Annotated in this window: 60 protein-coding genes (2 of these 60 cut by a window edge); 31 read left to right on the forward strand and 29 right to left on the reverse strand. The window is 38.9% G+C overall.

Annotation, left to right across the window (positions count from 1 at the left end; all coding sequences use genetic code 11):
• On the reverse strand, positions 1-963 hold the start of the coding sequence (locus JWG41_RS14220) for an OmpA family protein (protein ID WP_205270586.1). Its footprint begins 1,050 nt before the window's first position; the window shows 963 of its 2,013 coding nt (coding positions 1-963); it begins with the start codon at positions 961-963; its stop codon lies off the left edge, out of view.
• Positions 964-1,057: 94 nt separating this feature from the next.
• On the opposite strand from JWG41_RS14220, the gene folP reads away from it, so the two are divergent.
• A complete protein-coding gene (folP, locus tag JWG41_RS14225; RefSeq protein ID WP_205270587.1) occupies positions 1,058-1,873 on the forward strand; it encodes a dihydropteroate synthase in 816 nt (271 codons plus the stop codon).
• Positions 1,874-1,909: 36 nt separating this feature from the next.
• On the opposite strand, the gene JWG41_RS14230 is transcribed toward folP, so the two are convergent.
• Both JWG41_RS14230 and JWG41_RS14235 read right to left on the reverse strand, forming a co-directional pair.
• Positions 1,910-2,833 (reverse strand): tetratricopeptide repeat protein, encoded by a 924-nt coding sequence (locus JWG41_RS14230; protein WP_205270588.1) that lies wholly within the window; start codon positions 2,831-2,833, stop codon positions 1,910-1,912.
• Between the two features lies 1 nt (position 2,834).
• Positions 2,835-3,740, reverse strand: coding sequence for a tetratricopeptide repeat protein (locus JWG41_RS14235; RefSeq protein WP_205270589.1), 906 nt, complete (start codon positions 3,738-3,740; stop codon positions 2,835-2,837).
• Positions 3,741-3,847: 107 nt separating this feature from the next.
• Here JWG41_RS14235 and mpl36 point away from each other — a divergent pair, with 107 nt between their 5' ends.
• The 3 genes from mpl36 to JWG41_RS14250 all read left to right on the forward strand — a co-directional run bounded on the left by mpl36 (position 3,848) and on the right by JWG41_RS14250 (position 8,844).
• Entirely contained in the window at positions 3,848-4,729 is an 882-nt protein-coding gene (gene mpl36, locus JWG41_RS14240; protein ID WP_205270590.1) for an RlpA family plasminogen-binding lipoprotein MPL36, read from the forward strand.
• A 122-nt stretch (positions 4,730-4,851) separates the two neighbouring features.
• Positions 4,852-8,079, forward strand: coding sequence for a SpoIIE family protein phosphatase (locus tag JWG41_RS14245; RefSeq protein WP_205270591.1), 3,228 nt, complete (start codon positions 4,852-4,854; stop codon positions 8,077-8,079).
• Between the two features lie 240 nt (positions 8,080-8,319).
• Positions 8,320-8,844: a DUF2147 domain-containing protein gene (locus tag JWG41_RS14250; RefSeq protein ID WP_205270592.1), complete on the forward strand. Its 525-nt coding sequence runs from the start codon at positions 8,320-8,322 to the stop codon at positions 8,842-8,844.
• Between the two features lie 83 nt (positions 8,845-8,927).
• Here JWG41_RS14250 and dcd read toward each other — a convergent pair whose 3' ends face one another.
• Positions 8,928-9,452, reverse strand: coding sequence for a dCTP deaminase (gene dcd / locus JWG41_RS14255; protein ID WP_205270593.1), 525 nt, complete (start codon positions 9,450-9,452; stop codon positions 8,928-8,930).
• Between the two features lie 3 nt (positions 9,453-9,455).
• Entirely contained in the window at positions 9,456-10,229 is a 774-nt protein-coding gene (locus tag JWG41_RS14260; protein WP_205270594.1) for an enoyl-CoA hydratase-related protein, read from the reverse strand.
• 69 nt (positions 10,230-10,298) lie between these two features.
• Between JWG41_RS14260 and JWG41_RS14265 the strand changes: the two genes are divergently transcribed.
• A complete protein-coding gene (locus tag JWG41_RS14265; protein ID WP_205270595.1) occupies positions 10,299-10,991 on the forward strand; it encodes an LIC10067 family putative lipoprotein in 693 nt (230 codons plus the stop codon).
• On the opposite strand, the gene JWG41_RS14270 is transcribed toward JWG41_RS14265, so the two are convergent.
• Both JWG41_RS14270 and JWG41_RS14275 read right to left on the reverse strand, forming a co-directional pair.
• Positions 10,988-12,475 (reverse strand): hypothetical protein, encoded by a 1,488-nt coding sequence (locus tag JWG41_RS14270; RefSeq protein WP_205270596.1) that lies wholly within the window; start codon positions 12,473-12,475, stop codon positions 10,988-10,990. The genes JWG41_RS14265 and JWG41_RS14270 overlap by 4 nt on opposite strands.
• A 43-nt stretch (positions 12,476-12,518) precedes the next feature.
• Positions 12,519-12,869, reverse strand: coding sequence for a VOC family protein (locus JWG41_RS14275; protein ID WP_205270597.1), 351 nt, complete (start codon positions 12,867-12,869; stop codon positions 12,519-12,521).
• Between the two features lie 100 nt (positions 12,870-12,969).
• On the opposite strand from JWG41_RS14275, the gene JWG41_RS14280 reads away from it, so the two are divergent.
• Both JWG41_RS14280 and JWG41_RS14285 read left to right on the forward strand, forming a co-directional pair.
• Positions 12,970-13,473 carry a DUF3347 domain-containing protein gene (locus tag JWG41_RS14280; protein ID WP_205270598.1) on the forward strand — a complete coding sequence of 168 codons (504 nt, stop codon included), beginning with the start codon at positions 12,970-12,972 and terminating at the stop codon, positions 13,471-13,473.
• A gap of 6 nt (positions 13,474-13,479) precedes the next feature.
• Positions 13,480-14,400, forward strand: a complete 921-nt coding sequence (locus tag JWG41_RS14285; RefSeq protein ID WP_205270599.1) for a cyclic nucleotide-binding domain-containing protein — start codon at positions 13,480-13,482, stop codon at positions 14,398-14,400.
• Positions 14,401-14,443: 43 nt separating this feature from the next.
• Here JWG41_RS14285 and JWG41_RS14290 read toward each other — a convergent pair whose 3' ends face one another.
• The gene (locus tag JWG41_RS14290) at positions 14,444-15,667 is read right to left on the reverse strand and encodes an MFS transporter (protein ID WP_205270600.1); all 1,224 of its coding nucleotides are present in this window, start codon (positions 15,665-15,667) and stop codon (positions 14,444-14,446) included.
• A gap of 88 nt (positions 15,668-15,755) precedes the next feature.
• Here JWG41_RS14290 and JWG41_RS14295 point away from each other — a divergent pair, with 88 nt between their 5' ends.
• Positions 15,756-16,535, forward strand: a complete 780-nt coding sequence (locus JWG41_RS14295; protein WP_205270601.1) for an SDR family NAD(P)-dependent oxidoreductase — start codon at positions 15,756-15,758, stop codon at positions 16,533-16,535.
• A gap of 1 nt (position 16,536) precedes the next feature.
• The gene (locus JWG41_RS14300) at positions 16,537-17,730 is read left to right on the forward strand and encodes a pyridoxal phosphate-dependent aminotransferase (protein WP_205270602.1); all 1,194 of its coding nucleotides are present in this window, start codon (positions 16,537-16,539) and stop codon (positions 17,728-17,730) included.
• Here the strand turns inward: JWG41_RS14300 and JWG41_RS14305 are convergent.
• Positions 17,712-18,680: a patatin-like phospholipase family protein gene (locus JWG41_RS14305; RefSeq protein ID WP_205270603.1), complete on the reverse strand. Its 969-nt coding sequence runs from the start codon at positions 18,678-18,680 to the stop codon at positions 17,712-17,714. The genes JWG41_RS14300 and JWG41_RS14305 overlap by 19 nt on opposite strands.
• Positions 18,656-18,943 carry an LIC_11321 family protein gene (locus tag JWG41_RS14310; RefSeq protein WP_205270604.1) on the reverse strand — a complete coding sequence of 96 codons (288 nt, stop codon included), beginning with the start codon at positions 18,941-18,943 and terminating at the stop codon, positions 18,656-18,658. Before JWG41_RS14310 ends, JWG41_RS14305 begins: the two co-directional genes overlap by 25 nt.
• A 169-nt stretch (positions 18,944-19,112) precedes the next feature.
• On the opposite strand from JWG41_RS14310, the gene JWG41_RS14315 reads away from it, so the two are divergent.
• Both JWG41_RS14315 and JWG41_RS14320 read left to right on the forward strand, forming a co-directional pair.
• Positions 19,113-20,069 carry a YjgN family protein gene (locus tag JWG41_RS14315; protein WP_205270605.1) on the forward strand — a complete coding sequence of 319 codons (957 nt, stop codon included), beginning with the start codon at positions 19,113-19,115 and terminating at the stop codon, positions 20,067-20,069.
• A gap of 3 nt (positions 20,070-20,072) precedes the next feature.
• Positions 20,073-21,269, forward strand: coding sequence for a M48 family metallopeptidase (locus JWG41_RS14320; RefSeq protein ID WP_205270606.1), 1,197 nt, complete (start codon positions 20,073-20,075; stop codon positions 21,267-21,269).
• Here JWG41_RS14320 and JWG41_RS14325 read toward each other — a convergent pair.
• Positions 21,227-22,147, reverse strand: a complete 921-nt coding sequence (locus JWG41_RS14325; RefSeq protein WP_205270607.1) for a GDP-mannose 4,6-dehydratase — start codon at positions 22,145-22,147, stop codon at positions 21,227-21,229. The genes JWG41_RS14320 and JWG41_RS14325 overlap by 43 nt on opposite strands.
• A gap of 86 nt (positions 22,148-22,233) precedes the next feature.
• On the opposite strand from JWG41_RS14325, the gene JWG41_RS14330 reads away from it, so the two are divergent.
• Genes JWG41_RS14330 through JWG41_RS14345 form a run of 4 tightly spaced genes read left to right on the forward strand, consistent with a single transcriptional unit; the run spans position 22,234 to position 26,535 of the window.
• Complete coding sequence (locus JWG41_RS14330) at positions 22,234-23,253, forward strand: LIC_10202 family protein (RefSeq protein ID WP_205270608.1); 1,020 nt, start codon at positions 22,234-22,236, stop codon at positions 23,251-23,253.
• A complete protein-coding gene (locus JWG41_RS14335) occupies positions 23,250-24,317 on the forward strand; it encodes a glycosyltransferase (RefSeq protein WP_205270609.1) in 1,068 nt (355 codons plus the stop codon). Before JWG41_RS14330 ends, JWG41_RS14335 begins: the two co-directional genes overlap by 4 nt.
• Complete coding sequence (locus JWG41_RS14340) at positions 24,314-25,363, forward strand: glycosyltransferase family 4 protein (RefSeq protein ID WP_205270610.1); 1,050 nt, start codon at positions 24,314-24,316, stop codon at positions 25,361-25,363. The genes JWG41_RS14335 and JWG41_RS14340 overlap by 4 nt, the downstream gene beginning before the upstream one ends.
• Positions 25,364-25,365: 2 nt before the next feature.
• Positions 25,366-26,535 carry a glycosyltransferase gene (locus JWG41_RS14345; RefSeq protein WP_205270611.1) on the forward strand — a complete coding sequence of 390 codons (1,170 nt, stop codon included), beginning with the start codon at positions 25,366-25,368 and terminating at the stop codon, positions 26,533-26,535.
• Here the strand turns inward: JWG41_RS14345 and JWG41_RS14350 are convergent.
• The 3 genes from JWG41_RS14350 to JWG41_RS14360 are packed head-to-tail and all read right to left on the reverse strand — an operon-like array spanning position 26,516 to position 29,269.
• Complete coding sequence (locus tag JWG41_RS14350) at positions 26,516-27,328, reverse strand: inositol monophosphatase family protein (protein ID WP_205270612.1); 813 nt, start codon at positions 27,326-27,328, stop codon at positions 26,516-26,518. The genes JWG41_RS14345 and JWG41_RS14350 overlap by 20 nt on opposite strands.
• Positions 27,328-28,197, reverse strand: a complete 870-nt coding sequence (locus JWG41_RS14355) for a magnetosome magnetite crystal formation protein family (protein WP_205270613.1) — start codon at positions 28,195-28,197, stop codon at positions 27,328-27,330. Before JWG41_RS14355 ends, JWG41_RS14350 begins: the two co-directional genes overlap by 1 nt.
• 1 nt (position 28,198) lies before the next feature.
• The gene (locus JWG41_RS14360) at positions 28,199-29,269 is read right to left on the reverse strand and encodes a toxic anion resistance protein (RefSeq protein WP_205270614.1); all 1,071 of its coding nucleotides are present in this window, start codon (positions 29,267-29,269) and stop codon (positions 28,199-28,201) included.
• Between the two features lie 191 nt (positions 29,270-29,460).
• Between JWG41_RS14360 and JWG41_RS14365 the strand changes: the two genes are divergently transcribed.
• Genes JWG41_RS14365 through JWG41_RS14380 form a run of 4 tightly spaced genes read left to right on the forward strand, consistent with a single transcriptional unit; the run spans position 29,461 to position 32,563 of the window.
• Positions 29,461-30,078: a site-specific integrase gene (locus JWG41_RS14365; protein ID WP_205270615.1), complete on the forward strand. Its 618-nt coding sequence runs from the start codon at positions 29,461-29,463 to the stop codon at positions 30,076-30,078.
• 55 nt (positions 30,079-30,133) lie between these two features.
• On the forward strand, positions 30,134-30,472 hold the full coding sequence (locus JWG41_RS14370; protein WP_002975971.1) for an STAS domain-containing protein: 339 nt from the start codon (positions 30,134-30,136) through the stop codon (positions 30,470-30,472).
• A 7-nt stretch (positions 30,473-30,479) separates the two neighbouring features.
• Positions 30,480-31,916, forward strand: a complete 1,437-nt coding sequence (locus JWG41_RS14375) for a glycosyltransferase family 39 protein (RefSeq protein ID WP_205270616.1) — start codon at positions 30,480-30,482, stop codon at positions 31,914-31,916.
• Entirely contained in the window at positions 31,913-32,563 is a 651-nt protein-coding gene (locus JWG41_RS14380) for an SGNH/GDSL hydrolase family protein (RefSeq protein ID WP_232374015.1), read from the forward strand. Before JWG41_RS14375 ends, JWG41_RS14380 begins: the two co-directional genes overlap by 4 nt.
• On the opposite strand, the gene JWG41_RS14385 is transcribed toward JWG41_RS14380, so the two are convergent.
• Both JWG41_RS14385 and JWG41_RS14390 read right to left on the reverse strand, forming a co-directional pair.
• A complete protein-coding gene (locus JWG41_RS14385) occupies positions 32,552-33,343 on the reverse strand; it encodes a type III pantothenate kinase (protein ID WP_205270617.1) in 792 nt (263 codons plus the stop codon). The two genes, JWG41_RS14380 and JWG41_RS14385, sit on opposite strands and share 12 nt — an antisense overlap.
• Positions 33,344-34,099 carry a biotin--[acetyl-CoA-carboxylase] ligase gene (locus JWG41_RS14390; protein WP_205270618.1) on the reverse strand — a complete coding sequence of 252 codons (756 nt, stop codon included), beginning with the start codon at positions 34,097-34,099 and terminating at the stop codon, positions 33,344-33,346.
• Between the two features lie 59 nt (positions 34,100-34,158).
• Between JWG41_RS14390 and JWG41_RS14395 the strand changes: the two genes are divergently transcribed.
• From JWG41_RS14395 to metF, 3 genes are all read left to right on the forward strand, one after another.
• A complete protein-coding gene (locus JWG41_RS14395; RefSeq protein WP_232374016.1) occupies positions 34,159-34,410 on the forward strand; it encodes an SDR family NAD(P)-dependent oxidoreductase in 252 nt (83 codons plus the stop codon).
• A gap of 175 nt (positions 34,411-34,585) precedes the next feature.
• Entirely contained in the window at positions 34,586-35,401 is an 816-nt protein-coding gene (locus JWG41_RS14400) for an SDR family NAD(P)-dependent oxidoreductase (protein WP_205270619.1), read from the forward strand.
• A gap of 12 nt (positions 35,402-35,413) precedes the next feature.
• The gene (gene metF / locus JWG41_RS14405) at positions 35,414-36,301 is read left to right on the forward strand and encodes a methylenetetrahydrofolate reductase [NAD(P)H] (protein ID WP_205270620.1); all 888 of its coding nucleotides are present in this window, start codon (positions 35,414-35,416) and stop codon (positions 36,299-36,301) included.
• Here metF and JWG41_RS14410 read toward each other — a convergent pair.
• Positions 36,266-36,769 carry an MORN repeat-containing protein gene (locus JWG41_RS14410; RefSeq protein WP_205270621.1) on the reverse strand — a complete coding sequence of 168 codons (504 nt, stop codon included), beginning with the start codon at positions 36,767-36,769 and terminating at the stop codon, positions 36,266-36,268. The genes metF and JWG41_RS14410 overlap by 36 nt on opposite strands.
• A gap of 85 nt (positions 36,770-36,854) precedes the next feature.
• Between JWG41_RS14410 and JWG41_RS14415 the strand changes: the two genes are divergently transcribed.
• From JWG41_RS14415 to JWG41_RS14425, 3 genes are read left to right on the forward strand one after another with little or no spacing between them, the layout of a single operon-like run.
• The gene (locus JWG41_RS14415; protein WP_205270622.1) at positions 36,855-37,214 is read left to right on the forward strand and encodes a response regulator transcription factor; all 360 of its coding nucleotides are present in this window, start codon (positions 36,855-36,857) and stop codon (positions 37,212-37,214) included.
• Positions 37,215-37,216: 2 nt separating this feature from the next.
• On the forward strand, positions 37,217-37,822 hold the full coding sequence (locus tag JWG41_RS14420) for a chemotaxis protein CheX (protein WP_205270623.1): 606 nt from the start codon (positions 37,217-37,219) through the stop codon (positions 37,820-37,822).
• Entirely contained in the window at positions 37,819-39,429 is a 1,611-nt protein-coding gene (locus JWG41_RS14425; protein WP_205270624.1) for an ATP-binding protein, read from the forward strand. The genes JWG41_RS14420 and JWG41_RS14425 overlap by 4 nt, the downstream gene beginning before the upstream one ends.
• A 25-nt stretch (positions 39,430-39,454) precedes the next feature.
• Here the strand turns inward: JWG41_RS14425 and JWG41_RS14430 are convergent, their stop codons facing one another.
• The 3 genes from JWG41_RS14430 to prfA form a co-directional block, all read right to left on the reverse strand.
• Positions 39,455-40,102, reverse strand: coding sequence for a hypothetical protein (locus JWG41_RS14430; protein ID WP_232374018.1), 648 nt, complete (start codon positions 40,100-40,102; stop codon positions 39,455-39,457).
• Entirely contained in the window at positions 40,038-41,732 is a 1,695-nt protein-coding gene (locus JWG41_RS14435) for a S8 family serine peptidase (protein ID WP_205270625.1), read from the reverse strand. The genes JWG41_RS14430 and JWG41_RS14435 overlap by 65 nt, the downstream gene beginning before the upstream one ends.
• Positions 41,733-41,813: 81 nt before the next feature.
• Positions 41,814-42,875 (reverse strand): peptide chain release factor 1, encoded by a 1,062-nt coding sequence (prfA, locus tag JWG41_RS14440; protein ID WP_205270626.1) that lies wholly within the window; start codon positions 42,873-42,875, stop codon positions 41,814-41,816.
• Between the two features lie 67 nt (positions 42,876-42,942).
• Here prfA and JWG41_RS14445 point away from each other — a divergent pair, with 67 nt between their 5' ends.
• The gene (locus JWG41_RS14445) at positions 42,943-43,563 is read left to right on the forward strand and encodes a hypothetical protein (protein WP_205270627.1); all 621 of its coding nucleotides are present in this window, start codon (positions 42,943-42,945) and stop codon (positions 43,561-43,563) included.
• A complete protein-coding gene (locus JWG41_RS14450; protein WP_205270628.1) occupies positions 43,560-44,687 on the forward strand; it encodes a hypothetical protein in 1,128 nt (375 codons plus the stop codon). The genes JWG41_RS14445 and JWG41_RS14450 overlap by 4 nt, the downstream gene beginning before the upstream one ends.
• Here the strand turns inward: JWG41_RS14450 and JWG41_RS14455 are convergent.
• The 7 genes from JWG41_RS14455 to JWG41_RS14485 all read right to left on the reverse strand — a co-directional run bounded on the left by JWG41_RS14455 (position 44,684) and on the right by JWG41_RS14485 (position 51,916).
• Positions 44,684-44,881, reverse strand: coding sequence for a hypothetical protein (locus tag JWG41_RS14455; protein WP_205270629.1), 198 nt, complete (start codon positions 44,879-44,881; stop codon positions 44,684-44,686). The genes JWG41_RS14450 and JWG41_RS14455 overlap by 4 nt on opposite strands.
• Before the next feature lie 97 nt (positions 44,882-44,978).
• Entirely contained in the window at positions 44,979-46,124 is a 1,146-nt protein-coding gene (locus JWG41_RS14460) for a carbon-nitrogen hydrolase family protein (protein ID WP_205270630.1), read from the reverse strand.
• Entirely contained in the window at positions 46,117-46,539 is a 423-nt protein-coding gene (locus tag JWG41_RS14465; protein ID WP_205270631.1) for an NUDIX domain-containing protein, read from the reverse strand. Before JWG41_RS14465 ends, JWG41_RS14460 begins: the two co-directional genes overlap by 8 nt.
• Positions 46,536-48,986: a hypothetical protein gene (locus JWG41_RS14470; protein ID WP_205270632.1), complete on the reverse strand. Its 2,451-nt coding sequence runs from the start codon at positions 48,984-48,986 to the stop codon at positions 46,536-46,538. Before JWG41_RS14470 ends, JWG41_RS14465 begins: the two co-directional genes overlap by 4 nt.
• Positions 48,987-48,990: 4 nt before the next feature.
• Complete coding sequence (locus tag JWG41_RS14475; RefSeq protein WP_205270633.1) at positions 48,991-50,433, reverse strand: MDR/zinc-dependent alcohol dehydrogenase-like family protein; 1,443 nt, start codon at positions 50,431-50,433, stop codon at positions 48,991-48,993.
• Positions 50,433-51,095: a rhomboid family intramembrane serine protease gene (locus JWG41_RS14480; protein ID WP_205270634.1), complete on the reverse strand. Its 663-nt coding sequence runs from the start codon at positions 51,093-51,095 to the stop codon at positions 50,433-50,435. Before JWG41_RS14480 ends, JWG41_RS14475 begins: the two co-directional genes overlap by 1 nt.
• 2 nt (positions 51,096-51,097) lie before the next feature.
• Positions 51,098-51,916 carry an adhesin OmpL37 family surface protein gene (locus tag JWG41_RS14485; protein ID WP_205270635.1) on the reverse strand — a complete coding sequence of 273 codons (819 nt, stop codon included), beginning with the start codon at positions 51,914-51,916 and terminating at the stop codon, positions 51,098-51,100.
• A gap of 161 nt (positions 51,917-52,077) precedes the next feature.
• Here JWG41_RS14485 and JWG41_RS14490 point away from each other — a divergent pair, with 161 nt between their 5' ends.
• Positions 52,078-52,620, forward strand: coding sequence for a hypothetical protein (locus JWG41_RS14490; protein WP_232374025.1), 543 nt, complete (start codon positions 52,078-52,080; stop codon positions 52,618-52,620).
• Complete coding sequence (locus JWG41_RS14495; RefSeq protein ID WP_205270637.1) at positions 52,617-53,654, forward strand: zinc-binding dehydrogenase; 1,038 nt, start codon at positions 52,617-52,619, stop codon at positions 53,652-53,654. The genes JWG41_RS14490 and JWG41_RS14495 overlap by 4 nt, the downstream gene beginning before the upstream one ends.
• Before the next feature lie 84 nt (positions 53,655-53,738).
• Here JWG41_RS14495 and JWG41_RS14500 read toward each other — a convergent pair whose 3' ends face one another.
• Positions 53,739-55,691 (reverse strand): PP2C family protein-serine/threonine phosphatase, encoded by a 1,953-nt coding sequence (locus JWG41_RS14500; RefSeq protein ID WP_205270638.1) that lies wholly within the window; start codon positions 55,689-55,691, stop codon positions 53,739-53,741.
• Between the two features lie 34 nt (positions 55,692-55,725).
• Between JWG41_RS14500 and JWG41_RS14505 the strand changes: the two genes are divergently transcribed.
• Complete coding sequence (locus JWG41_RS14505; RefSeq protein ID WP_205270639.1) at positions 55,726-56,022, forward strand: hypothetical protein; 297 nt, start codon at positions 55,726-55,728, stop codon at positions 56,020-56,022.
• Positions 56,023-56,040: 18 nt separating this feature from the next.
• A complete protein-coding gene (locus tag JWG41_RS14510) occupies positions 56,041-56,982 on the forward strand; it encodes an NAD(P)H-dependent flavin oxidoreductase (protein ID WP_205270640.1) in 942 nt (313 codons plus the stop codon).
• Between the two features lie 109 nt (positions 56,983-57,091).
• Here JWG41_RS14510 and JWG41_RS14515 read toward each other — a convergent pair whose 3' ends face one another.
• Positions 57,092-57,671: the 3' portion of a protein-disulfide reductase DsbD family protein gene (locus JWG41_RS14515; protein WP_205270641.1), read on the reverse strand. It continues 710 nt past the right edge of the window; 580 of the gene's 1,290 nt are visible here — the last part of the coding sequence; its start codon lies beyond the right edge, outside the window; the stop codon is at positions 57,092-57,094.

The following is a 57,671-nucleotide window of genomic DNA, read 5'->3' on the forward strand; positions in this document are numbered from 1 at the left end:
AGAGATCCCTTCGTTATCACTTTCTTCCCAAAGGCTATAAGTGGAATAATCAGCTGGGGTATCAAAAGGGAATCCGGTAGATTCGCCTGACAGTTGTTGTTTGGTATTAAAAGGAGATCCTAATAATATAGGAGGTTCAAAACTGTTTTGTGATTCATTATATTCACTGTAGTAAAAACTAAATTTACGATTTTTATCTCCGCGATTGGAACTAAAATACAACCGTAAACCATCCCAATGGTAAGTAGGACTAATTTCATCATCTTTTGTATTGATGACTGTCCCCATAGAAATCGGTTTTTGCCAAACCCCATCCTTACAAGTGATTTTGGGTTTATCAGGTACAACTTCCTTTGTTCCGGTTGTGGGTTCTCGTTTGGAAATCCAAAGGTCAAAACCTCCCAGTCCCCCCGGACGGTTCGAAGAAAATACCATAGAACAACCATCAGGCGAAACTGCAGGCATTTTATCTTCAAAGTGGGAGTTAACTTCGTTCATATGGATGGGAACAGACCAAAGGCCAGTTCTTTGGTTTATTTTTGTATAATATAAATTGAGTCCGTCATAACCTTCTCGATTCTTTTTGGGATCGGCTTGAGATTTGTCACGAACCGATGTAAAGTACAGTTCGTACGGTTTTTCCTCTTCATCAAAGAGGATGGAAAACATTCCTTCAAAATTAGTTGTATTTAATTCCCGAAAGTTCTTAGGAGGGGACCAAACCGGCAGTTTCATTCGATCGGGAAAACTTAAGTTTTCCGAAATCCAAATATCCATCCCCCCTTCTCCACCTGGACGGTTGGATTGGAACACCAAATACCGACCCGTTGGGGAAATGATGGGATTGTATTCCACATTTTGTGTGTTGAGTGGCTGGTAAAACCTTACATCCTTCACTTTCGGTAAAGGCTGCGCCAGGAGTGGAAATGCCGAAATGATTAAGGAAATAAGGAATTTTTTCATCTGCCGTCTCTCCTATGTATCGGCCAATCGGAATTTTCTGCCAAGGGAAAAATAAGGCTTTTAGGGGGAGGTGAACCGATAATCCTTCTCATTCATGGCCGAAATCTTCGGAATCTTAAACATTACCACAGACTCATTTAGCGACGGGGGAAAATTCCTTAACCCAGACGATGCGATTGAACAAGGAAATAAACTCTTACAAGAGGGAGCTGATTGGTTGGATGTATCGGGCCAGTCCTCTAACATTAACGCGGCTTTAGTTTCTGAGGAAGAGGAATGGAAACGCGTCGAACCCGTGATTCGGCATTTTGTCCCCAAAGGGATTCGCATCAGTTTGGATAGTTTTCGCCCAACAGTTCAGAAAAAAGGAATTGAGGCCGGGGTACGTTGTATCAACGATATCACTGGTTTTACTTATGAAGGAGATCGTAGTTTTTTAAAACCAGCAATCCAAAAACACCCAGAACTAAAACTCATCATCATGCATTCGCATAACAAAAACATTGCGAAATACAAATCGGAACTTACACCAGAAAAAGTAATCAGAAAGATCCAAGCTTTTTTCAGGGACCGCCGCTCCGACTTACTTGCCATGGACATACCAGAATCGGCACTTCACTATGATCCTGGTATGGGTTTTTTCTTAAGCGAAAATCCGATGGTATCCTTTCGGGTTTTACAAGAATTAGAAATCCTCAAATTAGAATTTCCACAATTGATGGTAGGAGTTTCCAGAAAGTCATTTCTTGGAAATGTGCTCGGTGATTTATCAATTCCAGATAGAGAATTTGCTACTTTGGCCTGCGAACTCCATTTATTAAGATACAAAGTCCCCTTCATTCGGACGCATAACGTGCTTAAGCTGAGACAAGCAGAAAAAATTTGGAATTTATGCCAGGAAATGGAATGAAAAAAACGAAGTCGAAAGGAAAGAAAAAGTCTTTCTTTAACTTCGCCCAGAACGAGAAGCTTTCCGAATGTCTCTTCCTTCTTTAGACAAAGTAGGAAAAAAGGAAGATTCAGGAACCGCATATCCTTTTTCGACCGCCTTACGGTAGTAAGGCAAAAGCCCATCCCATTTAGGAAAATCTTTTAAAACGAGTAATGTATCACGCCAAACTTCCAAAAAACCGATTTGAGACTTTTCGCCAGCAGTAGCCGATTCTGCCCACTTTATAGCTTCTTCGTAACGACCTAATTCATAATTGGCTTTGACAAAATAAAAATGAAATTCCTTATTCTTTTTGGCCGCAACTTCCAAAGACTTTGCGTAATCTAACAAACTATACCAGTTCCCTTTTTGTACTTGGATGTCTGCCATTCCATACAGTGCATTTTCATGGAAAGGAACTACTTCTAATATCTGATTCAAATAACCTTCCGCATAAACAAAGTTACCTGTTTGTATATAATAATTGGCTAACTCTTCGTATGCGTATAATTCCCATCCCTTTACCCTGGATAAGGCATCTAACAAAACGACTTTTTCCTCGTTTCGCAAACGGATTTCCAGTTCTTTTAAAATTGTTGTGTAAGTGACGGAAGAACGTGAGGGAGCTTCCTTTGCAACCTTTTGTTTCAGGGGTTCAAATTCATCCAACAAAAAGTAGAACCGAAGTCGGTTCAAATGGACAACTACTTCATTTGGGTTGGTTTGAATGCACTTGTCCCAAACCGATTCCGCTTGGTCCAATTGGATGGACTTGGACAATCGAATTCCTTCCGCATTGCAGTCGCTTGCTTGTGAATTTGCCAGTTCCAAAAACAAAGTATCCGATTCCAATTCATCTTGTTTTGCGATGGGATATCTACATCCGAAGGAAACTAAAATAGAACAAAAGTATAAGATGTATAAAATACGAAATTTCAATCTAGGTCGGCCTTTCGGGATCTGTCTTTTCCTTCATCTTTTGAGCAAATACCAAATATTGCATCGCTTTTTCAGGGTTTCCATTGAAAAGATATAACAAACTTAAATCCAAAGCTTCCTGTGCATCCGGGGGGGAAAACTCTTCTGGATTCTCTTTGGAGAGTTCTAATTTGGTTTGGAACTCTTTTAATTTCTTTTTGGCTTTGGATTGGATCCGAACCAAACTTTCATGAGCCACTCCATCTTCTTCTTGCCATGCCGCATGCAAACTTTCATTAAAATTTGTAAATCCCACATCCTCTTTCACCATAGTAGTGAGTAGTGTGGCCGATGCTTTGTAATTTCCTTGTTTGGCAAGGATTTCGGATTGGATGATTTTTAATTGAGCATTCCCGGGATATAGAATCAAGTAACGTTCAATCATTTTTAAACTTTCTGGAAAACGATTCCTTTCGTAATAAAACATCGCAAGCCCTCCTAAAGCTGATTTATGGTCTGGTTCGATTTTAATGACATTATTGAGATAAACTTCGGTTTTTTCATCGTTGCCTAACTTCTGATAGGCTTGGGCGAGTAATAAATGAGCGGAGATAAATTTCTTTTCAAAGGTTAAAGTTTGTTTCAGAAAACTGATGGCTTTTTCAGTTTCCTCATGTTTGTAAAGAGAAACAGCTAGATTATAACAGTTTTTAACATTGGCATTCAGTTTGTATGCCTTAGAAAACAAAGGAATTGCTGCTTCATGTTTCCCTTGTTTGGCGTAAATCACTCCCAAATTCTGTAAGGCCAAATGGTAATTTGGATCCTTCTCCAGTAAAACTTTGTATTGGGCCTCGGCACGATCCCACTCGCCGTTTCGCTCCAAACGGACTGCTTCATTGAACAAGGATTGAATTTCTTGTGCCATACTAGCCATTATCGTTTCAGAAACGAATCTCCCCCGAGAAAATTTATCACGAGATTGGAAAAACCTTCCGAAAGGTACACACAAGAGTCCAGAGGAAGGGGAAAGTTATGCAAAGACTCATACTTATATCAATTATGTTGTGGCTGGTGTCCTGCAGTTCTGCTGACGCTACCCGAAGAGATTATAGCGCTTCCGGCGATCCGGAAGATATTTTTTTTGAACGTTCTGGAAAGTCAAAACCAGCGAGTCAAACTAAGTCGGAAGACCCAGTGGCTCGTTCCATCATTGACGATTTAGATTCCAATGCAAAAACAGCAACACCTGTCGCCGCAGCAATCCCTGTGAAAAAACCGGCAGATCAGTTTGATGAAGTCGGTTTATCATCCTGGTATGGACAAAAGTTTCAAGGTCGTCCGACTGCGAGTGGAGAGCCATTTGATCGAATGAAAATGACGGGTGCTCATAGAACACTCCCGATTGGAAGTGTGATCAAAATCCAAAACTTAGAAAACAATAAAGAAGCAGTGGTTCGTATCAACGATCGTGGACCATTTGTGGATGAACGTATTGTGGATGTATCCGAAAAAACCGCTGAACTTTTAGAGTTTAAGGACAAAGGAATTACCAAAGTTGGGATCAAAGTTCTCAAAAAAGGAGAGGATGATCTGGGCGACGATTTGGATGATTCTGATCTTTTAGATGATGCTCCGGCAAAACCAGAAAAACTCACACCGGTCAAACCGGGTGTCGTGAAGCCGGTCGCTGCGGGAAAAGGCTTTACTGTGCAAGTGGGAGTCTTTCAGGAAAAAGAAAGAGCCATCAAATATCAAGAAAACATGAAATCTGAATACAACCAATCCGTGTTCGTAACTCCCAGAGATGGAAAGTTCGTAGTTCAAGTTGGGGATTTTGCAGACCGCACCAAAGCGGAATCTCTCAAATCAAAATTGAAATACGACGGGATTGATTGTTTTATCGCAAATCGTTAGTTTCTCCCATCCGACCGGGCAAATGGCTATCTCGCCGATTTGCTCGGGAAGGTTGGAAAATGAATTGATTTCGCATTTCCGCCTGTTACGATTTCGTATTAAATTAGCAACTAGAAGACCCTATGAGTGAAAGCATATTATCCGTTGACCACATACTAACAAATTATTATACATTCGGTAGTTTAATTGTCACTGTCCTCCTTACGGTCTTGACTACATTCTTCTTCTCACTGAAAGACAAAACAGTCGCCACCAAACACATGGCTCTTGCCTGTTTGTTTTTAGGATTGTTCCAGTTCGGATACCTTTTGGGAGCTTTTTATTACCATCCCATTGCTTCCTACCATCGTTGGATCACTGGCGGAATCATCCTCTTTGGAATCATTCATTTTGGTCAGTTCTTCTTTCGTTTCCCTGATAACGAAAACCCAAAAGCAGCTCGCATCATCCTGGCGATCCTTCATGCCGTTGCGATTGTTGTTGTTTTGTGGTTCCTAGTGACTGTATCCCAAGGGGAAAGAAAATACCACTTCACCGCCCACCACTGGGATTTTAATTCAGAAGGTGCCAGTAGGATTTTAAGTTTCTTTATTGCTGCTTATTCCTTTATCAACTTCCTAGTGCTTCCCGGTTACCGATTATTCCATGTTGCCAAAGAAAAACGCGGAACCTTGATCATTATGTTAATTGCAGCCTTAATCGCAGCAATTGTTCCCAACATAACAAACGTTATGAGTCGTGATGGGGCAATGGAACGTTCCACTTACCTCACTGCTCTTGTATTACTTTTCACTTTTACTTTTTTCATTATCACTATTACATTTATCAATAACAGTAGTGAACGAACCACATTCATGGTGAAGATTGTGGGAATTTCATTTGTTACCATTCTCCTCATCATGCAAGCCTTCAGTTATTTGGTGGATCAAGAAAAAGAGACATCTTTTGACAATACTGCCATCCAAAAGGCTCTTCGTGCCGCGGAAGGTGGAGAACGTTCCAAAGACATCTTATTTGTGATTGAATACGATTCCGTTGGGCAAAATCTAAAAAAGGCTTATTTACCAGCATCTGTCAATGTGGATCTGCCATTAGTCCAAGCGGATCTTTACAACACAGCCTTATATGATGAAGTAGTGACCATAGCGGAAGCCGATTATAGAAATTCTCTTAAAGCAAGTTTATCGAAAACACCATACTACTTTGAAGGTTATAAAAATGCCATCCTAGAGTTTTTGGAAGAAAATCCAGATTCAGAAGGAGCCGAACTAAAGGTAGAGGTTTCTAAATTAATTGAAAAACTGAATCGCAGAACCTTCATCAACACAAACAAACTCGGTGATATTTTACCAGACCAGTTTTGTGAAGAAGGTGTTAAATACGTTGAAAAGGTGAAAAACGTAGATAGCTTCCGCGATGCCATTCTCAAACATGTAAACGATTGTAAGTGGGACGGAAAAGAAATTTCAGGACGAGACCTCCGCGTGGAAATGTTGAAGTTCTTCCGTTATTTCAAACCAGACTTAACCAGACACTATAGAAAAGATTTGGATGGCGTTTCGCATTACGTTGCTTATATGACTTATGACTCGAAAAAGAAAATCAACAGAGAAATTGGTTTTAACTATCGAGATTACAGAGCTTACATGCACAAGTCTGCTAAACTAGAGTTAGTCATCCTTGCAATCGTGATGTTTGTTCTACTTGTTATCTTCCCGTTATTCTTTAGGTCAGCCCTTGTCAATCCACTCTATGCTTTGCTTGCCGGGGTAGAAAAAGTAAACCAAGGAAATTTAGAAGTAGAAGTTCCCATCAAAGTAAATGATGAGATTGGTTACCTGGCCGAATCGTTCAACGGAATGGTGTCCTCCATTCGTGATGCGAGAAGAGAACTCCAAGATTACGCAGAAAACTTGGAAGAGAAAGTAAAAGAACGTACCAAAGAACTTCAAGAGAAAATGGATGAGATCCATCGTTTGAAAGTTCAACAAGATGGTGACTACTTCCTCACTTCACTCCTTGCAAAACCATTATTCTTTAACGCAAACAAGTCTGATAACATTCGATGTGATTTCTTTGTTCATCAAAAGAAAACCTTCGAATTCCGTAATAAAACGGGAGATTTAGGTGGTGATATTTGTATCACAGGAAACCTAAAGTTAGGAAAACCTGATGATTTTCATCGTTACACTATGGTGATGAACGGTGATGCCATGGGAAAATCCATGCAAGGTGCTGGTGGATCTCTAGTGATGGGTGTTGTGATGAACTCCATCATGGCTCGTTCTGCCGGTAACAAAAGAATTCTCAACCGTACTCCTGAAGAATGGCTAACAGACGTATACGAAGAAGTTAACGCTGTGTTCAAATCTTTCAGTGGTACTATGGTGATCTCTGCAACAGTAATGTTGATTGACGATGACAGCGGAAAAATTTGGTATTTCAACGCAGAACACCCTTATAGCATTCTTTATCGCGATGGTAAGGCAAGTTTCATTGAAGACGAATTGAAACTCCGAAAATTGGGATTGGATTCAGAATATCCTTTCGAAGTACAAACCTTCCAACTTCTTCCTGGTGACCAATTGATCCTTGGTTCCGATGGACGCGATGATATTGACCTCACTCCTGATGAAGATGTAAGAACCATCAACGAAGATGAAACTATGGTTCTGCGATTCATTGAACAAGCAGACGGCGATATTTATGAAGTAGAAAAACTCGTAAAAAAAACGGGAGATGTTACAGACGATATCTCCATGCTGAGCCTTGTCTTCAAAAGTGACAAATCTCCTATCCATCATTCTCCTGAAAAAGGTGACCTTTCAGAGCAACCTGTGGATGATTTTTTCGATACACCAGGTGATGATTGGGATGAAGCGCTCACGACCTCTGGTGCCTTCGAAGAAGGAAAGGTTCTCTACCAAAACGGGGAGATTGAAAGAGCCATCACGGTAATGAAAAAAGCATTCCTTGGTGATCCCACCAACCAAAAACTAAACAAGTTTTTGGGCCTCGTGAGTTACAAAGGAAAAGAATACGATATCGCAGCCAAAGTTCTTACTGAATTTTTGAAAGAAAACGAAGGTTCCGGAGAGTATTGGTACTACTTAGCGATGTCCGAAAAAAAACTTGGTCATTACGAAAGTGCGCTCAAAGCAGCACAAGAAGCTTTGAAATACGATTCAGAGAACTTTCAAAACCTAATTAACCTTGCAGACGTTAGCCGACTTCTTGGAAACGTAGATCGTGCTGTTACTTATGTAACCCGAGCGCAGTCTATCGATCCAACAAACAAAAACGTTCTCAAACTTTCCAAGTTATTAGAAAAAGCGACTAGCCTCAATTAATTGAGGTTAGTCCAAATCCTACCTTAAAAAATGACATCGGTTTTTGTATTACAAATCCGTTGTCATTTCATTACATCACCCTTGCATTAAAATGAAACATAATCCAAATGGTGATTTAAAATCGTTTTAACAGATGTCGCATTTTATTAAATTGTGACCTTGAATTTCAAAAAACCAGCTTGCCAGAGAAAAAATTTCTGTCAGAATAAGCGAACCCAATTTTATAGAATAAGGATCTATATGAATCAAAAACTTGTTTTAAGTGTATGGACGGCCATCCTCTTCACGGGAAGTTCTTTACTTGCCCAAGAGGCTGACGTTGCAGTGGGAAGATACCTTCCACCTGAAAAAGACTCAGTCATCGAGATTTTCAAATGTGGTGATAAATACTGCGGAAAAACAGTTTGTATCAAAGACAATGCGTACCAAGAAAAAGAAAAAGACAAAGGTGTTCCGGGAACTCCTTACTTAGATCATAACAACGAAGATCCAAAGTTACGCAATCGTCCAAACCTTGGAATGGTATTCATCAATGGTTTTGATTACGTAGGTGAAGGTGTTTACAAAAACGGAAAAATCTACAATCCACGTGATGGAAAAACCTACTGTGGAAAATTCACTTCTCTAGAAAATGGAAACCGTTTGGATTTAAAAGGAACTCTTTGTTCCATTACCTTCATTGGAAAAACGAACAACTGGGTAAAACTCGGTGGTTTGAATCTTGATGACCCGAAATGGGACTGTACTTTCAAAGCTAAAAAATAACGATTCTACGAAATACCTGCCATCCACTTCGGAGGCAGGTTCATCGCTTTCCCTTCTTTCATTCCTTCGAAAAAACCTAAACCTTACTTCTTTTCAAAGTCCTTATACAACAAAGAAGGTTGGATGCCTTGGTTGGCTTGGTATTTTCCTGATTTGTATTCACTGATTTCCCCTTCCACTGTATGGTAGAAAATCTGGCAGATTTGTACTCCCGCATAAACACGAAGAGGGTGTGTGACTTGGATTTCTAAAGTCCAAAATCCTTTAAAACCAACATCCCCAAAACCAGCAGTAATATGGACAAACATTCCGAGGCGCCCAATAGAAGAACGACCTTCTAACATGGGAACTAGGTTGTGAGTCTCTGTGAATTCGATGGTTCTTCCTAAATACAATGTACCTGGTTCGAGTAACAAACCCTCTTCCGGTATTTTCAAAGTTTGTACAGGATTTGGTTTTTTCATATCCAAAGGAAATTCAGAATAAACCAAAAGATCTTCATGCAAACGTAAGTTATATGAATTTGGATTTAATAAATTTGCATCGTATGGTTCGATTTGAATATCGTTCCCTAGTCTTTTTAAAATTTCTTTTCCGGTTAAAATCACGGATCATTCTCCCTTAAAATTAGGTTTTCTTTTTTCAGCAAACGCCTGTAAGGCCTCAATTCGATCTTTTGTGCCTATCGTTTCAAAATAACACAATCTCTCCCATTCTAGGGCAGATTCGATTGGTAACTCCAATCCACGACGCACCGCTTTTTTGGCAGCAGAAACAGCGATAGGTGCAGATTCCGATATCTCTCGTGCTAAGGCAAGAGAAGATTCCCGTAAATGATCTGGTTCAAAAACTTGAGAAACAAGACCACGAGCCGTTGCTTCTTTTCCGGTTAGTTTTTTTCCAGAAAATATCCATTCCATGGCGGTCGACTCCCCCACAATCCGGGAAAGTCTTTGGGTTCCCCCGGCTCCTGGAATGATTCCTAGTTTTGTTTCCGTCAGTCCCATTAAAGCGGTTTCACTCGCATAACGAATATCACATGATAAAGCTAATTCCAATCCGCCCCCAAAAGCAAATCCATTGATAGCCGCAATGGTGGGAATGGCAAGACCAGCTAGTTCCGAAAAACAAAGGTTGATATCTCGCAGGAATTGTTTTACCTGTAGCTCGGACATGGATTTTCTTTCTTTTAAATCAGCACCAGAGGAGAACGAATCCCCTGTACCGATGATGACCAAGGCCCGGGCCGGGCTTTTTTTCACTTCCCGAATCCTCTCTCTCAATTCCGCGAGAAGTTGCATGGAAATCGCATTTTTTGCCTCAGGGCGGCTTAGTTCAATTAATGCTACATAAGTATGGTGGGTTTGGAGAGTGACAGTGTTCATAGAATTTCCTCCCGATGAAAAAATAGAAATGAAAACTGTTTTGATTTTCCGATAATGGAATCAGCCGTCATGAGAAGGATTTTATACACAATCGGATTCTCACTAGTACTTGGAAGCAGTTTTTCCTGCATATCCTCATCCTCAGAAGATCCTTTGGCCGCACTCTTGACCTCACCACCGGTTGTGTCCTCTGTGACCCCTCAGATCGGAACTCCTGCTCAAAACAACGCCAATGCCACCTACTCCGCAACAGAAGTTGTCATCAAAGGGGAGAATTTTGGTTTAGAACCAATTGTCCGATTCAATGATATTGTTGCTTCCATCACCCTAAACACGGGTACCGAACTCTATACCAAGGTTCCGGATGGAACATTTTCAGGATTCATCACTGTATCAAAATCTGGCGGTTCTTGTTTGCCTAACTCCAAAACTGGGGTCAACTGTGCCGGTATGGAATACTTTATCGACTGCTATGCGGTAACAAACAAACAATACGGTGCAGAAATTGAATTGAAACAAGGGCAAAGTATATCCGTTGAATTTGATGGGAACGAAACCAAAGCCTTCCATACAGATACACTACTTGCGACCCGAAGTTTAACGATTGGATGTGAGAGTGTTGTGACGGTCCGAGTATTTGATAGATCTTGTCAGGCCACAGACTATGTTTTACAAAACGACCCCATCATCCCCTTCCCTGCGGGAGTTGCGACACAGTTTTACATTACAGCAGAATCGGCGACCTGTAGTTTAGTTCTTTAGAAAGATTTGTTTTTCACAAATCGTTTGAAGATAATGATATTGGCTGCACCCATCCATTCATTCATATGTTCCCGAAAGATCAAATCCCTTGGTTTTGAATTTTTGATTTCTTCATCCAATTCATCATACTTTTGAATGGTTAGTTTTGAGATTTCTTTGTATTTCTCTTCAATCATTTCTGTTAATTTCTTAAGCAAAGCCAGGTTGTTCTTTTCTTCACCTACATTTGGCAAAATGATTTCGTTCCAATAATCGATCACATGTTTTTTGACATATTCACCTGGAATCACCCGAATTACTTTTTTACCATCAGTTCCCCGTGCATGGATATAACCTGTGTTTACTTCCATTAGAAACTTTTTTGCAATCATATAAAAATGAGAAGGCCCTAGATGAAACAAAAACACATATTTCACTTGGTTGGGAATCATCATATTCATAAGCACAACATTCTCGCAGAACTGAAAGAACTGTTTTAAAAAATTCTGATATTCTACTTCGAAATCTTCAGGAGATTTATTTTTCTTTTCCGTACTTGTTAATGACCGAATGAGTTCAGCACGAAGCACTTGTTCATCAGCTCCCAGATGTAAATCCATGCTGATAGCAGTCTTAAATAAGGCTTTTTCGGCTAAATATTTATCTTGTTCATACCTGAAAAAATAATGTTGGTCGGAGTTCCAAGTATACTTTCCATAAGCCTGGATGTAAGTGGTCGCACCCTCTTCCTTCAGTTTAGCCTTTTGATTGGCCCATTCCTTTTTTTTATCCGATTCTTCATTCTCTTTTTGAATCACTTCATCGGCTTTGTACACGATTCCAGAATCTTCTGGGTCGAGGGAGGCCGGTTTATCATATAGATTTTCATCAAAAACTGTAGACAATCGATAGATGACTCGATCACGAAACTTTGGTTTGGTGGGTTTGTATTCCGTTAAATAATTTGGATTATCAATCTGTAAAATATAACTCATTCGTTTTAGAAAGATTTCAAGTTGGTTTAACCTTTCTAAGGCAGGCAAGATTCGGTAATTTAACAAAGCATTGGTTTGAAAATCTGGATCGCTAAACTTTGCGTTCGAAACAGCATCCCGTAAAAAAATCCAACCTTCTTTACTTTCAATATAAAAGTAACGAAGCATTTCAAAGACTAAGTGGAATTGAACATAATCATCTCGACTCGCCTCATCCAAATTACGCGAAAAATAGCGAGAGTATTCCTTTCGCACCTGCGCATACATATGTTTTTCATCTAAGTTAAAGATGATCTCTTTGATTTTCTTTTGTGATTTATCTAATTCTTGATCGAGGTTCTTTCGAAAGGAAAGGATTTCGCGTTTGTTAGCTTCGGTAAGCCCGGTACTAAGAAATTGGAGGAAACTTCCCACCAAGTTCTGAAACCCAGTGAGGAAATACACATAACCCTTTTTGAAATCGGTAAGTAGGTCTAATTCGTTCCCACCCCCTTGGTTCTCTGCCGACATACCAAGAGGATAGTAAGTAGGATTTTTAAAAAATCAACAGGATTTAGTTAGAGTAGAAAATCTCTATTAAATTTTGGCTTGGGTCTGCAAACGTAAGAGATTCCCCAGAATCAGATCCTTCTGGTCCTTTGATGATCTTTACGTTCTTTTCCTCAAGTTCGCTGATGGCTTCTGTGAAATCATCCACATCCATCACAAAACTTAAGAGCGGGAGAGACCTGTCAGGGACTTCTGCAACCACCAATCGGATCCGAAAGGAATCCAGAGAAAGAATTGCCTCAGTAGCCTTCTTTGTCTCCACTTCGAAGTCAAAAATGTCCCGGTAAAAATCGATAGAGGTGTCGAGCTGGGAGACGGGGATACTGACGTGGCCAATGCCTTCTACAATAATCATAATGGAATTACACCTTCGTGAACTTTTCTGTCATCATGCTTGAAAAACCGGCTTTGTCGAGAAAAAAGCAATTTCCCTCTAACAAACTCGAAAGTAAAATTTGAATTCCAATTCCAACTTAGGAAAAAAGAATCAAAATATGAATGCATTTCGGATTTCACTCATCGTTTTAGCCATTTTGACCCTTTCTTGCAAGGAAGCGGTCGTTCCTTTTGATACTGCCCACGAAAACTTAGCGGCAAAACTCCTATCTGAGAACCAAATCCTTCTCGAAGAGTATCTAAAAGAGGATCCAAAACCAAATTGGAAAATTTTTTCAGAATCAATTGATGCTTTGAAAGCCAGTGGACATCCAAAATTAAAGGCCTGGGCTGAGACTTTAAGTCCACTCCTTCCCACAAATGGAACCGATCTAGAAACTAGTTATGAAAAAATTTCCAAAATTCAAGAAATATTGGTTCAAATCAAAACAGAAGTACCAAACCAATCCAAGTACAATCGATTTTATTGTCCTATGGTCGATAAATCATGGTTAATGACAGGAAGAGAAGTAAAGAATCCATATGCTCCTGAAATGAGAGATTGTGGAGAACTGATACAATAATAGTCCATGCCAAAATGTTTCCTCGGTACATCCTTATACGAAGCCTGCCCACCCAGTTGCAGGCTTTCTTTCGCTAAACAAGACGTAGATGAAGATTGTATTGCGAAAAACAAACTCGAGGCATTTTTACAGGATAAAGTAACATTCAAAATTGGGTTTTCTGCGTTTTCCCAAATTCCCGCCAAAACTTTAGAAAAGTTCATTTGGACTTCCAAAGACAATTTAGAATTAATCTCTTATTTTCTCTATATAGGAGAACCGACTCTCGTAAGGGAAATTATAGAATCCTTTTCCAATCACACACTCAGTTATCTTTTTAAATGTGATTTTGAAAACTATATGAACATTCGAGACTCAATCAAAAGAGAAAAGTCCATCAAACATATGTTTGATATACGTAGTTTCAAATATTGGACTTTTGTGAGTTATTTACGCATTTGCGATTTGATTCAGTATTTTGTTCGTTATTTAAAAGAACCAGAATACGCCTGCCAATTTATCGTCATTTTACCATCAGAAATCGTTTCCAATCTGAACAAATACACTGGTTTGGATTTTGATGAAGAAAAGTCTTTATACACGGCTCTCGGAGATTCGATCTACGAATTACCATTACAATCACCAAAAATCTACGATCATATGATGCAGCTCTTTGCAGAAGATCCAGAGGTATCCATTATACTTTCTACCATGGAAGGTCTCATTCATAGGCAACAATTGATATTAGAAACGAGTGAAAAACTCCATGCTTATATTGCAGAACATCGAATTGATAAAAACTTTCAGTTTATTTTTTCGGAATTGAACGGGATGGAAATTGGAACCGCGTCAGAAATTCTAAACCAACTTCTCGAAAAAAAGATGATCACGGTATCTCAAAAACTCATGATCATTGATTTTCTTGAAACTGGTAAATTAGAATTGTAGAATCAACTAATCTTCGCTAGTTGATTCTGTAAAATAGACTATCTTAACCAGCAATTTTAACTTTTTTCGCAAGATAAACACTAAATAATAAACTAAACACGGCAATCATTCCCACTAGTTCATAATTCACTAACTGATTGTCAGGTGTTTGCACCAAAATAAGACCGGCTACATAGGATGCGGCACCAGAAGAAATTTGTTGGATGGCCGAATTCACAGACATAAAACTCCCTCGAATCCTTGGTTCCACAGCGGAGGTGATCATTGCAAATGCAGGCACCATTCGTCCAGAAACCAAAATCATAAATATAGTAGTGACGGTAAGAACCACAGGCAATGAAGTTTTTGTCAAAGTCACAACGACCACAATTGGAATCACAGCAACAATCGAAATGATTTGGTAAACAGTCAATTTTCCATAACGATCCGAGAGTTTTCCAATGAATCTGCTCGTAAAAAAAGTAAATAACCCACCAAAGAAATAAATATAAGGAAGATCACCGATCGCTAAACCAACGTTAGAGACAAGAAATGGACTGAGAAAAGGAATGATGGTAAATCCACCGAACATCAAAAACACCATAAAAAGAAAAGGGGCCAAGTGGTCTTTTTTGGTAATCACTTGTTTTAATGATTTTAGTTGCGATTGTTTTGGATGGATCTCTGAATCTAAATGGTAACGAATCGATGGTAATACTTTGTAACAGATTGGAAGAATTAAAAACCCAGCAATTGCCAAAGATAAAAACGGGAAATGCCATCCAAATTTATTTGCTAACGAAAGTCCGATAGGAATTCCAATCACAGATGCGACAGAGAAAGAACTCATCACAACACCAGTGGCTGTCCCTCTTCTAAACACCGGAATGATATCTCCAATGATGGAAAGAACGGTTGCACCAATCATTCCCCCAAAACCACCGGCAACTACCCTTGCAAAAAGTAAAAATCCATAATTAGGAGCAAAAGCACAAAGTAACGTCCCGAAAGAGAATCCAAAAAACAAAACAAGAAGACTCATTTTGCGATCATAAGAATCCAAAAATAAAGCCCCAATCAGCCCAAACACTCCCGCACTGATAGAATAAGAAGAAACAAGGAGTCCGAAGGCAGCAGAGTTGATTTTGAAACTTTCCATAAACACTGGCCCTAGTGGCATCATGATGACAAAATCCAGGATGTGTAAAAATTGGAGGGCCGCAAGGATGAAGATGATGGCTCTTTCTTTTTGGATGGTATGAAGCGGATGGGTAAGAGGTTGGCTCATAAAACTAATATTGACCAGCCGTTCAAAATTTCCAAAACTATTTAGTTTCGTATTGCCAACTTTTACATTCTGTAATAAATTTCCCTCTATGAAATATGCGTTAATTACAGGGGCTTCTACTGGACTCGGAAAAGATTTTGCTCTGACTTTGGCTAAAAAGGGTTATACTCCCGTTTTAGTTGCTCGTAGTGCGGATCGATTGAAGGCACTCGCCACGGAAATCAAAACCAAATACGGATTACAAAGTGTTGTCATAGCACAAGACTTGGCCAAACCGAAATCGGCAGAAGCAGTATACAAAGCGGTTAAAAAACTAAAGATATCGATTCATTGTTTGGTGAACAATGCGGGTTTCGGTATCAATGGTGAGTTCCATAAAAATTCCTTTGAAAAAGAAACAGGATTAATCCAACTCAATGTCACTACTCTCGCAGAACTTTGCCATTTGTTTTTGCAAGATATGGTGACGGCAAAAGATGGTTACATCCTAAATGTTGCATCCACCGCGGGATTCCAACCAGGGCCACTCATGTCGAGTTACTATGCCTCAAAAGCTTATGTTCTTTCTTTCAGTGAAGGACTTGCGGAAGAAGTGCGCGATTATGGTGTTACCGTAACATGCGTTTGTCCAGGACCGACGCAAACCGAATTTTTTGAAAGAGCGAATATGACTAAAATCAATTTAGTAAAGTCCTCTTTTCTGATTATGAAATCTCAAGATGTGGTGGATATTGGACTCGATGCATTGTTTGGAAAAAAGGTCGTAAAAATTACAGGATTCTTTAATTTCCTTTTAGCGCAATCGGTTCGAGTTTCACCAAGATTTCTCGTTCGTAAAATTGCTAAATATTTACACCAAGCAGGATGATTTGACCGAATTCCCATTTTCATTTTCCAATCGATTCCAGTTGTTAGGTGATTTAAATTCAGAAAATAAAATTTACCAAACAAAACAAAACCTGGAAAAGTCAGGAAATGCGATTTTTGATCTGACCAATTCCAATCCTACAAAACTAGGGTTGGAGTTCCCACCAGGGGCACTGTCCCATATATTCTCTAGTTTAGACTGCAGTCAGTATGACCCCCTTGCCGAAGGATTAGAATCTGCAAGAAAGGCCATCGTTTCTGAATATACAAACCGAGAAATCCCAGCCAAACCTTCTGATTTGGTTTTAACAGCCAGTACATCAGAAGCCTATTCTTATACATTCAAACTATTCACAAACCCAGGGGATGAAGTTCTAACACCAAATCCTGGTTATCCGTTATTTAGTTTTCTCATTGGTTTGGAAAATCTAAAGGAAGTTCACTACCCGCTGAAAGAAGATCCAGAAACAGGAAGGTGGGTTTATTCTGCAGAAACCATCGCCAATTGTGTGAGTACAAAAACCAAACTCATTGTCCTGGTCAGTCCCGCAAACCCCACAGGTTCTAGAACCACTGCTAACTTTTGGAAGGAATGGGAAGCACTCGGAATCAAAATCCCAATTCTGTTAGACGAAGTTTTTGTAGGTTATGAGTTTTCTGGAGAACCACACCAAATTCCCGAGGAGCCCACTTTTCCCCTATTGGTATGTAATGGATTTTCTAAAATGTTGGCCCTTCCTCAGCTCAAACTGGGTTGGATCCTGACCAAAGGTCCAGAGGTTTACCAATCGGAAATTCAGAAAAATTTAGGATTCATCGCCGACACCTATCTCTCCGTGAATTCCCCCGTGCAACTTGCCACACCAGAACTCATTCCTTGGAAAACAATGATGCAAAATCGCATACGAACAAGAATTATGCGAAACATGGCACAATGTGTTTTGTTTGTTGAAGAAAATCCTAAAATCAAAAAGAAACCAGCCACGGAAGCCGGATGGTATTTTTTACTAGAACTAGATTTGGAGAAAAAAGACGAGGATTTGGTTTTGGAAATTTTATCCAAAACCAACGTCTTTTTACATCCAGGGTCATGGTATGGATTTTCGCATAACCGCTGTATACTTATTGTTAGTTTGATTTCAGAAGAAGAAACTTTGCGTTCTGGTCTAGAAACCCTTCAAACCTTTCTTAAATAATCAATGATCGCCGTTTTTTGAGCGAGGGCATCAGCCTTTCCCAATTCATAAGTTTCTCTCACTCCCTTTGGGTTTGTATAATCAAAAGAAGTGATTGGTAAAGGTTTGGATGGAGTGATCAGATAAGACTTTGCCAAAAGTTCCGGAGTTTTTCCCACAATGGTGTTGGGTTCATAGTGAATTCCAATAATCTTCGCGTTAGGCGAAAAAGTTTCGATCATCATATTATTGGTCAGTCCCCCATCCAAATAATATTCATTTCCAACCGATTGAAAATCCACAATGGGAGGAATGGAGGAAGAATTCATAATGAATTGTTCGATGGTTTCTGAATTCACAAAATCTTTCTCTGTGAAATCCACATCTTCCATATTCCATTTTTTAATCATCTCGGCGGTTCTGTTTGCAGGAATTCCATCCGACCGGTCCCGATCATCCAAAATAAAAGCTCGGCCCGTTTCAGAGATGAGTCTCGCCAAACGGAACTTATTCTTTAGTGAATCTTCCCTTGGATGGGCCTTCACCGAATGGATCCAAATTTTAGCACCCGATTCCAGTACCTTATCAAACTTCATTCCAAAGCGAATTGTACGGCGATACATATCTTCATGAGGGAAAGTGGATTCTCCCCGGAGGAAATTCGAAAAATGAAAGTTACGCGAATTTCGTTTTGTGATTTCTTCAAAGTATTCTACGGATTCTTCTTCGGTTTGCGACAAAATACAAAGTGCCATAGCGGCACCGGCAGAAACTCCAGAAAGTTCTGTAAAGCGCACTCCCCATTCACGAAGGGTTTTCCCAACCCCTAAAGCATAAAAAGCCTTACAACCACCACCAGCGATGGCAAGAGAAGCATCATAAGAGGGAAAAATTTTAACTAATGTTTGTAATACTTGTTCTCGAACGCCCATAAGATCGACAAAATCTATTCCCCTTCCCAACGAAAGCATAGAGTGTTGTTTTCTCCTAAAAATCTATCAAAGTACAAACTAGCTCGGCAATCGTCTTCTGTCGCAAGAAAGAAATCATATCCGCCGGCTGGATATTTAATTTTACAACAGCCTTTTTTGTCCTTACGATCGGGAGGTTGGCGCACCGATTTGTCTTGGCCCTTTAAATCCCCAAGAGTTGGAGGAAGTTCCTGTCTAGGGTCGGCCATCTTTTCGGATACAAAGACCGAAAAGAACAATAGAGTTAACAAAATGGTTCGCATTCTATACAGGTAGACGACCTTAAAGATACGCAAGTTCGGTGATTCCTAAAAAAGTCATGAATTAGGTTCAATGGTACGAACTGTATTTCTATTGAATAGGAAATATTTTTCTTTACCCTTTGGTAAAATCTTTTATAATCTCCCCACTAATCATCCTTTGGGGACACCAATGAACAATACGAGACTACAATACCACGCAACGGGAGGACAACTCTTCGTTTTATTCCTGAAGAACGCGTTTCTTACCGTAGTAACTTTAGGGATATATAGCTTTTGGGCCAGAACCAATATCCAAAAGTTTACGGCAGAAAATTTGGAATGGGCTGGAGAACGTTTTTCCTTCCACGGAACAGGAAAAGAGAGATTCATCGGTTTTCTAAAAGCTTTAGGAATATTCATAGTCCTTTATATTGGAATCTATATCGTTCAATACATCTTAGCTTTCATTCCCATCCCTTACTTTGCTATGATCGTAGGATATCTTCTGACATTAGGAGTCTTTCTTGCTCTAGTTCCCATCATCGTGGTTGGCGGAAGAAAATATCTAACTTCACGCACAGGTTATCGGAACCTCCGCTTTGGGTTTGATGGAAAGATCTTGGAAGTAGCAAAACTTTACGGAAAAGGCATTCTACTAACAATCATTACGCTCGGAATTTATTACCCATGGTTTTTTGCAGAAAAGGAAGCCTACCTCCAAAGCAAAACAAGATATGGAAATACAAACTTTGGTTTTTCGGCAGAAGGTAAGGAGATTTTTTTCCTCTATTTAAAAGGATTTTTACTCAGCATTGTGACTTTGGGAATTTACTATTCTTGGTTTTTGGCAGATGTTCAAAACTACATTTGGAACCGAACTAGTTTCCAAGGGAAAAAATTCAGATCCGATATCACTGGTGGTAAAATTTTTGTTAATTTTCTCATCGCCTATTTGATTATCCTATTTACTTTAGGAATTGGATTTGCTTGGGCTGTAGTCCGATTGACTAAACTTTTTATCGAGTCAATCAGTTTAGAGGCAGAGGTTGATTTCTCTACCATTTCAGCACAACCAGATACGCAAGCAAATGCTACCGCGGAAGGTTTGGAAGCACTAGCGGAAACTTTAGAAGCCTTCCTCACATAAACATTGTTTCAAAATCAAACATTTACATCCCGATATTTTGACGGAGTATCAGCGGTCCCTGAAGAAGGGACCGTTCTGGTTCACGGCCAAACCATCGACTTCTCATCTGGAGATACTGCCCACAAACTAGGAATCTCTCAATTTACAGAATTCAATTTGACGCATAAAGGTTGTAAGTTGGTCTTACTACCCGACGAAGTAAGAGAAAGCCCTGTATTAGAAATCTTTTGCTCCAAAGAAGATGCCAAAAAATTAGAATCCCTTTGGATCCAAACCAAAAAATCCAAAAGTCCCACTCATGCATTTTTCTATTCGATTCGAGAAATGAATCCCATCGTACTCGGGGTTTTATCCATTATCATCGTTACTGTTATTGGTTTCTTTTATTTTAAGGGACTAGAGTTAGTTACCAACTTCATTCCCGTTTCCATGGACAAATCGCTGGGTGAATCCGTTCAACTCAAAATGGATGCCCAATTTGAAGCATGTAATACCAAAGCCACAGACAAATTCTTTTCCGAAGCTTTGAAGAAAGTTGTACTTAAAGGAAGTCCACACCAGTTTTCCGTATCTGTCATTGGTTCTACCATTCCCAATGCCTTTGCGCTTTCCAACGGAAAGATTTATTTTTTTTCTGGATTGTTAAACGATGCCAAATCACAAGAGGAAGTTATCGGAGTTTTAGCCCACGAAGTAGCCCATGTGGAAAAAAGACACCATATGAGAAACTTAGTCAAAGCGGGAGGCACTTCGCTTGCGATTAGTTTAGTGATTGGGCCGGGCCTTGGAAATATGGAATTTTTAGAAACATTTACAGAGCTTGGTTCTACCTTTCTTGTTCTAAAGTTTTCTAGAGATTTCGAAACGGAAGCCGACATCACTTCCATTGAATATCTAAAAAGCCAAAATATCTCAACATCTGGACTTCTCACATTCTTCCACCGAATGCAAGAATTAGAAAAAGAAATTACAAAATCGGAAGATGGGCCAAAAGATGCAAATGCAAAAGACGACCAGGTGGTTACCAAATCAATTACTGATTTTTTAAGTACCCATCCGGCCACTGACGAAAGAATGAAAACTTTAGAAACTTTGATCCAATCTGGTAAAAAGGGTTCCATCAAAAAGATTGTTTCTGACAAAACTTGGAAAGAAGTTCAATCGGTTTGTTTGGATCTTAAAAATTCCGATTCTAAGTGATCGTAAATTTGTTTGAGAGTTTCGCTTAAGCTATGTTTGTTTTTCCAACCAAGGCTTTTTAGTTTAGAATTATCACCGTAAACTTTGGATGTTTCGGACGCTCTCACACGTTCGGCATCCACAACAAATTGAATCTCTTTCCCTGAGTATTTCGCTAATTCTTCTACCATATAACGGATACTTCGTTCTTCCCCAGAACAAATATTATAAATTTCGCCAGATTCTCCCTTCTCGATTAAGGTTAGATAACCACTTACGATATCTTCCACATGAGAAAAGTCTCTCGTCGGTTCCAAATCACCAACAGCAATGGTCGACTTCCCTGAATGTTTTGCTTCGATGATTTGGGAACAGAAATTGGGAATCACAAACTCCTTTCGTTGTCCAATCCCAATATGGTTGAAAGGGCGAGCAATCACAACGGACAGATAAGGGCTGTACTGCGCATACTGTCGGCAATATGATTCTGCAGCCAATTTACTACCGGCATAGGGATTGACTGGGTTTGGTAAAAAAGATTCTTTTAAAGGCAGAAGAGAAAGGTTTTGTTTTCCGTAGACATCTGCGGAAGAAATGTACAATATTTTACACGGTCTTTGCAAGCGGTGTAAAGACTCCAATAGATTCAATGTTCCACCGACATTGATTTCTTCGGTTTCCCAGGGATTTTCAATGGCAATCGGAACAAAGGCTTGGGCTGCTAAATGGACAACGGTATCTGGTTTGACCTCTTCTAAATTCTTAAGGACAGTCTTTCGATCACGAATGTCACCTTGAAAACAATGGATTTGGGATTCGCCTTGGGCTTCAAGAGCAGGAAGTAGATAACTTCCGACAAATCCACTGGCTCCGGTGACTAAAGTTTGTTTTTTTTTCATAGAAAAGGGAAATTTCCGATTCGGCCCTAAGATTTAGTTGCCATTCTTCCAATTTTTCAAATCCTCTCAACAAAAGAAAGAAAACTGTGGAAGACAAAAAGAAATTCAATCCCTCCCCCTTTGTCGAAGTTCGCGACCCACAGTTAAACGTATCGGAATTGGTTCAGGAAATCGAATCCAAGATCCCTCTCGATCCAAACCAAACTCCCAACTGGTTGGAACTCACAAAGATCAGCTACAAACCAGAATCCCCACAAGGATTTCGAAAATTTGACCCGGCCGGAACTGCTCACCTCTTTGAAAAAGGGATTTCTAGCCCCAAGTTCTCCAACCCAAAATTTTGGTTTATCAAAGGACCAATCAAATATCTCATCACTCGCCTAATCTCTGTTTATGGACTGATCGATAAAAAACTTTCAGAGAATCGAATCCGAGCTTTTTTTTCAGTTCTACATGAACTGGTTCGTTTAGGAAAAAGATTAGAACAGATCGAAACCCGATTTGATGGATTTTATAGAGATCATTTGTTAAATACTTCCACAGATGAGTTGCCTAACTTTGGTTGGGCGGTAAATTCCTATTTTACAGATGCAGGTTCCAATCCCACGTGGAAAGTTGCCTTAGAAGATATCTCTAAAACAAATGAAATTACTGTCTTGTTTCCTGAGTGGGGAGACATTCTAAAACAACTTTCTAGTAACAAAATTCCTTTTCAGTGTATCACTTCTCACGAAAACGAATTTTCATTCATCCAAAGTAAAATTACTGCCACAGTTCAATTGGAAAAAAAACTTTTTCCGTTAAAACAAATCCTAAAAAAATCCACGGATGTTTTGATATATTTGCCTTTGAACCGATTTCCATCCTTTTGGATTGAAAGGATATTTGCAGAAATTTCCAACTCACTTTCGTCTGGAAAACATTTGTATTTTTCCGTTTCCACGAAACCAAATGACACCAATCGCCCGTTCCGTGATCTGCAAGTTTCTGAAATCGATTTGGATCTGTTACCAAACTATTTAGGAACTCTTGGTTTCCAACAAGTTCGAGATCTTTCCGCAACGGAAGACACGCAAGTATATAGATATACAAAATTTGATACATGAATGTTTTCCAACATTTAGATGAACTCAAAGATTCCGATGGTGTGGGAAACGACGCCATTGGACTTGCAGAAGTATTTATTTCTCTCGGTTACAAATCACATTTCATTACAAGATTAGAAAGGAAGGGGAAATCTTTAACAAGCCAGTTCCACTTGGTTGATTCCTTCCAACATCCCACAAATCCTGACGATATCCACATTCTACATTATGGCGGAGCTGGTTATCCTTACAGTTTATTCCAAAACTTACCAGGTAGGAAAATTCTAAGATTTCACAATATCACACCCGCTCAATTTTATAAAGATACCACAACTCCTGATATTTTTTCCGCGATGGAAAAATTTGAATCTTTATCTTATTTGGAAATCGCCAGTTTATCCATTATTTGTGATTCTGTTTGGTGTGATTCGGATTTTAACTTCCAAACGATTTCGGGATACCAGTTTAGAAATCCCTACGTAGTTCCTATTTGTAAATCTTATGATAGAAATTTACAAAACGAACCAGAATCTAGAAATCATTCTTTAGTATTTGTGGGACGATATTCTCCTCAAAAGAAATGGGAGGATTTCATTGCATTGTTTTCCCATTGGGTAAAAGAATTTCCTGAAGCAAAATGTTTGTGTATTGGATCTGTGATAGGTGCTTTTGACGGCTATTTTGATAAGTTAACTGATGTTGTGCGAAAATTTAACCTGGAAGGAAAAATTCAATTCTTAACTGGCAAAACAGATGGAGAAGTAATTTCGATTTTAAAAGAATCGGGGGCTTTTGTTTCGATGAGCGAACACGAAGGTTTTTGTTTGCCAATTCTTGAAGCTTTCGGTTCGGGGATTCCTGTTTTTGCTTATGAGGCTGGAGCCATTCCCGGAACAATGTGTGGTGCTGGTATTTTATTCCATACAAAAGATTTTCCTTCGATCGTACAAGAAATGAAAGAGAATTTATTCCAAAAAGAAAAACGAACTTCCCTGATTTCCAATCAATACAAAGTATTGGAATCTTATAACCAGTTTCCATTTCCAGAAGTAATTTCTGGAATTCTTAACTCTGGTATCCAATGAACATACATCAATTTTCCGCAGGATTCCAATTAGGTGATGCCATCTCCCAAGAAATGTTGGAGATCAAACGTTTACTTTCTAAAGAAGGATATAGTGGAAAAATATTTGCGGAGAATGTTTTTTCCTATGATAGAAAGTATGCCGAAAAAATCACCAAAGCAAAAATCAAACCAAATGATGTATTGGTATATCACCACTCGATTCATAGTGATGTTTTAGATTTTGTTTTAAAATTTCCAAACAGAAAAATTCTGATTTATCACAATGTCACACCCGAAGATTTTTTCACCGGTTATGATCTCAAATTTTCTTATTTATTACGTAAAGGGAGAGAAGATTTAGAAATCATCCGAGATACGTTCCATCATTCCTTTGCCGTTTCTCATTTTAACTTAAACGAACTCCAAGAGATTGGATTTAAACATGCGCGCTTACTCCCACTCCATCTCAACTTTCAAAAATGGAAAGATGTTCCGAGAGATTTTAAATCTAAATCATTTACCAATCCATCTTTTTTATTTGTTGGTCGCATAGCACCGAATAAACGACAAGACGATTTGATTCGGTTTGCCAGAACCTGGAAATCTAAAATGGGAAATCAATTTTCCTTGCGAATGTTGGGTTTTTGTAACCCAAACCAACAATCCTATTTGGATGAACTCAATTTTATGATCCACCACTTGGATCTCACCGAAGAAGTAAAAATCATTTCATATGTTGATGAAACAATGTTAAAAAAAATCTACTCTGAAAGTAATATGTTTATATCGATGAGTGAACATGAAGGTTTTTGTGTGCCACTGATGGAAGCCATATATTTTCATCTACCTGTGGTAGCCTTTGCCGCAGGAGCGGTACCCGAAACTTTAGATCGTTCCGGAATTCTTTTTGAATCCAAAGATTTTGATTCCATTGTTACTCTTGTTGATTCTGTTTTTCAAAAACAGGACTTTCGAAACTCAATCATAGGCGCTCAAAATATTCGGTTGGATGAGTATTTACAATCTACGAGCATCCTTCCCCTTCTGGAAGTTGTGAGAGATTAGTAATGGCAAAGATTCTCATCATCACTGCCCGTTTTTTAGAACATGCCTCTGGTGGTGCGGAAAAACTAGCTTATGATTATGCATCCATCTTATCAGAATCCAATGATGTGACGGTATGTACATCTTCTGCGAAAGACTATGTAAGTTGGAAAAATGAATTTCCGAAAGGCGAAACGAAAGAAAATTCCATTCGGATCCTTCGATTTCCGGTGACTCAAACAAGAAAGATGTCCAAGATGAATCAAATCCTAAGCCGATGTTTGGAAAAAAGGGATTCTGTATCCGACAAAGACCAGTGGGAATTTCTAAAAGAACAAGGCCCTTATTGTCCGGACTTAATCAACTATGTAACCAAAGAACAGAACTCTTATGACATCGCCATTCTTATCGGGTATCTGTATTATCCGGTTGTTGCCAGTATTCCAAAACTAAAAATTCCCTTTGTGATTGTTCCTACATTTCATGATGAACCTCCCTTTCGGCTTCCTATGTATAGAAAGACCTACTCCAATCAGTATGTCTATAGTTTCAATGCTCCAGAAGAAATGTCGGTTTACGAGGCCTATACAAAACAAAAAACTAGTTCGTATTTTTTGATTGGAACCTATATCAATGATAGTTTCGTAAACACAGAACTCTCAAATCAAAATTCCAACCAATTGATCACTATCGGTCGAATTGAACCAGCAAAGGGATATCCTGAACTTTTTGATTACTTTCAAAATTGGAAATTGTTTTCTAATAGAAAAGACATTACCATCAAATCTTTGGGATCGGTTTCATCTATGGAAGTCCCAACAGATCCTTTGATTACTTTTACTGGTTATGTTAGCGAAGAAGAAAAAATTTCAGAAATCCAAAAGTCTTTTTTATTACTCAATCCGTCTGCCTTTGAAAGTTTTTCTATTTCTATTATGGAAGCATGGATTCAAAAAAAAGCTGTACTTGTGAATGCAAAATCCTCGGTGATGCGAGGACATTGTTTGCGGAGTCAGGGGGGACTATATTATTCAGATTCTCTTTCGTTCCAAAGGACTTTGGATTTTTTATTGGAGAATCGAGACATTGCCACCCGTTTAGGTCAGAATGGTCGGGAATATGTTTTGGCTAACTTTAGCAAAGAAGTGATTCGTAAAAAACTAAACCAAATGGTTAGTATGCTACTCGGTTGATCTGTCCTTCAAATTCGGCTAACAAGTATTCATGTACAAGGCCATTAGTTGCCAATAGACTCGGATTCATAATAGAAAAATCGTTACCATCCATAGAAGTGATTTTTCCTTTAGCTTCGAGAACAACAAGACCTGCCGCTGCCATATCCCAAGGTTTTAGTCCCAGTTCATAATATCCTTCAAACTTTCCTTCGGCTAACCAACATAAATCGAGTGTGGCCGCTCCCGTTCTACGAATTCCACGAGATTTTTGCAAAATGGATTTATAATATTGCATGAGTGTATCTAAAGATAAATTCCGATCGTAAGGAAATCCTGTGACAAAAAGAGAATCCTTTAAGGAAGGTGTTTTAGAAACTTGGATGGGAGTTTTTTCTCGGAAAGCCCCTTGGCCTTTGATCGCATGATAATAGGTATTCAACTCGGGAAAAAAAACCATTCCAATCAGAGGGGTCATGGTTTCTGTTTCCACAACACCCACAGATATTCCATACAACGGTAGACCATGAGTATAGTTAGTCGTTCCATCCAAAGGATCCACTACCCAAGTATAACCTGATTTCCCTTCGATCTTCCCTCGTTCTTCCGAAAGAATCCCATCCGTTGGATAGTTTTTTTGAATCTCATCCAAAATCATAGATTCTGCTTTTAAATCAGCTTCTGTAACCAGGTTGTATAAACCTTTTTCATCTACCTTAAGTCCCGATTCTTTATGTTTTTGAACAAGGAAGTCGGCAACAGTCGGAAGGAATTTTAAAAAATGATAAGATCTATCCAGTAACTCAGATTGCATCAATACCCACCAAATTCGATGTTTTTCTTCATGGCGGTGATCTCAACATCTAAATTTAGGGTTTCATCTGCTTTCAGTTTATTTCTTACCTGTTCGGTAGTTTTAATTACTTCACTGAGTAAAGAGTTTAGTTCTGTTTTTCTTTTTTCTGTATCAGCGGAACCAACATCGACACTTACTTTGTTGTATTGGCTTAAGATCTTAGATACAGTTTCGGGAAAATAATTCAAAAATTGTTTTGCCTTTCGATAAGATAACGGATCTTCTGCGAGACGAACACGTAAATCAGATAACGAATGTAAATATTCTGTACTCAATCCTTGGAGTGTTGGATCCGTGAGTGATTTGGATTCTTTTTCTGTAACAAGGCGAAATCCATCCAAACGTTCCATTTGCGATTTATATTCGGTAAACTCTACCTTATCTTCAAATTTTTTCTTTAGTTCATTCCAATTCTCTTTTGTTGTATTAGAAGAAAATAGAAGAGGGAAAAAACTGAATGGATAGCTGTGAGCTTTTCCAATGGTAGTTCGATAAATAGCAATTCCCAAAAGAATCACATGTAGGAAAGCCATAAACACATAGGAAAACACTAGTAAAACCCGATCATCACCAAACTTAGTTCCAAATCCAAAAAATCCGAGTGATAACAAAGCTTGTAAGTAAATTGCCTCTAATGATTGTTTTGCGGAATAAGAAGATTTATTTCTTGAAAGCCACATCACAAAAGGATAAATCATGGCTCCCAGGGAAGAGATAAAAAATGGAAACGGCAATAAAGCCATTGGATAAGTAAGGATAGTAGAAATATGGGCGCGCCTCGCCCATTTCTTTTCGTCTTGATTTTGTTCCAATTGCACTTCAGTCATTCTATTTTGATTCCAAAAGTTTTTGTTTGATTTCTGATTCAATTTTGATCATTTCTTGTTCCGCTAACTTTCTTTTTTGACGACCCTCTTCTTGGATTTTCAAAGTTTCCGTAATGGTTGAAATTAGCTGTTGGTTTACAGTTTTTAATGTTTCGATTTCGATGATTCCTTTTTCAGATTCTCTTGCGATCTCAACAGTTCCTGTTTTTAACATTTCCGCATTTTTTTGGATTAGGTCATTGGTAGTTTTGGAAACTTGTTTTTGCGCTTCCAAGGCTTTTCTTTGGCGTAACAAACCTAATGCGATTACAATTTGGTTTTTCCAAAGAGGAATTGTATTCAAAATGGAACTTTGGATTTTTTCGACAAGAACCTGATTTCCATTTTGGATGAGGCGAATCTGTGGCCCGGTTTGCAAAGAAAGGATTCGTGTGAGTTTCAGATCGTGGATTTTTTTCTCAAAACGATCCACCATTTGGATCATATCTTGGTATTGTTGGGAAGCCAGCGTATCCCCTTGGGCTTTTGCTTTTCCCAACATCTCTGGCAGAATTTTGTCTCTTAATTCTTGGACTTTTTTATCACCAGCAGCGATATACACCTGAATTTCTTTAAAATATTCCAAGTTTTTCTCATATAACGCCTGTAATAATGTTATGTCTTTTGTTAGGTTGGTTCGAGCCGTATGTAATTCTTCCACAATCTTCTCGATTTGGGACTGTAAGTCTTCAAATTTTGCTAAAAACTTCCTGGAAGCGTCAAAAAGACCTCCAATCAGCGGAATTTTGGACAAAGTGTTCCCTTCGCCGGCAAAACTATCCAAATTTAAATCTGTAATTTTGAACAATAGGTTGTTTAAAAGTTCTCCCGCATATCCAGAATCTTTAGTTTTGATTTCCGAAAGTACTTTATCTGCAAATTCAGAAACTTTGGCTTGGGCTGAGGCTCCGTAGGAGACAACATCATTCGGATTGTTGAGTTGTATCTGTCCCGTGAGTTCTTCAACTTTTGCTAAGTCTTCCTTTGTGAGTTGTAGTTCCGGGTCATTCGTTTTTAGTTCCAAAGAGTCCATAAGTATCTGTCCTTTCTCGTTTCTCCCAAAGATAGGATCGTTTTTACGATATGAATCAAGCAGAAAATGAGAAGGTGTGAAAACATGAACTAGTAAATTTATTTCTTAGGAAATTCGATCCAAAACCACAGTTTGGTGACAATTTGATTGCATGATTTGTTATAACTGTTACATTCCTGCGAGAAAAATTTATGCTAAATAATGATTTGAATCTACCAATCCTCCTCCCACAAGTATTGACGGTTGATGTTATGACACTCGACAATCGTTTGTTTGACCAAACGGAGATTCGAACTCTATTGTTTCGACTGCGTGCGAGAAATTACCTTCATTATTTAATCATCAAATTCTTAGTCTGCACAGGACTCTCGCTCCCAGAACTGATCCATCTCAAAATTTCCGATTTTAGTCCCGAACGGAACCTATTCAAATTAAAGAACGGTGGTCGTTTGCGTAGAAGGAAGATCTTCCTCGAACCCAACTTAGCATTGGAGCTCTATCGGTATTCCTCCGAGTTCTTACCGACCGATTATCTGTTTCCCGGTCGTTATGGAAAATTAAGAACAAGAACCATTCAAAAAATTCTTAAGAATGCAAGCCATCTCATCTCTAAAGAAATCCATATTCCCTTCCTTCGTGATGTGATTGCATTAGAGCTTTTCAAAAAAGGTTTTCCTGTTTGGGAAATTCAAGAGTTTTTGGGACATAGAACCACTCGTTCCACCAAGCAAAGAATATTATTACACATTCCGGTCGAAGAACGAACAGATCCGCGACTTTTTAATCGAAACAAAAACCAAGCAGCTTAAAAATTTCTTGAACCTTTGGTGTTTTCAGAGATTCTAGTCACCAAGTAGGCTCGCTTTGGAAATAAAGACCAAAAAAATCGGAAAGCACACACTCGTTCACCTAAACGGTCGTTTGGACATTACCCATTCGGATGAAGTGGAGGCCAAATTGGCCGACGACGTGCAAAACGGCGAGGGCGATATCATCATCAACCTAGAGCTTATCTCCTACATCTCCTCTTCAGGAATTCGTATCTTTGTTGGGATGGTTCGAGAATTGGACAAACAAGGTAGAAAGTTGAAACTCTGCTGTATCACACCTCCTGTCAAAAAGGTGTTTGATGTAGTGGAACTTTTGGATCTGTTTGAAGTTTTTGAAACGGAACAAGAAGCCGTTAACTCCCTCTCTAAATAGTAACCACGTGGCTTACGCCTCGTTTTTCATTATCTCTGCACTGTTTTTCTTCCAGGTTGGGATCAACTTGGATATCTTCCCGGTCGTTTGGCCGGATGAAGTTTTGTTTTTCTCCCCTTCCTTTTCTTTTTCCACAAGTGGCCATTTGCAAACCAATGTGTTGAAAGGTCTTATCCCCGGTATGGAATCCAAAACCCTTTGGATGCCACCGGTGTATTTCCTGTTTTCTGGATTTTCCCTATCGATTTTTCCTGACACACTAACGACCGTTCGCCTTGCAAATGTCATCATTGTCTATCTTACTGCACTTGGTTTTTACCTTTTATTAAAAAGACAATCGATCTCCGAATGGGGATGCCAAATTGCCTTTGCTAGTGTTCTCTGGGAACCACTTCTATTTCGTTTTGGAACGGCAGCAAGGATGGAAGGCCTCACTGCTTTTTTCATTATCTTAAGTCTATTATTTGCAACTAACAAAGATAAATCGAAATTATGGTTTGTTTTTTTAGCAGGAGTGGCTCTTTCCCTCTCCTCGTTGTCCCATCCCATTGGAGCTTCCTTTGGACTTGTAACTGCATTTCTCGTTTGGAGAAACTTTGGCTTAAAATCCCTTCCCTGGTTTTTCCTGGGAGGTGTTCTACCCATTCTTGGTTGGTTGTATTACATCCATCCGCATTGGGATTGGTTTGAAATTCAATTTGGTGCCCAACTCGCAAGAAAACGAAACTTACTCGGAAGTTTTACGCTGATCGACAAAGTCAAAGTATTTTCCTTCGGGTTTGGATTTTCAAAATTACGACTGGTGATCATCCTAACACAACTCATTGCCTTGGTTTTGATTTCTTATCAGTCCTTCCAAAAGTATGGAAAACTAAACCAAAAATGGATTTTGTTTTGGATTTGGATTCTATCCATTCTCGTCTCTTTATATACCTCTTCCGAAGGATGGTATGTTTTCCATATTCTTTTCCCTCTAGCATTCGGAATGGCTTTGTTATACGACTCCAAACAATCCGTTTCAAAATTAGCGCTGGTTGGAGTTTTGGTATCACTTGGAAGTTTACTTTATACCAATCATATCCATTGGTTTCAAACCGATTCCAAACAAATTTTAGATTCACATTTCCAACATTTAGAAATGAGTTTAGCTCAGTCCAAATCGGTTTATTTACAGGCCCTTCCCGATCCCTATTTTGATTTACGAAAGAAAAGACCTGATTTAGATATTTTGGAATTCATCCCAGGAGAGTTGGACATTCCATCTGTTGCATACATCAAAACCATCCGGTCACGAGATAGTTTTGTATTCTATGATGACCAATTGATGAATCCCGTCATAAAAGATTTTATCAATCAGTCCTCATGGCAGAGAGAAGAATGGGAGATTCCTGTTCCCGGCAATCATTGGCTGCATTATAAAACCATTGTTTATACAAAAAAATGAAAGTCCGGGTTCTTTCTAAAACCTACTTAATTCCCATTTTCAGTTTGGTTTTACTTATGGGATGTTACCATTCCGACAAACCAACAAACCAATACCTATCACTGCTCGGAGGAATTTCCTTGGAACGTCGCATCACTATCGTTGGAGATTCTTTAGGTCAATGGTCGGATGGTTTTGGACTCAGAACCAAACTTCCCTCAGAATTTAAGATCACCGATATCTCGGTGGCAGGTTACACAACGGAGGATTGGTTACAGAACAAAAATCGTATGAATGAAATTCCTACCGATCTTTGGATCATTGAACTGGGAACAAATGATGCCATGGTATATGGAGCAAGTGGATTCGAATCTAAAACGAGGGAGTTGGTATCTTTTTTGGAGTCTTCGCAAGTATCAAGAGTCTTACTCACCGCAATCCCTTTGACGAATATGACCTCGATTCGAGAAACCATCAGAACCAATAACCAAACCATCCGCAACTTAAAAGAAAACAAAACCAATATCGATTTTGTAGACATCGAATCTATTTTTGAATCCTATTCCGGAAGTCTTCCCTTGTATCCTATCTCTGACCCCATCCATCCCAACCAAATTGGATATGAACTGATGGGGGAAGCTTATCGTAAAAAAATATTAGGAATTTAGATCCGCGAGGATTTTGAGTCCTTTCAAAGTCATCATAGGATCAATTTCGTCGAACACTTGGTTATGCGAAGCATGAATGGTGGTAACAAGTCCCCCGGTTCCAACGACTACGTAATCTCCGGGATGTTCTTCTTTGATGGCTCTTACGATTTCTTTTAATAAACCAATCCAACCAAAGAAAAATCCAGCTTGGATAGATTCCACAGTAGATTCGCCTAACACTCGCTTTGGGGAACCAAAAACAATAGGAGGGAGTTGGGCCGTATTACGAGTTAAGGCATCCATGGAAATTTTAAGACCAGGAGCAATCACACCACCAACATATTCAGGTTTTTCGCTGATCACACAAAAGGTAGTCGCTGTTCCCAAGTCCACAAGGATGGCTTTCTTTCCGGGATAGGTTTTCGCACAGTAGGCCGCATTCACCAACCGGTCCGCACCAATTTCAAACGGACGCGGATAACTAATTCCAAAGTTAAGATTCATTTGATAGTGAACACGTAGAGGATTTACATCAAACCAATCTTCTAACATCCTCTCAACGATCGGATTTAACGACGGAACAACACTCGAATAAATAGCCCTTTTCACACGATCCGCTTTTACATTTTCTTGTGTTAAAAAACCCTTTAGAAAAAGTCCAAGTTCATCGGACGTTCTGTCTTTTCGAGTTACAGTTCGTTTGTGAAAGTCAGGAGTGTCCTCTCCTTCACGAAATACACCGAACACAGTGTTCGTATTCCCTACATCGATAACTAATAATAATGGTGATTCTGACATTTATATAATCCGAAATTTTGGTGAGGTATCCATCAGTTCAATCTTTTCGCCGGTTTCGGTCATAATGAGAAGGAATCCTAATTCATCAATTCCCAAAACACGGCCACGAACCATTCTAGAATCCCATTCGGTTTCAATCACCTTGTGTTTTAATAACGAATGATCCTCAATCCAAACTAAATCTTTGAGAATTTGTCCTTGGTCGAGTAAGGAAATTACCGATTGGTTTAAATCAACAATCAATTGGTTTGCGAATCGTTCTAAAATTCCTTCTTCCAATGGTTTGTCACACAAAAAGGTGGCCTTATCTTTGAGGGCATCTGGGATCGCAGATCCAAAGAAATTTAATCCAATCCCCACAACCACATCAAAGATTCCATTTGTGAATTCGGATTGGACCAAAATTCCTCCCACTTTTTTATCATTACGATAAATATCATTCGGCCACTTCACCGTTGTGTCAGCTTCTCGTTCCGGAAAAAAAAGAAAGATGGATTTCAGTAACGCCGAAGAAACAAAAATAGATAATAAAGGAAGGGAAATCTCTGCTGCAGACATTCTGATTTTTCCAGAAAAAATCAGGGGATCTTCGCCTAACGATTGCCAAATATTTTGTCCACGACCTTTGCCTGCAGTTTGATCGTCCGCAATCACCCACGAACCAAAGGGGATCGAAACATCACGAATCCATTCATTCGTCGATGTGACGGTGGAAAGTCTATGACCCAATTCCGGTTTTAACAATCTATATTCCATGCGTCCATTTCTCACTCGATTCGGATTGACGAAAGTAAAAAATACCATAGGTTTAGGGAATGAAATTATCAGGAAATACAGTACTTGTCACTGGATGTGGTATGGGAATCGGGGCTTTGACGGCAGAACGATTGGCAAAAGAAGGAAACGATATCATTGGTGTGGATATCAAACTACCATTATTAAAAGAAATTCAAAACAAGGTAGAATCTCTCGGTAGAAAATTCTACCTGATTTTTCCAGAAAAAATCAGGGGATCTTCGCCTAACGATTGCCAAATATTTTGTCCACGACCTTTGCCTGCAGTTTGATCGTCCGCAATCACCCACGAACCAAAGGGGATCGAAACATCACGAATCCATTCATTCGTCGATGTGACGGTGGAAAGTCTATGACCCAATTCCGGTTTTAACAATCTATATTCCATGCGTCCATTTCTCACTCGATTCGGATTGACGAAAGTAAAAAATACCATAGGTTTAGGGAATGAAATTATCAGGAAATACAGTACTTGTCACTGGATGTGGTATGGGAATCGGGGCTTTGACGGCAGAACGATTGGCAAAAGAAGGAAACGATATCATTGGTGTGGATATCAAACTACCATTATTAAAAGAAATTCAAAACAAGGTAGAATCTCTCGGTAGAAAATTCTACGGTTTTGCTTGTGACCTTTCCAAAGAGTCAGAAGTAGAATCTCTAATCAAACAAATCAAAAAGAAACGTTTGAGTTACCAAATCCTAATCAACAATGCCGGAATTGCACCGAGTGGAGCTTACGAGGGAAAGGATTTTTCCGTTTGGAGTAAAGCCATCCAAATCAATGTGACTGCTCCCATGAAATTGGTTTATCTTTCTCTTCCCATCTTAAAAGAACAAAAAGAAGCAGCTATCATCAATTTAGCAAGTATTGCAGGTAAGTTTGGAACAGAAGGAACGGTTACCTATTCCGCAACAAAACATGCAATGGTTGGATTTTCCCAAGCACTTAAGATGGAACTTTACGAAACACAAATCGGTGTTAGTTGGATTTGTCCCACAATGGTGAATACTAGAATGATTGCCGGGGTCAAACCTTCCCTCTTTACACCTGTGATCGAACCTTCCCAAGTAGCCGATGCCATTCTTTACGCGATCAAAAAAAATCCTGGGGAAGTGATGGTTCCATCCTACTTACGAGCATCCATTGTCATCCTACCTGCCTTGTTTCCTAAATTTTCGCTTTGGTTGGCAGTGAAAACAAAAGCCTCAAAAGGTTGGCTTGTGGCAAACAAGGGACTTGAGAAAAATATTCCTGTTTAGAGGATAGGTTTTATGCATATTTCTCAGATTCTCGGTAAAAAACAAACCACCATCAGCTTCGAATTTTTCCCTCCTAAAAACGCGGAAGCATCTGAGGATTTGTTCCGAAACATCCAAGAATTGTCCGAAATGAACCCGGCCTATGTAAGTGTAACTTATGGGGCGGGTGGATCCACAAGAGACCTCACTCATGACTTGGTGGTAAAACTCCAAGAACAGACTGGTTTAACAATCATTAGCCACCTTACCTGCGTTGGCTCTACCAAAGATGAAATCAGAGACATCCTCAAACGATATCAAAAAAGTGGAATCCACAATATCATGGCTCTACGGGGAGATCCACCGAAAGGACAAACCGAATTCAAACAGACCGAGAATGGTTTTGCTTATGCCGGTGAATTGGTTAGTTTCATCAAAAAAGAATTTCCAGAAATGGGAATTGGTATCGCAGGATTTCCAGAAGGACATCCCTCCACTCCCAACCGTTTGAAAGAAATTGAATATTTAAAATGGAAAGTGGACCAAGGTGCTGATTATATCTGTACACAAATGTTTTTTAATAATAACTACTTTTATGATTTTGTAGAACGTTGTGAAATTGCAGGAATCAAAGTTCCCATCATTGCCGGAATTATGCCGGTCACTTCCAGAAAAGGAATGGCGAGAATGGCAGAACTATCTTTAGGAACCAATTTCCCGGCAAAATTGTTAAAATCTCTTTCCCGCGCGGAAGACGATTCCTATGCAGAGAATGTGGGGATCCATTGGGCAACAGAACAAGTAAGAGATTTGTTAGACCATAAGGTCGCAGGGATTCATATGTATACGCTTAACAAGTCTAAGGCGACTAGAAAAATTTACGAATCACTCGGGGTTCGAAACTTCGACAGTATTGGTTGATGCGGACGCAGGTGTCGGTGTGATTCCCATCCACCGATTGTCTTTCCAAATTCCTTCCACTACTAAACTACCTTTTGCATTGATGATCTTTGCCTGGCCTTGTAATTGGTTGTTTTCCCAATACCCTTCCAATACCAAACCATCAGAATAAATATATTTTCCCAAACCTTGGCGTTTTCCTTTGGAATACAAACCAATGAATTTATCTCCATTGGCAAAAGAATAAACTCCCAAACCTTCTTTATATCCGAATTGGTAATTACCTTCAAAAACATCACCATTGGCATAACGGTAAATCCCTGAACCTTGTTTGATATCTTCTAAAAATTCTCCGTCAAACCGATCGCCATTTTCATATTGAACCTGGAATTTTCCGTTTCTGCAATTTTCACCTTCACAGATTTTTTGGTTCGACTTGCAGAAGCAGAAAAGGTATAAAAATAAAAATATAAAGTTTTTGGATCGCATGTATGGTCAGGGAGAAGGTTTTTTTTCCGTCAATTAATAGGTGCAATCTCATATATAAACTAGTTCGGAATTAAGGCAATAACATATGTCACAAAAAAAAGCGCTAATCGTAGACGATAGCACAGTCACTCGTTTGATGATCCGAAAGATTATTTTAGATAAATACCCAAATTGGGAAATTTTGGAGGCTGATACTGCGGATGCTGCCAAGATCGTTTTAACCGAACACCAAAATATTGATTTTTTTAGTTTAGACCAAAACATGCCAGGAACCCTTTCGGGATTAGATTTAGCAGAAGACCTCAGAAAAACTTACAAAAATACAAAAATGGTTTTGATTACAGCTAACATTCAAGATGCGATCAAAAATAGAGCAAAGTCAATAGGAATTGATTTTGTAGAAAAACCTGTAACCGCAGAAAAAATCTTTCCACATCTAGATTAAACATGAATTCTTTAACTGAAATAGAAAGAGATTCGTTATGCGAACTATTCAACATTAGCCTTGGTGCGGCTGCCAAACTAATGGGTGAAATGATTTCCGATGAAATATTACTCACCGTACCAAGTTTAAAACTAATCACAACAGAAGAAGCAAAGAAAATAGAATATCTTGCAAATCAAGATGTATGCACAATTGAACAAAAGTTTGTTGGTGAAATTGGTGATGGTTCTGCATTCTTATTATTTCATAAAAGCGCAAGTTTGGAAATAGTCAAAATGATGATGAAGGACTATGTAGCCTTAAACGAAGTTTCACAATTTGAAAAAGATGCACTCAGTGAAATTGGAAATATTATCTTAAATGCCATATTGTCAAATTTATCCAAATTGTCTGATTATAAAATAGAAACTCATGTTCCAGAATTCTTTGCTGGAAAATATGAAGATTTATTGTTCGGACGGAACCCAAAAAAAGATAACTCCATCCTTTTAGTTTTTATTGATTATAAACTAAAAGGAAAGGATATTAAAGGATATATATTTTTCATTCTTAATTTCGATAGCATCAAAAACCTTTCTAGAGTACTCATTGAAAAGTTAAAACAGTGAACTCTCTCAGTGAAAAGCATTTACTAACGATCGTTAAAAAATCCGGGATAGGGATTCTTATTCTGGATAAAAATCTAAATATTGTTTTGGTAAATAGTTGGTTTTTAAAAAGTTCAAACCTCAAAGAAGTAGACTTACTGCATTCTTCTTTTTTAGAAATATTTCCTGAATTAATCAATACCAGGACATTCAAATCCATTGAACTTTGTTTGCAGTATTCGCAATATTCCATATTAACTCATACTTTAAATCCATTTCCATTCCCCCTTTATGATAATGAAAAAAGAAGGGAAGCCGAAGAACGAATCTATCAATATTTACATATCATTCCTATCTCCATTGAAGATGAAACGGATCATTTTTGTATGATTCAGATTTCAGATGTTTCGCAACAAGTGGTTCGGGAAAAACTTTTGCGGGAACAAATGACCTTAGCCAATCAAAGAGAAGTCGAAGCACAAAAAGCATCCCAAGCAAAAACAGATTTTTTAGCGTCTATGAGTCATGAAATTCGGACTCCACTAAATGCCATCCTTGGAATGACAGATACATTAAATGAAACTGAATTAACAGAGGAACAACAAGAGTATTTGACTGTCCTTCGAAATTCAGGAAAAGCCTTATTCAATATTATTAATGATATATTGGACTTATCACGGATTGAATCGGGAAAATTTGAGATGGAACATATCCATTTTTCCATTCGAAACCTATTGAATGAAACAGTTTCATTATTTTTCATGAAGGCAAAAGCCAAAGGGATTCTAATTGAATTTCATGTAGGAGATGATATATCCGAAAGTATTGCTGGTGATTCTACAAGATTACAACAAGTTCTTATTAATTTGTTAGGCAATGCGATGAAATTTACTGAAAAAGGAAAAATTTTCGTAAATGCTTCGTTATGCGAAAACAAAAAGAATTTAAAAATATCGGTAGAAGATTCTGGAATTGGAATTCCTTCCGAAAAACTGGCATCTATATTTGAAAGTTTTACTCAAGTAGATAGTTCAACCACGAGAAAATATGGTGGGACTGGCCTTGGATTGACCATTACAAAAAAATTAATTCAGCTGATGGGTGGGGATATTTCGGTTGTCAGTGAAGTTGGGGTTGGGTCCAAATTTATATTCGAAATACCTTATGAAGGTTTTATCAAACGGATTTCTGGAATTCACCAACACTGGCTCAATTTAGAACTTCCTGAACCGGAAAATTTCCCCAACTGCAAAGTCCTTTTAGCAGAAGATTCAGAAGAAAATATTTTTATCATTAAGACTTTTTTTCGCAAATATCCAATTGATATTGTTACCGCTTATAATGGCAAACAGGCTTTAGAAAATTTCAAATCACAGAAATTCGATATCATTCTTATGGATATGCAAATGCCAGAAATGGATGGAATGGAGGCCACAAGAGAAATACGAAAAATCGAATTGGCTAACCAAACTAGTGATAGTAATTCCATACCAATCATTGCCATTTCAGCAAATGTTCAAAAAGAGGATATTAGCAAAAGTTTTTTAGCAGGAATTACTTCCTACCTTTCAAAACCAGTGAGAAAACAGGAAATTCTGAAGTTGATGTATTTTTATCTCGCAATGTAACCATCAATGATTGGTTATGCGAATCTTATTTTAAACTTTTTTGAACGGCCGTATCTGGATATGCTTCCAATACATTCGGCTCTGATAGAATTTCATTACCTTTTTCCACAGACACAAAACCTGGTTCTGTTTGAAAACTCACCAATCGTGGAGAAAACTGATTTAGGATTTGTATTCCATATTTTTTAGAAATTCGTTCTAAAGATTCTTGTGATTGGTTACTAGAAAATGTCACAATCAAAATTCCCGGTAACACAATGTTAGCACCGGCACCGACGGAAGTAGAATATACTTCTGTTACTTTAGCAGTCGAAGTCGATTTGGATGATTTGGGAAAAAGTTCTTTGCCAGCCGGTCGAACGTTCCATCCAAACTTAATCCCTTGTTTGCCTTGATTTGTTTGTTGGTTCGTCTGAGCCTGATTTTGGTTTACAAATTCAGCTACAACACCAGGGTTCCGATAAAAAGTTTTAGTGACTCCACCTTCCACAAAAGTAATGGAACTCGGGGGGTCTTTTGGTTCTGCGCTGAGTGGAACCAACATCCACCAAACTAAAGTTAGTAAGCAAATCCAATTGGTAAAATTCATTCTTTGTTTGTCCATTGGTTTACCTTCCATAAATTCGTAATCGAACGGAGTTGATGGATCCCGTGTCAGAGGCACTGGCATCATACACTCGAATGATCCAAGTCCCGTTGGGATTTTCACCTAAAGTGCGGGCCAGTCCAAAACGGTAAGTGGGAGAACCTGTCATTGTTGCAATGGAAGTATTTCCTGAAGAACATAAAGTATTACTATATGGATTGAGACATGCATGTGCCTCTGATAGGAAACTTGTTGTTCCACTTGGCGAGGTAATGAGAATGTATAACTCTGGAAAAAAAGTGTGATGTGATGTAAATTCTACATCAACATACTCAATGTAACTAATACTAGAGGTAACAGGATAATTAACCGTTGCACCGGTCACAACATCATTATCGGGAATAGGAGTGTTGGGAGACAATGTTGCCTTGGTATCGATAATTTGTGGTGCCACAATGTTTGGCCAAGTCAAAGCCCTCTGAATGAGATTCGTAGCATCTACTGCACCAAATCCATATTTATGGTTGATATTGAGTCCTGCTGCATTCATACTCCAATCCGTATCTCCTGGATCGTTTTGTCTCGCAGAATAAGCAACTAACTCGCGTATATCGCGCCAAGTTAAACTGGATTTATCACTTGCCAAAAGGGCGATGACACCGGCAGCCAAAGGAGTCGCAGAAGAAGTTCCATTGAATTTTCTTGTATAGTTTGCAAACGAATAATCTCCAGAAGTACCACCAGCATTCAAGCCGTTACTACCTGTTGCATCCGTAGTAGAAATGGCAGTTGTGTAGGCGGTTGCATTATTCCCTTGGGTATGAGCAACTGCCCATAAGTTAGCACCTGATTCTGAATAGTTTGCTTTAATACCATCTTGACCAATTCCGCCAATAGCCATCACACCATAATAATTGGCCTGGCCATCGTAATTGGCATTATCGACAAGAACGGGAGAAGAAATGGTCCCACCATTGGCTCCATTGCCCGCGGCCCAAACATAGACGCTGCCTTTACCAGACTTACCCTTTTGAATTCCTTCGTTCACCCCTTGTTGCCAAAGAGAACTAGATGGCCAAAGCCAACCATATCCATCAGGAGAACCCCAGCTATTATTCGAAATAGAAACACGGACCGATTCATTCACCATGGCCCGATATTCATCCGAAGTATAAATGGTCGATTTTTCGAGTATGTTGACACCAACTATCTTAGAACAGGGGGCAGCTCCACGAACACCAATTCCATTTCCCCCTCTTGCGGCAATTACACCGCTGACCGCAGTTCCATGAAAACTCTTTGCATAGGAATGCGTAGGATAGATGGTACTGTTAAGGAGATTCAATCCACGTGCAGTCACAGAAATATTAGAAGATAGGTCTTCGTGACGAATGTCGACTCCATCATCGACAACACTCACAATCACTTGATTTCCGGAAATACCTAGGTTCCAAACAGAATTTACATTCGCGTCCTCACCAAAGATACCTCCAGATTGACCCATGTTTTGTAAATGCCACTGGTCGAAATAAAGTGCGTCACCACTTGCACTTGGAGAAAAATTACAGTTTTCTTCACTCGCATTCGCTACTGCTTGAAGAAGGAGAAAATAAACAAGCGAGTCACTGAGCGGATCATTATCATTGACTGGATTACAATTTCCAAAGAAGGTAATAACAAAAACAAGGATAGAAATTGAAGTTTTCATTCGATTCATCTGATGGAAATTCCCGACCTATTTCTTATAACATTCGAACCGGCCGAAACAATCCAATTTCAAACAAATTTGAAATCTTTTTTAGGCTTTCGCTTCTGCGAGTCTTTTGGATCTGTCTTCTTGCACCAAAGCATCAATTAATTCGTCCAAGTCACCTTCCATAATGGCTGGTAAATTATGACTCGTAAAACCAATACGATGGTCAGTACAACGACCTTGTGGAAAGTTATAAGTTCGAATTCGTTCCGACCTATCCCCTGACCCCACTTGTGCCTTTTTCAGAGCATCTGCGCTTTGTTTTGCGGCATCGGCCATTTGGTCAACAATCCTTGCACGTAAAACTCGCATCGCTTTATCACGGTTTTTGATTTGAGAACGTTCTTCCTGCGAAGCAACCACAATACCGGTAGGAATATGGGTGATCCTAACAGCAGAGTCAGTTGTGTTTACGTGCTGTCCACCTGCACCTGACGACCGATATACGTCAATTCTTAGGTCACTTTCCCTGATTTCTACTTCTTTTTCTTCTGCTTCTGGGAGTATAGCAACCGTTACTGCGGAAGTATGAATCCTTCCCCCAGATTCTGTTTCTGGAATTCTTTGCACTCGGTGAGTTCCAGATTCAAATTTAAATAAATCGTAGGCCTTATCATCATCTAAAGAAAATACAATTTCTTTAAAACCGCCGATACCTGTCGGGCTTGCATCAATGATTTCTGTCCTGATTCCTTGTTTATCCGCATACTTGTTGTACATTCGGAATAAATGTGCACAAAATAATCCTGACTCTTCCCCACCTGTTCCGGCACGGATTTCCACAAGAATACTTTTTCCAGAATTTGGATCTGGAGGTAATAACATGATTTCGAGTTCTTTTGCTAACTCTTCTAGTTTTTTTTCACCTTCTTCTATTTCCGATTTCAACATGGCATGCATGTCTGGGTCATTTTCGGACTCAAGAAGTGATTTTGCATCCTGGCAATCTTTCGTTATTTTCAAATAATCATCGGCTTTTGTATATACGGGCGTTAGGCGGGATCTTTCTTTCGATAGATTCTTCAATGTATCAGGTGAAGTGGCTCTAGCGAGCTCATCCTCGATACGCAGGTATTTTTCTTGAATTTTTTTCAATCTATCTATCATGTCTATGGAAAGGATATAGAATGCCTGTTTTTGATAAACCAAAATCTAACGAGGATTTAAGAAACCCGTGAACGAAACGCAATCCCAGGCCAAATCCGAAGGTTTTTTAGACGGCCTAGTCGAATTATTTGCCGGCTTAGAGGATTACAGAAGCCCCTACGCACCCACAATCCAACCTCCAGACAATCTCATCCAGGAATTGGTTCAAAATGCTTCCTTTAAATCAGGGCTCGTCAGCGCCACCTGTTCCCTTCCCCCAGGCCCTCTTGGGATTCTGAGTATCCTCCCTGAATTACTTTTTGTGTACCGAATCCAGGGCCATTTGATTTTAGACATAGCCGCCCTTTATGGAAAAGAAGTCCAGGTCACAAAAGAATTATTACTCTATTGCCTTTTTAAACATGGCGGGGCTCACGTGTTTCGTAAAATTATAGAAGAATCATCCCTAAAAATTTTGATTCGCCCAACAACCGTTAGAGTTTTTCAAACAATGTTAGAAAAACTAGGTTTGATGATTTCTAAGTCCATTCTCCGCAAACAATTTGCTCGTTGGATTCCGATTGGAGGGGCTGTAGTAACCGGAACCTTTGCCTATTATGATACAAAACGTGTTGGCAAAACAGCCATGGATCTTTTTTCTAAAGAAATCCATGGCGAAGAAATTCGAGAATTTTTGGAGTCTCAGTGAAATTATTTTCTTTTTTAATCCCTCTTGTTTTATTTCTTATCTCTTGCCAATCAAAACATGAATCGTTAGTATCCGAAATAGAAGATTTAATCTCCAAAGAAAAATACGAAAAGGCTTTAGTCCTATTACAGGATAGGCTCTCCGCCAATCGCCCTACATCAGAAATACTTTCCAAAAATAAACCGAACCAACCTCGTTTGTTTGTGCTCTCCGAAGATAGAACCAAAATTGTTTGGACGGAAAACAAAACTCTTTATTTTAAAGACTTGGTCAATGACAGTCGAAACTCCATTGAATTAAAACTAAGACCAGATTCGATACAAATATCAGCTAACGGTAATTTTGTGGCCGTTCAATATCCGTTAAAACAATATGGAGGTTGCGCCTTATTTGGATACTCCACTTCCGATTCCTCTTTAGAACATGAATCCATTGTACACATCCCTTGCAAAACCGGAATGACCATCACCAATTCAGGGGATTTGTTAGTTTACTTCTTTGAAAACCAACTCTTCGTTGAAAGGACTGGCAAAAGTTCAAAACCAGAAAAGTATATCAATGACGATCTTTTCCCCACTCCCTATCCAAAACTAAAAACACATTATCACATCACATCCATTGGAAACGAGTTTTTGGTATGGTCTGGCATTGGAGGATCATACAATTTATTCTTTTTGAATTTGGAATCAAAACGAGTGAATCTCCTTTCCAAAGATATCGTACTACCAAGATTTTATTATAACAATGGAATTTCAGGTTATGTTGTCGGTGGAAAAATCGGGGACCTCTATCTTAAGGAAGTTGTTTACCACCAAGGCAAAACTCCCTCCATCAATCGAGGAATTCCTATTGTGACTCGCGAAGCATTCTCTTGGAGGATGAGTGGGAAAGATGAATTCATTGCTACCAATCAAAATGATCCCAACCAACCGATGAAATGGAAGGTTGCTGGTAAAAAGGAACATTTTCCATTTTTTATAGAGAGGTTGTGGGGAGTCGCTGGGGACCGAATCGTTTATGAAAGTAAAAGAGGGGAACTGGTGTTAGATGATCTTAATTTTTCAGCAGAAGATTGGATGATTTATGACTATTTCAAAAAAGTAAGAAAAATGAACGATGGCTAAGCTGCCTGTTCCTTTTCTTTTTTTGCAGAAAAGATATCACAAGCTTTGTAAGTGTCAGTGATACAATGAGAAGTAAGCCTTTCTAGATCTTCCAATTGTAAACGATCTTTGGAACTAGGACAAATGGAGAGTCCTTTAGAATACAAAGGGCATTTTACATAAAACTCATTTTTAGGAAGGGACTTCTGTGCCATAACTCTGAAAATTTTTGGGGAAAGGAATGCCCTGTCAAATCGATTTTAGGTCCGATCTCAAAATTAAGGATTCAAAAAACCGTACAATCCCGGAAAATTAAAAGTACAAGTTTAAGATCGTAGGAGTTTCTACCGATCCCACCTGATCTTCATTCGAAAAGTCTCTCAGGTTAAATGTTTTTCCATTCCAGTTTTTATCATATAAATGCCCAGCCATAAACACTTGTACAAGGTCTTGTGCTTTTGTTGATTTGATAAATTTTGCCATCCCTTCTTGTTTCCAAATATTAGGATCTTCTAAATCAAAGGATTCCCATTTCATATTAGGATAAGAAGCCGATGGGGAAATCAAACCATCAATTGGTTTTCCCACAAGACGGTTGTAAATACTACTATCGAAAACTTCTTGCCCAATGAAAATGGCAACCTTCCAACCTGGTACAATCCAAACTCGATCCTGAGTGGCTTCACCAGCCGAAAGAACTTTCAATTCATCTTCTGTTAAGATGGATTTTTTAACCAATGGATCCATTAACTTTCCATCAGCCGAAAAAGGAATGGCGACATTGTATAAGGGCCCTTTTGGATCGATCACAAGACTACCTTTGACAATCTTTGGATTCGGTAAAATGATCGTTCCTGCTAAAATCGGGACATTGTATTGTTTTGCTAATTCAGAAAAAGTTCGGACATATACATCTGCCATTTTTTCTGCTTTCAAATAAAACAAATCGGAAATTGTAAAATTTTCCCCTTTGGTCTTTAGAGCTGATTCCAAAGAATCCGAATTCAAAAATCTAGATTTTTCATCTAAAAACAATAATCCAGTTCCAGTATGTTCTGGAAGAATAATGATTGTTTTGCGATCAAAAATTCCGGCTGTTTTACCTTTGTTTAAAGTTTCTTCAATTCGTTCTTTCCACCACTCTTCTTTGACAAAGTCTTCTGGTTGCAGGACCAATTGAATTCCAACTAAATTACCATACTTTCGATCAATTCCATTGGTTTGAATGGTAACATCATTCCAAGGTTTTGTGGGTTTGGAAATCTCTTCATCGACTTCGGGTTTGCTAAAATTAAAGTTAAAATCAAAATTAAAGTCAAAACTTAGATCCGGTTTCGGAATATCAAACTTTGGTAAAGTGGTTTGATCGTCTTTTAAATAGGATGCTGAAAAATAACCAAATCCAAACAAAACAAGAAAAGTGAGAATCTTATAAGGGGGAACATATAAATTATGCATATTTTTTTAAATAGAGTTGGATTGCATCCAACATATACTCCGAAAAAAGTTTGGATGGATCATAAGTTTTGATGTCAACCCAATCCATAAAATCGTGTTCATCCGACAACTGGATGTTTCCGTCTACTAGTTTGGCTGAATAAGCAATGATGATACAGGGAATATTCCCTTCATTCACCATATGTTTATGAATAAAAATTGGTTCTGGACTTACATCAATTTTTATTTGTTCTCCCAATTCTTCTGTTACTTCGCGAAAGATACTCTCAGACCAATCAGAAAAAAATTCGTCTTCGTTCATCCGGCCACCGGGAAGATCTCCATGGCCCGACTTTCTGTCACGTAATACCAATAACTGATCTCCGTTACGAAGAAACAACTTCTGTGTAATTTGAAAAAAACCGTGGTTACTCACAAAAACTTTCCCCAAACATTAATTTGGTGGTCAACTGCATACAAATCTGGACTCGGAAGTTTCTTAGATTTATAATCATTCACCATACCTAATGAAACACTGGCTAACTGCGAAATGATCGGATCCATTGATTCTGTAGGAACTCCAAAAAATAAAAAGTTTACCGGACTTCCGTCACTGATTAAAAATACTTCTTTCTCTATTTGTTTTTTCTCAATTCGAAAGATGATTTTGGAACCCAAGTCCATTTGTGTTTGTGGATCTAAAATTCGATAGAAGGAAATTTTCAAATCTTCTCCGCCTAATTTTGGATTTTCCGATAGATTTAGTTCGTTTGTCCATTTGATAAAATCGGCAAACTCAACTGTTTTAGTGGAACCGGAGGCAATAAACAATTGTTTGTGTTTGCTATGCAATATCCAGGATTCCCAGGTTTTCGGTAAAATAATGGATTCCCCTGTGACACCAAGAATCAAATCGATCTCGGTAAACTCGGTATCCGATAGATGAGTAAAATCGGATTTTAAGTATCTCGATTCTTCCGTTATTTTTCGATCTACTTCTAAAATATCTAAATTGTTTTCATGAAGGAATCCACCGATTAGGTAACGTTTTAAAAAACCACCAATGTTACCTTTTGATCCAAGTAGTAGAACTTTTCGTTTTGATAGAACCTTACCGATACCGTGCAAAGTGTTATCCAGTGCATTCAAAATGGAACGAGCTACTTCCTTCGATTCTTCTTGTGTTTTTTCCGTTGAAATCGCGATCGAAAAAGCTGGTAAAAACAAAGATTTTTTATCCGCTTTCACTTTTACTAAACGATCATATCCGTTTCGAGTATGTTCCACAGTTCCGATCACATGAGATTTCAGAATTTCCTGGAATGATTTTTCTCGGATAGAACGATCTTTTGTTTCTACCCAAAATTCATCCAAAACAGCTCCAAATGAAACTCCATCTAATGCACGTTCGTTTAAAATGGGGGCTACATAACCGCCATCTTCAATCAAAATTAGTTTTTCATTTTTTTGAATGGTAGACAGTAATTTATTTAAAAACAAAAATACGGCCAATCGTCTCATCGCATCAAAAAAACCTAATTTAGCATCTTCTAGTTTATGACGGAAAGTAGCGTGAACTTCAAAATCACTATACAAAGGGGATACACCATAATAAGGAGTATTGTTTTTTGTGAGTTTGAATTCAAGACCGGCCATAAAAAACATTTCTGTTGGTATATCCAAAAGAATATCCAAATACACAGGAGGGATATTACCACCATACTTAACGAAGGCGACATCCAAAGAATTTGCCTTAAGCCGTCGGAAGGTTTCTATGAGTGAAATGATTTCTGAAGTAATGTGGTGAATCAAAAAAATATGTACACCTTCAAAACTAAAATTATGCCCATGCGAATTTGCAATTTCTTCCAACATCGGCATCCGTTTCAAATAGAAGGAAGAATCAAGTAAGGTTCTTTTCTGATTGATACTAAAATTCAAAACACGATCTAAACGAGAAAGATCCACATAAACAGAAACCTTTCCAATGACAGCACGGATGGTATTTCCCTCTTTGATTTTTTTCGAAGCAGAAGAATCTTCGAGTAAAAGAAAAAGTTTTTTTAGAATCGATAATGAAACACTAGGATCCGAACTTAAAATCAAACTCCGGTATTGTTCTTCCCAATAGAAATTTATATTTGTGAGTTTACCAAGTGGCGTTTTTTCAATTTGAGAAAATACTTTACTAAAATGACTATTTTCCTCTTCGTAAAAGGTTTCCCCTTTCTGGGCGGCATTAATCATTCCATTGCTGAGTGATTCACTAATTTTGGAGGCCCCTGCAATATATGTTCTTGTATGAGCGTCGCTAATGATTTCATGTTTGATATTTGCCAAATTCAAACATCCGTCTTCCTGGGTATCAATTGTTATGCGAAGAAAAAAATCACCAATTCGATATTGGCTAGCAACCCTTTCCATCAAAATGTAATAACCAGAATCGTGAACAAATTCGGTTTCAAAGGGAAATAGCAATGCTACAGACGAATTACGGTTAGGATCTTCACCGTAAAATTCCGGGTGAATTTTTTTTGCTACAGATTGCTGTTGGAAGGAACCGAATACGAAACGTAAGTTTTCTTCGAATTGTTCCCGGAATAATACCCAGTCTTTTAAAATCCCCGCTCTAGCGAATACTTGCACATGTTGGATATGCATATCCACCAATTCGTGATTGATGTTGGGATTGATTTTGTAAGTAAAAGACAAATCACCGGGAAGAGAATGTAATTGGTTGCCAATCTCTTCTCCGATGGTTCGAGAAAGAATAGAAAGTCCAAAAAAGATCCTTAAGTGTGTGAGATCTATTTCCCAAAGTCCATCTTCTACGGGAACGAGGACTGGTCCGAGCGATGTATGTATCTCTTTTTTTTCTGGCATAGAGTTATTTAAAATCAACCACTACCTTAACACTCGACGGATCTTTTGCTGTTGCGTACGCTTCTTCCAATTGGTCAGAAGAAAAACGATGTGAAATCAAATTGGTTTCCAATGCATGAGTAATGTTTGGATTGTCGCGAAGTAAGGAGATGGCCATATGAAAATCTCCACATCGAGAACTATGAATTTCTTTTCCCTCAGCAAAAAACTTAGCGACCAAGTTTGTCTCTTCTGCCCATCCATTTCCATGAGTAGGGTCAATTAGAATGGCACCCCTTGGGCGCACCAATGAGTTTTCATGATTCGGGTTCGGTCTGATGGCAAGACTCAATTCTTCCGGATTGGAAACAACAACGAAGTCAAATCTTGGCAGCCGATCGGAGAATGCAGCCGAACTTAAGATAGTTTCTGCTTGCGTTGCATTTCCTTCAAATACAGTGAAATGTTTTTTTAGATTCTCTTTGATCGTTTCAGAAACTCCGCTAAATAGAAATACGTTTTGGTTTTTGCGAGTTTCCTTTTTCCAATGAAACAATGAATTAGATTCTGAATAAGGAAGGATCGAAAGTTCATCAACAACAAGTTCTGTCAAATGAGCAATGCCTGCCATCACTTGACCATTGGTTGTTTTGAGATGGACTTCGCGTTTAGCAATCTGCAATGCAGATTCAAATCCAGAAGTGGTGGAAGTTGTGTCATAAACTATATCAAACTTATTTTTAAGTTCCGTAATCTCCGTTTTGCGAAGATCAACAACTTCGTCGGCACCCATAGCTTTTGACAAAGTAACCAAATGATCGTGGCGAGTGATTGCCGTTATGCGAAAATCCGCTCCATTTGTTTTTCGATAAGAAGCGAGAGCAGCTAAAATCAAACTCCCCAAACGACGAGGTCCAAGGACCGCTACATGGTCTCCTGGTTTGGGAGGGGAAGCAAGGATTGCTTGTAATGCCGCCGCAAAAGGTTCCATAAGAACTGCTGCTTTTGGAGAAACTCCCTCGAGCGAAATCGCGGCATGAATCGGAGCTAAAATATACGGACCGAATCCACCAGGAAGCCGATCAATTCCAAGCACTCGCCTTTCAGGGGAATGGGTTGGGATCCCTTCCTTACAGAATGCATCTGGGTTTTTGTCCCCGCGAGCTTCGAAGGTATCATTAATTTCGACTACAAATTGTTTGCCTTGGTTCTCACCAAGACCTTCGGCAAGGACTTCATGCCCAATGATTTGAGGAAGAGGGAAAGGCAAAAAACGTCTGTCAATATCGGTAGAACAAACTCCACAGGATATGGTTTTGAGAGGGATATAACCCGGGCCTAATTGGAGATAGGGTTGGCCATTGCGTTTGATTTCCCAACCTTCCGTTTCCGTTCCAAAATACTCGTATTCTGCGGATTCAAACGAGTCATCGGATGTATAATCCTTCGCTCGAAATTTTAAGTTCATTACCTATTGTTGATAAAAAAAAGAAGAATGATCGTCAATGTAAAAAAGGTAAAGTTCAAAAGAAAGGCCTGTCTAATTTCTCGTCTCTCGTTATCACCAAGCAAGTAACTGGTAACAAAGACAGAAAAAAATCCACCTAAATGCGCCCAATGAGCCACTTGGTCACGTGCAAACAAATTAGTAACATCCGAATATACCATCATCCAACCAAATAGAAATACGGGAAAAGGAATGGACCTTCTTTTCGAAATTGGAAAACGAAAAGGAGAAAGTAAAGTGGCAGCCGATGCCAAACCGGAGATGGCGCCACTTGCCCCCACAATCGGAGTTCGATCACCTAAAATGAGACCTCTTACCACTGCATCACCTAACACAGACAATAGGCCGGCCATAAAATAAAACAATAACCACTTACTCTTACCAACTCGGTTCTCAACCACCCGACCAAGAAGTAAGAGGAAAAACAAATTGGATAAAAGATGAGCACCAGATCCGTGAAAGAAAGTAGAAAGAATCCAATTGATTGGTTCGAATTCTCCCGGTGTTGCAATAAAGTAAACTCCAACCAATTCCGGAAAAAAAATAGAAACAACGGGGTACAACAAAAAAAGAAATAATGAAAATCCAGCAGTGAGTGGGAATTCCCAAAGAAATGATCGCATAACTATTTAAATGTGGGACGTTTTGGTTCTTCGGGGTTTCTTACGTAGGAAGGATCAAAACCAGGAATCCCTGCTGCCAATTCATGTAAGTCCGGTTGTTTCCAAATGAGTTCATAATAATCCAAAGCCCCATAAGAATCAAAATGACTATCGTAGAGTAGTCGTAAATACTTTTCGCGGTCCGAAAAGATGATCCTGTTGACTTCATGAACCATTTCCGCAAAAGTTCGGCTTTCTTTATCGAATTCATCGACTGAATCATGTAAAAGTCCAAGAAGGACAATGTACTTTTCCGCTTGTTTGAGGGACTTCAGAGAATATGCCAACTCTTGGAGTTTCATCAAATACAAATAAGGTCGGATGTTTTTTCCGATAATTAGTTTCTGTTTGGCAACGGCGATTTCACGATACCCTAATCTAAGATAAGATTTAGTTTCTGTTTTTTCCTTTCCATTGGCAAGTCTAGCAAGCCGTCCCAATTCAATTTCCAGTTCTTCAATTTCATCTTCCAAAACATGAATGTAAAGTTGGATGAGTAACCCTTGTGTCCTTCTGAGTTCCGCGTAGGAACGCCCCAAATCCATTTGTAAATGGAGAATTTCTGATTCTATATGGTGTTGTACGCAACGTTTGAAGTATTTTTTTTGGTCTTCTGTTCCTCGATTGCTGATTGTAGAATTTAGAATGCGTAGAAACTCGTAGTTGTCCTTAAGCCCGTAGCTAACACGAATTAACTGAGTTGCCTTGGAACTGGACTGATCCGGTGTCATCTCTCCGATTGCTGTCAAGAAGAGTAGTAGTATTACCGAAAAACGTTTCATCTATGGAAATAGTTTCGGTCGTACGCAGAAAACATTAGCATGATAAAAAAGAAAAGACATCTACGTCTCATATTCTAGAATTATGTCGAGAGGAACCTGTGCAAAAGTTAGGATCACTACCAACTTCCCCTTCGGAAGCCATTGACCTCCTGAAATCCGAAATGGACCAACCGGTCTGGGAATCACGTCTTTTGGATTTAATGAAATTAGCTGCGGATGGTGATAAAAACACCTGGACTATGATCTACCAAATCATTCGAGAAGCCGACTCTGGTCGACTGAGTTGGGGATATCATAAAGTATTATTATCCGGTATGGTTTACCTTCTCTCCTACGTGGGTGATTCTAAAAGTTATCGGGTTCTGTTGAATTATGTCAAGTCACTCGACCGTGCCATTCCCATCGGTGCCATGGAACTGATCTCCGATTTACTTCCCACATTTGTTGAATTGGATATTCGCGAATTGTTTACCATCGCTTCGAATTCGGATGAACTAAAGTCTGCATTTGGTGTTCTAGCATTGTGCAAACTCAATATGGAAAATCGACTTTCTGAAGATGAAAAAGAAAAACTAAAAACTTTTTTATCTACATATAAAAATTATAAATACTACCTCTCTGATACAATCGAAGTAACGTTAGAACAATTAAATGAAACGGATGCAAGCGACATGTTGTCGGAGTTAGATGGAATCTTTCAATGAAAGCAGCAGTTTTGCCCGCCGGTGCCAGATCTCTTGAAATTCAAGAATTAGATCTCCCTTCCCTTCTTCCCAACCAAGTAAAAATCAAAGTCAAAGCCTGCGGAATTTGTGGGTCAGACATTCACCTTGTTCTTCATGGAAAGATGAAAGCAAGTTATACTCCTTGTGTTCCAGGCCATGAAACTTCCGGAGTTGTGGAAGAAATCGGAGAACAAGTCACCAAATTTAAAAAAGGTGACCGGGTGGTTGTTAGCGCCGGCACTTCTTGTGGAAAATGTAAACACTGTTTGGCGAATAGGGAAAATCTTTGTGAAGAGATTGGAGTTCTTGGATTCAACCAGCGGGGTGGATTTGCGGAATATTTACAAATCGAAGAACGATATTTACACCAGTTACCTGACGAAATTCCTTTTACAGAAGGCGCCATTCTTGCCGATGCCGTTTCCACTCCCTACCATGCCGTCAAATACCAAGGAGAAATCAAACCGGGGGATACAGTTGCCATCATTGGTTGTGGTGGCCTCGGAATCCATGCGGTAGCCATTGCCAAGGCACTGGGAGCAGGTCGTATCTTTGCCGTGGATATTGATAGTGGGTCTTTAGAAAATGCAAAAGCGTACGGGGCCGACGAACTCATACTCGTTGAAAAAAATATGCAAGTGGGAAAGGTTCTAAAAGAAAAATCGGGCGGTATAGATCTGTTATGCGACTTTTCTGGACATATGCCCAATGTCGAAAATTCTGTTCGTGCTATGAGCCGCGGGGGTAGGATTGTGCTCGTGGGTATCGGCCGAATCAAATTAGAAATCCCCATGCCGTTTTTTCTCATCGAACGACAAATCAGAATCACAGGTTCTTATGGTTCTGATAGAAGGGCCATCCCTGAACTCATCCAACTCTATAAAGATAAAAAGTTAAGTTTAACAAAGTCCATCAGCGGTGTTCATAAGTTAGAAGAAACAAATGAGTTTTTACATGCCTTGGAAGAAAAAAAAGGAAATCCGATCCGGTTTATCATCAATCCAGAATTATAAGTTCTGGATTTAAATTTGTTGGTTTCAACCTAAAAGTTTTGGGTTCCATGAAGATGGTTCCAAGTTTAGAATTTAGACTGCTTTCTATTTAATCTCTACTAAGAGAAAACTCAAATCATCCATTTGGTATTTCCAGCCGACCGAGAATCGAAAGAGCGAATCTTGGACTATCTTTGCCAGTTCTTGGATTTGTTGGTATCGATTGTCCCATAACAATGATTTGAGTCTCTCTTCGCCAAAACTTTCACCGACATCATTTAACAAATCAAAAATTCCATCGGTGTAGAGTAAGATTTTGTCACCGGATTCCAGTTTCATCGTCTCCTCGGCATAAGGTAAATGAGAGAACAAACCCAAAGGTTTCCCTTTGACATTCCATTGAATGACATCTGATTCCGAATTTCGAATTAGAAAAAATCCTGGGTGGCCGGCATTACTGAATGTGGCAGTATAAGATTCTGTATCAATAAATAGATAAGAAGCGGTAATGAAGAGGTTTTTTGTTTTTCCCACCAAATGCCGATTCATCGAATGAAACACTCGCGATGGAAATTGTAAATAGGCGGAAGCTCCCACAAAGGCCATCTTCGACATAGCGGCCACCATAGCCGAAGAAATTCCATGCCCAGAAACATCTGCCATCAGGATGGCCCAATTTCCCATACTATCTTTGGTATGGTCAAAATAATCTCCGCCCACCGACTCTAAGTTTTGCGAAAAACCAATGATACGAATCTTTTCATCTTCATTATACTTGGAGGATAATAATGATTTCTGGAGTGCATGAGCCAAAGCCAAATCCTTATCAATTTGGATTAATCTTTGTAGTTCTTTATTTTTATTTCGTAATTCGGCATTCATCCTGCTAATGGAATGTAACAAATCCCAATAGTGTTTAAAAACAAAAAATCCAAACAACACTAACATAATAATAAAACCATAATGGATCATTCGATGTCCGTACCGAATCCATTCAAGATCTACTAAAATATCATGTAGGCCTGCAATGATGATGGCCAACAATCCTAAAGTAATCGTCCGTAGATTTTTATTTCCTTTGATTAGAACATAAGCAGAAGAAAAAATGGCACCGATCGCTTCTAATACTATGATCCAATGATAATCATCTTCGCTATTCAGAAAAGAGATCCCATCCTCGTAACTACTCACAAGCGATATAAAAAAAACAATCAGATGGAGGCCGGCGATTACCTTAAAAAGATTTCGAAAGAATGGAGGAAAAATCCCAATCAAAAAAAGTAAAAGGGCAAAGGGGAAAAAAGCAAAATTGATAAAGGTCAGCGGAATGACAAAATAGGAAAACTGGTTCAAGGCGAATCCAACAAAACCGTTGAGTACCTCAACTAGAGATGCAGAAAACAAAAGAGTGGCGAAATTCAGAAATATGATTTCTCTCTTTCTTAGAAAATAAAACCCAAGGAAAACAGTGGAAAGAATTAATAAAATCGGTGCGAAGAAAGTTTCTGAAAAATTATCAATAAACAAATCAACAAGCGCCATGGAATGATCTTTAAAATATACTTCCCGATCCATTCCGATAAAACCATGATATCTAGATTGAAATTGGATGATGAGTGAACCAGAAGGATTTTGTTTTAAAGGGATGATATAGGGAAAAATATGATCTTGGAGTTTGGATTCAAAAACCAATTCACTACCCTGAAAAATTTTAAATTGCTCCAAAGCGATCTCAACGGAAAGAACCGGACTTTTGAGTTGTCTTACAAATTGATCACTAAATTTAACATATAGATATTGGCTCTCTTTGGATTCCATTCCCAACTGATTGGGTTGCATTTTTCGCCAAACATTGTTAGGAATAGAATTTGGGTCTGATACTTCCTCGGAAGACCAAAAGTAATACCGATCCAGAAGGTAAATGGATTGTTGGAATTGGTGGTCCGGTTTGACTTCCGAATGTAAGTCCAAACAACTTGAAAATAAAACCACAAACCCTAAATAAAGAACAAACTGTGAGAGAGTATGAATCGATTTATATGATTTGACTTCTTTCAAAATTTTATTCCTATAGGATAGCAGGATACGTTCAATGAATCGCAATCGATTCCTATCATTTTTTTACCTACTCACTTTCCTATTATTGTCTCTTACGGCACTTATGGCCCAAGAAGAGAAAACTCCCCAAGAACTATTCATGGAAGACAAAATGGAATGTTATTCCATCGCCACGGAAATTGACGGACAAGAACACCAGAAATCTTTGAAGTGTATTTCTAAAGATTCTATCTGTTACATTATCCAAGGTTTTGCGATGAGTTGTATCCCTCGTACAGGAAGATATCCTGCTGAATTACCCAATCTGATTCCAAAACCGGCCCAACCATAATCGTATAACAGGAGATTTATGAAAATCAAAACAAAAATCAGTGAAATGTTGAAAATTGATCTACCGATCATCGCAGCCCCCATGTTCCTCGTCTCCTACCCGGAGTTAGTGGTAGCAGTTTCCGAAGCGGGAGGAATTGGATGTTTTCCTTCTTTGAACTATAGAACCCCGGAACAACTCCGCGAAGGCATCTTAGAAATTCGTTCCAAAACCAAAAAACCAATCGGGGTCAACCTCATCCTTCACAAAGAACATAATCCCAATTGGGCAAAACAGTTTGAAGTGGTTATGGATTTAAAAGTAGAACTTATCATTACAAGTCTTGGAACTCCGAGAACCATCGCAAAAGAAATCAAATCCAATGGATCCACTTTGTTTTGTGATGTGACCACTTTAAAACATGCAAACATTGTAGCTAAGTCTGGGGCAGATGCTCTCATCGCTGTTTCCCAAGGTGCTGGTGGACACGCCGGTGCCATCACTCCTTTTGCTCTCATTCCTTATCTAAAAAAGGAAGTTGGTTTGCCAGTGATTGCTGCTGGTGCCATCTCTACCGGATCACAAATGGCAGCAGCTTTATCTTTGGGAGCAGATGCAGTTTATATCGGAACTCGATTTATCGCAACACCTGAATCCAAAGCGCAAAGTGAATACAAACAGATGTTAATTGATTCAAGCCCGGATGAAATTGTTTACACAGAAAAAATTTCAGGAATCCCTGCCAATTGGTTATCAAAATCAGTAGAACGTTCCCCTGAAATTTTAGAAGACGGTCCTAAAAAAATTGCGGCTGGTCATGCTGGGGGCGAAAAAGCCATTGAGCAGGAATACAAACGCTGGAGAGACATTTGGTCTGCTGGCCAAGGTGTGGCACAAATCCATGAAGTCAAACCAGCTGGCGAAATCGTAAAAGAGATTGCTAGCGAATACTTGGCAACTGTCAACAATCTTCCTCGCTAAACAAAGATAATGCGAATCGGTCAGATCGACCGGTTCGTTTTGCACCTACTCCCAGAGATTCTGATTCACCTTTTTTAACCCAATCCCCTTTCCGAAATAAATTAAAAACTTAAAATTTGTGAATGGCTTCCATCATTCCTTTGGTATCTAAATAATCATTTGATTTATAAATCATTTTTCCCTCTGGATTGAGGATTAGAAAAAATGGTAAGCCGATTTTCAATTCCGGATAGTTCGGATCATTTGCAAATTCTTCAAAGATAGGATCTGTGTCATAAACCTTCCAAAGAATGGCTTTGTTTTTTAAGGTTTCATTCCATTCTTTATGGGAAAGAGTGAGTTTTTGAAACTCTTTACAGTTCGTACACCAGTCTGCATAAAAATCAATAAATATCGGTTTTCCAGTTTCTTTGGCGAGCTGATACACTTCCTCTTTTGACCGGTTCCATTCTAAATTCCCATGCACTTCTGTGAGCACTGAATTGGATCCCTTACCCGATGACACCAAGGAGAATTTAAAAGTTGCAGGTAGCAAAAGTAGAATAAGAACAACGAGCGAGGTATAGGCTCCCATTTGTAACAATGCGAGTTTCATTTTCTCACAAGGAAGGCCTTCTTTCTTTTGTAAGTAGAGAAAGCCTAATGCCAAAGTCCAAATGAAAAATACTTTTGCCGACAAACTCGAATCC

Origin of the sequence: Leptospira chreensis, from assembly GCF_016919165.1 — a bacterium.
Classification (GTDB): domain Bacteria; phylum Spirochaetota; class Leptospiria; order Leptospirales; family Leptospiraceae; genus Leptospira_A; species Leptospira_A chreensis.

Coding starts and splice junctions, on each gene's coding strand:
- folP (WP_205270587.1), top strand. CDS start 1,058: ATGGCCGAAATCTTCGGAATCTTAAACATTACCACAGACTCATTTAGC.
- JWG41_RS14235 (WP_205270589.1), bottom strand. CDS start 3,740: ATGGCACAAGAAATTCAATCCTTGTTCAATGAAGCAGTCCGTTTGGAG.
- mpl36 (WP_205270590.1), top strand. CDS start 3,848: ATGCAAAGACTCATACTTATATCAATTATGTTGTGGCTGGTGTCCTGC.
- JWG41_RS14245 (WP_205270591.1), top strand. CDS start 4,852: ATGAGTGAAAGCATATTATCCGTTGACCACATACTAACAAATTATTAT.
- JWG41_RS14250 (WP_205270592.1), top strand. CDS start 8,320: ATGAATCAAAAACTTGTTTTAAGTGTATGGACGGCCATCCTCTTCACG.
- JWG41_RS14260 (WP_205270594.1), bottom strand. CDS start 10,229: ATGAACACTGTCACTCTCCAAACCCACCATACTTATGTAGCATTAATT.
- JWG41_RS14265 (WP_205270595.1), top strand. CDS start 10,299: ATGAGAAGGATTTTATACACAATCGGATTCTCACTAGTACTTGGAAGC.
- JWG41_RS14270 (WP_205270596.1), bottom strand. CDS start 12,475: ATGTCGGCAGAGAACCAAGGGGGTGGGAACGAATTAGACCTACTTACC.
- JWG41_RS14275 (WP_205270597.1), bottom strand. CDS start 12,869: ATGATTATTGTAGAAGGCATTGGCCACGTCAGTATCCCCGTCTCCCAG.
- JWG41_RS14285 (WP_205270599.1), top strand. CDS start 13,480: ATGCCAAAATGTTTCCTCGGTACATCCTTATACGAAGCCTGCCCACCC.
- JWG41_RS14290 (WP_205270600.1), bottom strand. CDS start 15,667: ATGAGCCAACCTCTTACCCATCCGCTTCATACCATCCAAAAAGAAAGA.
- JWG41_RS14295 (WP_205270601.1), top strand. CDS start 15,756: ATGAAATATGCGTTAATTACAGGGGCTTCTACTGGACTCGGAAAAGAT.
- JWG41_RS14305 (WP_205270603.1), bottom strand. CDS start 18,680: ATGCTTTCGTTGGGAAGGGGAATAGATTTTGTCGATCTTATGGGCGTT.
- JWG41_RS14310 (WP_205270604.1), bottom strand. CDS start 18,943: ATGCGAACCATTTTGTTAACTCTATTGTTCTTTTCGGTCTTTGTATCC.
- JWG41_RS14315 (WP_205270605.1), top strand. CDS start 19,113: ATGAACAATACGAGACTACAATACCACGCAACGGGAGGACAACTCTTC.
- JWG41_RS14325 (WP_205270607.1), bottom strand. CDS start 22,147: ATGAAAAAAAAACAAACTTTAGTCACCGGAGCCAGTGGATTTGTCGGA.
- JWG41_RS14335 (WP_205270609.1), top strand. CDS start 23,250: ATGAATGTTTTCCAACATTTAGATGAACTCAAAGATTCCGATGGTGTG.
- JWG41_RS14340 (WP_205270610.1), top strand. CDS start 24,314: ATGAACATACATCAATTTTCCGCAGGATTCCAATTAGGTGATGCCATC.
- JWG41_RS14345 (WP_205270611.1), top strand. CDS start 25,366: ATGGCAAAGATTCTCATCATCACTGCCCGTTTTTTAGAACATGCCTCT.
- JWG41_RS14350 (WP_205270612.1), bottom strand. CDS start 27,328: ATGCAATCTGAGTTACTGGATAGATCTTATCATTTTTTAAAATTCCTT.
- JWG41_RS14355 (WP_205270613.1), bottom strand. CDS start 28,197: ATGACTGAAGTGCAATTGGAACAAAATCAAGACGAAAAGAAATGGGCG.
- JWG41_RS14360 (WP_205270614.1), bottom strand. CDS start 29,269: ATGGACTCTTTGGAACTAAAAACGAATGACCCGGAACTACAACTCACA.
- JWG41_RS14365 (WP_205270615.1), top strand. CDS start 29,461: ATGCTAAATAATGATTTGAATCTACCAATCCTCCTCCCACAAGTATTG.
- JWG41_RS14380 (WP_232374015.1), top strand. CDS start 31,913: ATGAAAGTCCGGGTTCTTTCTAAAACCTACTTAATTCCCATTTTCAGT.
- JWG41_RS14385 (WP_205270617.1), bottom strand. CDS start 33,343: ATGTCAGAATCACCATTATTATTAGTTATCGATGTAGGGAATACGAAC.
- JWG41_RS14390 (WP_205270618.1), bottom strand. CDS start 34,099: ATGGAATATAGATTGTTAAAACCGGAATTGGGTCATAGACTTTCCACC.
- JWG41_RS14395 (WP_232374016.1), top strand. CDS start 34,159: ATGAAATTATCAGGAAATACAGTACTTGTCACTGGATGTGGTATGGGA.
- JWG41_RS14400 (WP_205270619.1), top strand. CDS start 34,586: ATGAAATTATCAGGAAATACAGTACTTGTCACTGGATGTGGTATGGGA.
- metF (WP_205270620.1), top strand. CDS start 35,414: ATGCATATTTCTCAGATTCTCGGTAAAAAACAAACCACCATCAGCTTC.
- JWG41_RS14410 (WP_205270621.1), bottom strand. CDS start 36,769: ATGCGATCCAAAAACTTTATATTTTTATTTTTATACCTTTTCTGCTTC.
- JWG41_RS14415 (WP_205270622.1), top strand. CDS start 36,855: ATGTCACAAAAAAAAGCGCTAATCGTAGACGATAGCACAGTCACTCGT.
- JWG41_RS14420 (WP_205270623.1), top strand. CDS start 37,217: ATGAATTCTTTAACTGAAATAGAAAGAGATTCGTTATGCGAACTATTC.
- JWG41_RS14430 (WP_232374018.1), bottom strand. CDS start 40,102: ATGATGCCAGTGCCTCTGACACGGGATCCATCAACTCCGTTCGATTAC.
- JWG41_RS14435 (WP_205270625.1), bottom strand. CDS start 41,732: ATGAATCGAATGAAAACTTCAATTTCTATCCTTGTTTTTGTTATTACC.
- prfA (WP_205270626.1), bottom strand. CDS start 42,875: ATGATAGATAGATTGAAAAAAATTCAAGAAAAATACCTGCGTATCGAG.
- JWG41_RS14455 (WP_205270629.1), bottom strand. CDS start 44,881: ATGGCACAGAAGTCCCTTCCTAAAAATGAGTTTTATGTAAAATGCCCT.
- JWG41_RS14460 (WP_205270630.1), bottom strand. CDS start 46,124: ATGCATAATTTATATGTTCCCCCTTATAAGATTCTCACTTTTCTTGTT.
- JWG41_RS14470 (WP_205270632.1), bottom strand. CDS start 48,986: ATGCCAGAAAAAAAAGAGATACATACATCGCTCGGACCAGTCCTCGTT.
- JWG41_RS14475 (WP_205270633.1), bottom strand. CDS start 50,433: ATGAACTTAAAATTTCGAGCGAAGGATTATACATCCGATGACTCGTTT.
- JWG41_RS14480 (WP_205270634.1), bottom strand. CDS start 51,095: ATGCGATCATTTCTTTGGGAATTCCCACTCACTGCTGGATTTTCATTA.
- JWG41_RS14485 (WP_205270635.1), bottom strand. CDS start 51,916: ATGAAACGTTTTTCGGTAATACTACTACTCTTCTTGACAGCAATCGGA.
- JWG41_RS14490 (WP_232374025.1), top strand. CDS start 52,078: ATGGACCAACCGGTCTGGGAATCACGTCTTTTGGATTTAATGAAATTA.
- JWG41_RS14495 (WP_205270637.1), top strand. CDS start 52,617: ATGAAAGCAGCAGTTTTGCCCGCCGGTGCCAGATCTCTTGAAATTCAA.
- JWG41_RS14505 (WP_205270639.1), top strand. CDS start 55,726: ATGAATCGCAATCGATTCCTATCATTTTTTTACCTACTCACTTTCCTA.
- JWG41_RS14510 (WP_205270640.1), top strand. CDS start 56,041: ATGAAAATCAAAACAAAAATCAGTGAAATGTTGAAAATTGATCTACCG.